The organism is Brachymonas sp. J145 (genome assembly GCF_036312245.1).
Taxonomy (GTDB): Bacteria; Pseudomonadota; Gammaproteobacteria; order Burkholderiales; family Burkholderiaceae_C; genus Brachymonas; species Brachymonas wangyanguii.
The window spans coordinates 450,455-493,739 of sequence record NZ_JAZDCI010000001.1; the positions used below are offsets into that span (position 1 = coordinate 450,455).

Sequence of the window (43,285 nt, forward strand, 5' to 3'; positions counted from 1 at the left end):
TATGCCCGCTCACGCGAGCTCGGCGAAGCGCACGCCTGGCTCAACCAGTACGAGCTCTGCCTGGTCAAGCAGGGTGGCCGCTCTGAACTGTACTTCCCGCTGCGCATCGAGAACCCGGACGACTTTGGCGTGCAGGTGCGCGATGTGTTCATGGAGATTGCCCGCATGAAACTGGCCGGTGAGCGGCGCGAGGCGATCCTGGAGCATCTGGCGCAACTCAATGCCAATATGTTCCCGTCCGGCATGGGCGCCGACAACCGCAAGACCTACGGCCAGTGCAATCGCTGGGACTACGCCCTGCAGCAGGGTGAGCAGGGCCTGCCACAGGCGTTTGCGCGGCTGGCCGGTCGCGCGGCCAGTACCGACGAGCAGAAGCTGTTGACCAAGTTCAGCCTGCGGCCCGAGGAGTTGCTGCAGCGCCTGGCCGATGCCGGCAGCGGCGACCCATTGCAGGCCTGGATGCTGCACGATGCCAACACGGACCCACGCGCATGAAGTGCGGAGCCGTATCTGCTTGCCCCCGCTATGCTGCAGTGCGATAATCCGGGATTATCTTGTCATGGAGCCCCTGGCGTCCCCGCATATATGGAACCTAGCCCTAGTTGCTGGCTTCCGCGCCTGACGGTCCGGTAAACGGCTGTCAAGCGCCGGAAGCGCTTGATCTGTCCCTTTCCCCGCCCCTGGCATGCCACTGCCGCATGCCACACCGGATGACCCCGTCATGCTGAATATTTTCACGCTGGCCAATGGCCGCCTGTTCCAGGAAGAAATCGAATCCCTGGAAGAACTCACCCGTTTCAAGCCGATCTGGGTGGATCTTGAAGACCCGACCCCCGAAGAAAAGCGCTGGATCAAGCAGCACTACGGCCTGTCGATTCCCGACGACGCGATGGACGAGGACATCGAGGAATCGGCGCGCTTCTACGAGGAAGACAACGGCGAGCTGCATATCCGCTCCGACTTTCTGGTGGCCGACTACGACGATCCCGGCACGGTGCGCGTGGCCTTCATCCTGAACCAGAGCAACCCGGAGCTGCGCAGCCACAACATCCTGTTCTCGATCCACGACGAGACGGTGCCGGTATTCCGCCTGATCCGGCTGCGCGCGCGCCGCATGACCGGCCTGATCACCGACGCCAAGGAGCTGCTGCTCAAGCTGTTCGATGCCGACGTCGAGTACAGCGCCGACACGCTGGAAGAAACCCACATGGAGCTGGAAAAGGCCAGCGACCAGGTGCTGAAAGGCGACGTGACCGACGATGTGGCCAGCGAGGTGCTGAACATCATCGCGCGCCAGGAGGACATGAACGGCCGCATCCGCCGCAACGCGACTGACACGCGCCGCGCCATCAGCTTCATCATGCGCACGCGCATGCTGGATGCCGAACAGTTCGAGGAAGCGCGCCAGATCATGCGTGACATCGACTCGCTGGACAGCCACTCGACCTTTTTGTTCGACAAGATCAACTTCCTGATGGATGCCACCGTCGGTTTCATCAACATCAACCAGAACAAGATCATCAAGCTGTTCTCGGTGGCCAGCGTCGCCATGCTGCCGCCGACACTGGTGGCCAGCATGTACGGCATGAACTTTCGTTTCATGCCGGAGCTGGACTGGAAGTTGGGCTACCTGTGGGCGATTGCGCTGATGGTATTGAGCGCCGTGGTTCCGATGCTGTATTTCCGCAAGCGGGGCTGGCTGAAGTAAGAGAAAGATAGGCAAGGTCAAATGATGATACATTGCTTATGGTACTGCTATCCTCCATGACATCCGGCGTGTATAATCCGGTGTCTGTGACGTCTGCCATGCATGACAGATGCATCACATCAATCACTATGGATCGCGACAAGACATGAGCAGTAAGACAGGCGCCTCCACATCTCCGGACTCCGGAGCCCATACCATGACGATCGAGGAGGTGGCCGCCTATGTCGGGATGTCAGTCCGCAACATCCGTGCCTACAACAGTGCCGGCATGCTGCCACCGATCACCCTGCGCGGCCGCCTGGGCCTGTATGGTTCTGAACACACGGCCCGGCTGGAAGTGATCCGCAGCCTGCGTGAACAAGGCTTTGGCCTGGATCGCATCAAGCAGATCCTGCAGCAGGATGCACGCATGCCCGCCCATGCCGACTCCTGGATCGCAGCCCAGTCCCACATTCTGAACGTGATCGGTACATCGGAAAGTGCGACAGAAACCGTGGCCCCGGAAATCATCGAGCAGGACTGGGACCAGCAGCTGACCCCCGAAGTGGCGCAGAAGCTGCAGCAGTCCGGCATCCTGCGCATACACGCTGATGGCAGTGTCGAACACCTGGCACCCGAGCTGCGTCCGCTCGGCAACCGTCTGGCCAGAATGGGAGTCACCATTGATCAGGGTGCGACCATCCAGAATGAGCTGGTGCATGAGCTGCGTCGTCTGGTACGCACCTATCTGCGCCTGGCCATGCAGGTCACCACGCAGAACCATGGCGAACACACGATCCTGCCCGGCCACATGGACGAGTGGCTACGTGGTACGCCCGAACTGCTGCTGCAGGCGATCAAGGCGCTGCTGCCCACACTGCTGCGCCAGGAAGCGGAAAGCATGGCCAAGCTGATGCAGCGCGGCCTGGAGCCCCAGGACAAGCCACCCACCCCGCGCTGATACACCTCCTGAACTGATCCCTTGCGGATCAGTTCTTGTTGGTGACTACCGTTTTCGGCTTGCGACGCCAGCCGGTCAACAGCACCAGCAGCGTCAGGCCCAGCACCAGCCCCCAGTACCAGAGCGGACTGGCGGCAAAAATGTCGCGCAGTATCCAGGGTTCGTTCGCGATCATCTGGCCTGCCGTGATCGCCATGACCGCAGCCCCGAGCGTGCGCAGCAGTGGCAGCTCGGCCAGCAGGCGCGGAATATGGCGGCTGCCAAACACGATCATCGGCACGGTCAGCAGCAGGCCGATCACCACCAGATCCACCGTGTTGCGTGCCGCCCCGGCCACCGCCAGCACGTTGTCCATGCCCATCAGCGCATCGGCAACGACGACGCTGCGCATGGTGCCCCAGATGCCCTGGGCCGGCGTTTCCGGCAGCATCAGCGCGCGATGGCGTCGCGCCTGGGTGCGCCAGGCAATGCCCAGCAGCACGATGCCGCCTGCGAGCAACAGGCCCGGTGTCTGCAGCAGCCAGAGCAGGCCGACCGTCATCAGCACGCGCATCAGCAGCGCCAGCACGGTACCTGCCGCCAGCGCACCGCCATAGGCACGGCGCGGCAGCTGGCGCGCCGCTTCGGCGATGACCACGGCGCGCTCGCCGGTCAATACCAGATCGATCAGGACAATGGCCAGCAGCGACAGCCACCAGCCGGCAGACAAGGCTTCCATGGGCAGGGATTCCGGTGCGCAGCACCGTCAGGACGATGCCCCATTGTAGGGAAGCTGCGCCGCCCTAGTCCCAGGCCAGTGCAGCACCGCTCTGGTATTCGGTGACACGGGTCTCGAAAAAGTTCTTTTCCTTGCGCAGATTGGCCTGCTCATCCAGCCAGGGCAGCACATTGCTGGCCCCGGGAAACGGCTCGGCGACGCCGGCCTGGCGTGCACGCCGGTTCGCAATAAAGCGGAACTGCTGCATGTGCAGCCCGGCGTTGTAGCCGAGGACCGGATCACGCAGGATGTAGCTGGCATAGGCCTGCTCGGCGGCTTCGGCCTCGTCCCAGAGCTGGCGCAGTGCCTGCGGATCCAGTTCCAGCTGCTCTTCGGCCAGCAGCTCGCGCACCACGCGGATGCCGAAGCCGGCATGCAGCACCTCGTCGCGCATGATGTACTGCAGCTGCTCGGCCGTGCCTTTCATCAGGCCGCGCCGCTGCAGCGCAAAGATCGGCGTGAAACCGTTGTAGAACCAGCAGCCCTCGAACACCACGGCAAAGAAGAAGTACGACAGCGCAAAGGTGTGCAGATTGTCCCGGTCCTTCAGGTCAAAGTCGGACGCCATCACGCTCTCGAGCCGGCGCTGCGCCAAGGCGATCTTGCCGTGGATCTGCGGCACCACGCGGTAGCGGTTGTAAATCTCCTGCTGGTCCAGGCCGATGCTCTCGATGCAGTGCTGGTAGGTCCAGGTATGCAGCGCCTCTTCGTAGACCTGGCGCGCCTGGTAGATCTGCAGCTCGGGCGCAGTCATCTTCTCCATCACGGCCAGGCCGATGTTGCGCATGGCGAGGATGTCGGAGGTGGTCAGGTAAGCCAGCACATTCTCGAAGATGTGGCGCTCGGCTGGCGTCAGGCGGTGGTGGTAGTCATGCACGTCCTGCGCCATGGAGATTTCCAGCGGCGTCCAGTGGTTGTTGTTGGCCATCAGGAAATAGGACCAGGCCCAAGGGTACTTGAACGGTGCCAGCTGGTTGATATCGCCCTGGCCGTTGACGATGCGCTTGTCGCTGGCGCGGGTGGCAGTCACGGCAGCAGCGGGCGCAGCTGCTGCGCTTGTAGCGGGTGCAGGTGCCGCGGTGGCCGGCATGGGCTGGCGTGCAGGGGGGGTCTGGGTCGGCAGTTCCCAGTCATCGAATCGGAAGGCAGTCATCTCGCTGGTCTCGCTCATGTCATCAAGGCTTACTGGCAGGCTTCGCAGCCGGGATCGTCCAGGCTGCACAGGGCCGGACCACCGGTGCTGGCACTGCGGCTGGCGTTATCAGGCACGCTGGTCTTTTCGGCCTGGCTGGCCCCCAGCGTGCGCAGGTAGTAGGTGGTCTTCAGGCCGCGCTGCCAGGCCAGGCGGTACAGCTCGTCCAGCTTGCGACCAGAGGGCTGCGCCAGGTACAGGTTGAGCGATTGCGCCTGGTCGATCCACTTCTGGCGGCGCGCAGCGGCTTCCACCAGCCAGACCGGATCAATCTCGAAGGCGGTGGCGTAACGCTCGCGCACATCCTGCGGCACGCGCTCGATGCGCGCCAGTGCACCATCGAAATACTTCAGGTCATCCACCATCACCTCATCCCACAGGCCGAGCGCCTTCAGGTCCTGCACCAGCGCCGCATTGACCACGGTGAACTCGCCCGACAGATTGGATTTGACGTACAGGTTCTGGTAGGCCGGCTCGATGCTGGCCGAGACGCCGACGATGTTGGAAATGGTGGCAGTAGGCGCAATCGCCACGCAATTGGAGTTGCGCATGCCATGTTGCGCGATGCGCTGTTTCAGCGCCTCCCAGTCCAGCGTGCTGCTACGGTCCACTAGCACCGCTTCGCCGCGGCCGGCCTCCAGCAGCGCGATCGACTCGTGCGGCAGCACGCCCTGCTGCCACAGGCTACCCTGGAAGCTGGAATAGCAGCCGCGCTCGCGCGCCAGTTCGGTCGAGGCCAGATAGGCCTGGTAGCAGACCATTTCCATGCTGCGATCGGCAAAGGCCACGGCCTCGTCCGAGGCATAGGGCAGGCCCAGCGTGTACAGGCAATCGGCAAAGCCCATGATGCCCAGCCCGACCGGGCGATGACGCAGGTTGGCATTGCGCGCCTTGGGCGTGGCGTAGTAGTTGAGATCGATCACGTTGTCGAGCATGCGCATCGCCGTGCGGATGGTGCGCGCCAGCTTGTCCTGGTCCAGCGCGCCATCGCGCAGGTGCGCCGGCAGGTTGACCGAGCCCAGGTTGCAGACCGCGGTTTCGCTGTCGGAGGTGTTGAGCGTGATCTCGGTGCACAGGTTGGACGAGTGCACCACGCCGGCATGCTGCTGCGGCGAGCGCAGGTTGCAGGCATCCTTGAAGGTGATCCAGGGATGGCCGGTCTCGAACAGCATGGTCAGCATCTTGCGCCACAGCTGCTGTGCCGGCAGGCGCTTGAACCGGCGGATCTGGCCGGCATCGGCCTGCGCCTCGTAGGCGATGTAGGCCTCGGCAAAGGCCTGGCCGGTCTTCCCGTGCAGATCGGGCACCTCATCCGGCGAGAACAGCGTCCAGTCGGCACCGGCCTGCATGCGCTGCATGAACAGGTCGGGAATCCAGTTGGCGGTGTTCATGTCGTGCGTGCGGCGGCGCTCGTCGCCGGTGTTCTTGCGCAGGTCGAGGAAGTCCTCGATGTCCAGGTGCCAGGTTTCCAGATAGGCACAGACGGCGCCCTTGCGCTTGCCGCCCTGGTTGACCGCTACGGCGGTGTCGTTCACCACCTTGAGGAAAGGGATCACGCCCTGGCTCTCTCCGTTGGTGCCGCGGATGCGGCTGCCGAGCGCACGCACCGGCGTCCAGTCATTGCCCAGGCCACCGGCAAATTTCTGCAGCAGCGCGTTGTCCCTGATCGAGCCGAAAATGCTGCCGAGGTCATCCTCCACCGTGGTCAGGTAGCACGATGACAGCTGCGGATGGCGCGTGCCGCTGTTGAACAGCGTCGGCGTGGAGCACATGAAGTCGAAGCTGGACAGCAGCTCATAGAACTCGAGCGCACGCACTTCGCGGTCGATCTCGTTGAGCGCCAGACCCATCGCCACGCGCATGAAGAACAGCTGCGGCGTCTCGATGCGGCGACCCTCGATGTGGAGGAAATAGCGGTCGTACAGGGTTTGCAGGCCCAGGTAGCGGAACTGGCCATCGCGCTCGCAGCGCAAGGCTGCTGCCAGCCGCTCCAGGTCGAAATCAGCCAGACGCGGATCCAGCAGCTGCGCATCAATGCCGCGGGCAATGCCTTGTGCAAAGTAGCCTGCCTGGCTTGCTGCGGCATCCTGCGGCAGCACCGCTTCGCCGATCACCTCTGCAATCAGCTGCGCCAACAGCAGGCGCGCCGTGGCAAAGTCGTAATCCGGGTCCTGCTCGATCAGGGTACGTGCGGCCAGGATCAGCGCCTGCTGCACATCAGCCTGCGGGATGCCGTCGTACAGGTTCTGCAGCGCCTGCTCCAGGATGCGCTGCGCCGAAACGCCCTCGCCCAGGCCATGGCAGGCAGCTTCGCACTGCGCCAGCAGCGCGGCGGTATCAAGCGGCTGGCGCTCGCCCTGCACCAGCACATGCAGCAGCGGCACGGCTTCGCTGCCAGCCTGCGCCGCACGTTCGGCAGCGCGGCGTTCGCGGTAGAGCACATAGGCGCGTGCCACATCGTGCTCGCCGGAACGCATCAGCGCCAGTTCGACCTGGTCCTGGATGTTCTCGATGTGTACCGTGCCGCCATCGGGCAGGCGCCGCGTGAGCGAGCGCACCACGGTATCGGTCAGTTGCGCCACCAGGTCACGGATGCGCGAGGAGGCGCTGCCCTGGCTGCCTTCCACCGCCAGAAAGGCCTTGGTCAGCGCCACGGCGATCTTGTCGGGCTGGAAGGCGACCACATCGCCGTTGCGCCGGATCACCTGCATCGCGGCTATGGACAGGGTACGTTGTTCGTTCAGCATGCTCGGGCTCCCGCTGGAAATGCAGGACAGGGCATCCGACGCAGGTCAGCGGCTGCCGGGAACGCGGAACAGGAAGTCAGGCTGGCTGGCATGCCCGGTCTCCGCATCGGCAGGCGCAGACAGGCATCTCCGGCGCGCACGCCGGGCAACAGAAGGCAGCAAGGAATACATGCATGATCGGCCTCATGTCAGGGACACCCCGCCCCAATGGAAAAAAGCTTGGTATCGCGGCAGGTCTTCTGACTCACGGCCTGACGCGTTGACCTGCCTTCCCGGACGCATCCAGTGGCATGAGCGGACAACGCAAACCGATTACAGCTGCGGGGGCAGTTACCGAATTCGGGTGCAAGACCCGGCACGGTATTCCCATTTTCACCCGTTGCGACGCAACGGGAACCGACGATCAGGACAGTCTAGCACAGCAGGCTCAGTGGCAGCTGCCACCACCCGATCGCTTGTGCGGGCATTGGCCGCAGGCGCTGCTGGTACTGCTGCCACAGCCACCAGCCTGGCCACCCAGACGCTCGCGCCAGCGCCCGGGCATCAGTCGCCAGACGGCGTAGAGCGCCGCCAGCACGACAATCACGCCCACGATCAGGTCTTGCCACATGGCGAATCCTCCGGTCAGCCGCCCAGCGCCAGGGCCAGACGGTAGGTGATGTAGCTGGCGGCATAGGCCAGCGCGAACATGTAGGCCAGCATGATCCAGACATGCTTCCAGCCGTGCGTCTCGCGGCGCACCATGGCCAGCGTGGACAGGCACTGCGGCGCAAACACGAACCAGACCAGCAGCGACAGGCCGGTCGCCAGCGACCACTGGCCGGCCAGCAGCGTCTGCAGCTGGGCGCTCACGCCCTCCTCGCTGCCGGACAGGGCATAGACTGTGCCCAGCGCCCCCACCACGACCTCGCGCGCGGCCATGCCCGGCACCAGGGCGATGCTGATCTGCCAGTTGAAGCCGATGGGCGCAAACAGCAGCTCCAGCCCGCGACCGAGCATGCCGGCCAGGCTATATTCGATCGCCGGAGCCGTGGCCCCGGGCGGCGGTGCCGGGTAGCTGGACAGGAACCAGAGCACGATGCTCATCGCCAGGATGATGGTGCCGACTCGACGCAGGAAAATCCAGGCGCGCTCCTGCAGTCCCAGCAGCAGGTTGCGCAGATTCGGCCAGCGGTAGGCCGGCAATTCCATCAGCAGCGGTGAAAAATCCTGCCGGCTGCGCCAGCGCTTGGCGATCCAGGCCACCAGCATGGCCGAGACAATGCCGAACAGGTAGAGCCCGAACAGCACCAGCCCCTGCAGGTTGAACAGGCCCAGCACCTTGCGCGTCGGGATGAAGGCGGCGATCAGCAGCGTGTACACCGGCAGCCGTGCCGAGCAGGTCATCAGCGGGGCAATCATGATGGTGACCAGGCGATCACGCCAGTTGCCGATGGTGCGCGTGGCCATGATGCCGGGCACGGCACAAGCAAAGCTGGACAGCAGCGGGATGAAGGAGCGCCCGGACAGGCCGACCTTGCCCATGAGACGATCGAGCAGGAAGGCGGCACGCGGCAGGTAGCCGGAATCTTCCAGCGCCAGGATAAACAGGAACAGGAACAAGATCTGCGGCAGGAACACCAGCACGCCGCCGGCACCGGCAATCACGCCATCGGCCAGCAGGCTGCGCAAGGCACCGTCCGGCAGGCTGGCATGGATCCAGCTGCCGAGCGCCTCGGTACCGGCCAGGATCAGCTCCATCGGCCAGGCGGCCCAGCTGAACACCGCCTGGAACACCAGGAACAGGATCAGCGCCAGCAGCAGCGGTCCGGTCACCGGGTGCAGCACCACGCGATCCAGCCGGTCGGTCAGCTCCAGCTTGCGCGTGTGCGAGCGCACCGAGATATCCATCAGCCGGCGCACCTCGGCCTGCAGCGCGAGCACGCCATGCGCGCCGGATTCTGCCGCTGCCCTGGCCACAGGAACTGGCGGCAGCGGCTGGTCCAGCGCAGCCAGGATCTCGTGCGCGCCGCCGGCCTGCACGCCTACGGCATACACCACCGGGATGCCGAGTTCACGCGACAAGGCGGCATGGTCGATCTCGATGCCGCTTCGCACCAGCATGTCGGACAGGTTGAGCACCAGCAGCATCGGCAGGCCGAGCTGGCGTGCCTGCAGCACCAGCTGCAGGCTCAGGCGCAGGTTGGTGGCATCGGCGACGCAGATCAGCAGATCGGGCAAGGGCTCATCGCTTTGGCCGGTGACGACATCGCGCGTGACGGCTTCATCAGCCGAGGCGGCGTGCAGGCTGTAGGTACCGGGCAGGTCCAGCACGAACACGCTGCGGCCTTGCGGCGTGAGCGCGATACCCTCCTTGCGCTCCACCGTGACGCCGGCGTAGTTGGCGACTTTCTGGCGGCTGCCGGTGAGCAGGTTGAACAGCGCGGTCTTGCCGCAATTCGGGTTGCCAAGCAGCGCCACGCGCTGCGGCAGCGTAGCCGCTGCGATGCGCTCAGCGGGCATCATCAGCTCCTGCCGCCACGCGGATGCGCTCGGCCTCGTAACGGCGCAGCGCAAAGGTGGTGTGGCCGACACGCACCGCCAGCGGTTCACGGCCCGGCCAGCCGGCGGCGGTGATGCGCACCTGCTCGCCCGGCACGAAACCGATTTCCATCAGGCGCAGCATGAGTTCGTCTTCGCGGCCCTGCGCATCGGGCAGCACGCCGCGCACGGTCGCCCAGCGTCCGGTTGTCAGCTCGGACAGGGGCAGGTCGGGTTCGGGGGAGGAGGACATGGTGGTGTGTCGATTATCAGATGAGAATGATAATCGACAACCGAATTCAAGTCTTGATGCGGATCAAGCCCGTGGCAGCTAAGGCCGATGGATTCAGGCCGGGACGGTGTCGATAAAGCTCTGGCGCTGCTCCAGGCGGGACTGCAGTTCGGCCAGGTTGGCGTGGCGGCTGCGCCAGTCGATCTCGGGGAAGCGCAAATCCAGCCAGCCCAGCGTGCAGCCAACGGCGATATCGGCCAGCGAGAACTGGTTGCCGTAGCAGAACGGGCGATCTCCCAGCAGGCGGCTCATTTCAGCCAGGCCGGCATCGACCTTGAGCAGCTGGTGATCGATCCAGGCCTGGCAGCGCTGTGCCTCGCTGCGGCCGGAGAAGATGTTTTCCAGGCGCGCCAGGATGGCAGCGTCGAGCACGCCATCGGTCAGGGCTTCCCAGCAGCGTACCTGCAGGCGCTCGCGCTCCTCGGAGGGCAGCAGCTTGCAGACCGGGCTGAGCGTGTCCAGGTAATGGCAGATCACGCGCGAATCGTAGACCGCTTCACCCGTCTTGAGCAGCAGCACCGGAATCTTGCGCAACGGGTTGTGCTCCCCGATGGACGTATCGGCCAGCCAGACGTTTTCGAGCTCGAACTCGTAAGGCAGCATTTTTTCGGCCAGCACCACGCGTACCTTGCGTACGTAAGGGCTGGCCAGGGATCCGATGAGTTTCATGTGACAGGACGGCCGACATATGGCCAAGTGAAACGGTGTACTATTCTAGCCCCAGCAGGGAGATGTCGCTTATCCACCACTGGAATTTGACCCCTTCATGCTGCACTGCAACAAAAACAGCCGGACGCCGTAAAATGGACGACATGCAATCACTCGACCTCTCCCCCGTCACCGCGGTATCACCCCTCGATGGGCGTTATGCCGCCAAGCTCCGTCCCCTGCGCTCCAGCATGAGCGAATACGGCTACATGCGCGCCCGCGTGCAGGTGGAAGTGGCCTGGTTCATCGCGCTGAGCGATGCCGGCATGGAACAGTTCAAACCCCTGACGGCCGGTGCACGCAAGTACCTGCTGGATCTGGTGAAGGACTTCTCCGTCGATGACGCACGCGCCATCAAGGACATCGAGAAGACCACCAACCACGACGTGAAGGCGGTCGAGTACTGGATCAAGGGCAAGTTCGATGGCCGCCCCGAGCTGGAAAGCGCCTCCGAATTCGTGCACTTCTCCTGCACCAGCGAAGACATCAACAACACCAGCCACGCGCTGCAACTCAAGGCCTGCCGCGACCAGGTGCTGCTGCCGGGCCTGGACGCGATCTGCAACACCCTGCGCGACATGGCGCAGAAGTTTGCCGAAGTGCCGATGCTGAGCCGCACGCACGGCCAGACCGCCAGCCCGACCACCGTCGGCAAGGAAATCGCCAACGTGCTGGTACGCCTGGACAAGACGCGCCAGGCGATTGCCGCCGTGCCGTTGATGGCCAAGATGAACGGCGCCGTCGGCAACTACAACGCCCACCTGAGCGCCGCCCCGGATATCGACTGGGAAGCCTTCAGCAAGAACGTGGTCGAGACGCCCGAGCCGCTCGGCCTGGGCCTGACTTTCCAGCCCTACAGCATCCAGATCGAGCCGCACGACTACATGGCCGAGCTGTTCGACGCCGTGGCGCGCAGCAACACCATCCTGATCGACTTCTCGCGCGACGTCTGGGGCTACATCAGCTTCGGCTACTTCAAGCAGAAGCTCAAGGAAGGCGAGATCGGCTCCTCCACCATGCCGCACAAGGTCAACCCGATCGACTTCGAGAACGCCGAAGGCAACCTGGGCCTGGCCAACGCCCTGCTGCGCCACCTGAGCGAGAAGCTGCCGATCAGCCGCTGGCAGCGTGACCTGACCGACTCCACCGTGCTGCGCAACATGGGCGTGGCACTGGGCTACGCCATCCTGGCGCACCAGTCGCTGCAGACCGGCCTGGGCAAGCTGCAACTCAATGAAGAACGCCTGGCCGAAGACCTGGACCACGCCTGGGAAGTGCTGGCCGAGCCGATCCAGACCGTGATGCGCCGCTATGGCGTGCAGGGCGCCTACGAGAAGCTCAAGGAAGTCACGCGCGGCAAGACCGTGCAGGCAGCTGACCTGCACCATCTGATCCGCGGCCTGGAGATTCCGGAATCCGAAAAGGAACGCCTGCTGGCGATGACGCCGGGCTCCTACGTGGGCAAGGCCGCCGAGCTGGCCCGCCGCGCCTGATCCCTCTGCGCCGCACGATCAAGCCACCATGCCTTCGGGCTGGTGGCTTTTTTCATGCGCTGGCGGCGTCAGGGCGGCGCAGCAGCAGGTGCTTGATCTGGAAGCCCAGCACCTCTTCGCCACGCTGGTTGATGCCCTTGTACTGCAGGCGCGCAATGCCGCGATCCGGCTTGGAGCGCGAGGGCAGCACTTCCAGTACCTCGATCACGCCGTGCAGCGTGTCGCCCGGGCGCACCGGCGCGTACCAGCGCAGCTCGTCAATGCCGGGCGAGCCGATACTGGAAGTATGGAAGACGCCGGTCTGGATGAACAGGCGGAAGCACAGCAGCAGGCTCTGGAAGCCGCTGGCGATCAGCCCGCCATAGGGCGACTGCGCGGCCGCGTTCAGGTCCAGATGGAAGGGCTGCGGATCGTAGCGCCAGGCAAAGTCGATGATGTCGGCTTCGGTCAGGCTGTAGCCGGCGGTGCGGAAGGTCTGACCGGTCTGCAGGTCGTCGAGGTAGCGGGTGTTGTCCATGGGGTCTCCTGATGTCGTTGTGCCGCCATCTTAAGACTTCCCGCGGTGTGCCGCCTTAGTCGGTGCGTGGCCAGCGCTGCAGTTCCAGCGTATCCAACTGCAGCAGGCTGAAGTGGCCGCGCCCGTCCATCCAGCCGCCGGTATCAAGGTAGTAGCGGTTGCCCAGCACGCGCGCCGCGCCAATCGTGTTGTGGCCGTGCGCCACGGCGCGAATGTTCTCGATCACGCTGGTATCGCCCTGGCGGATGCGCCAGCGTGCCCACAGGCAGGTATGCAGCTCATCGTCGCCAAGCGGACGGTCGCGCAGGTGCTGCCAGTCGTTGTGCGGACATTCGGCGTGCAGCAGGCCGACCGGGCCGTCGGCGGTGTCCACCTCGGCCACGATGGGCAGCTGCTGCAGGCGTTCGGCAATGGCACGGCGCTCGGCCGCAGGCAGCCCGGCGAACCAGCTACCACCATGCAGGCGGTGATCGACCGAGGGAAAGGGATCGCCCAGGCCATCGCGCCAGATCATGAAATCGTGGTTGCCGGAAATGGCGTGGAACCAGGGCTGGTCCAGCCAGTGCAGCACCTGCTGCGAATCCGGCCCGCGGTTCACCAGGTCGCCCAGGGAAAACAGCCGGTCGGTAGCGCGGTCGAAGCCGATGCCGTCCAGCAGCTGCTGCAGCCGGTTGAAACAGCCGTGGATATCGCCCACGGCAAAATCGCGCCCGCGCGTGTTGCGGGCATGCGTGACATAGGAAGAAGTTGGCATGATGCCGCTATCGTAGCGCAGCGGCGTGACGGTCGCATGTTCGCCCGGCGATTACAGCGTGATGCCAAAGCGCGGCAGCAGCCAGACCATCAGCGCATAGGCCAGCGCCGTGGCCACGCTGGACAGCAGCAGTGCCAGCCAGAAATTCCAGCCGGCACGCAGCAGCAGCGGCAGCAGCACGAACAGCAGCAGCGAGGGAATCACCAGCCAGAAGATGCTGCCGGCGGTAGCGGCGATCTGCTCCGTATCGCGTGTATCGAGGTACATCCAGACCATGGCCAGCAGCGATGTCAGCGGCAGCGAAGCCAGCGCCGCGCCCCAGAAGCTGCTGCGCTTGCCCAGTTCGGCAATCGCCACGATGAGGATGGCACTGAGCAGGGTCTTGATGGTCAGGGTCAGCATGGTCAGCTCTCGGCAGAAGACGGCATGGCGTGCTGGCGGCGCTTCAGCAGGCGGCCGAGCCAGTGCTCCAGGTCATCGATCCAGGTGTAGAACGCCGGCACCACCAGCAGGCTCAGCAGCGTGGAAGTAACCAGGCCACCGATCACGGCCACAGCCATCGGCGAGCGGAAGCTTGGGTCGGCGGCACCCATGCCGAGTGCCAGCGGTGTCATGCCGGCACCCATCGCCAGCGTGGTCATGATGATCGGGCGGCTGCGCTTGTGGCAGGCGTCGATCAGCGCATCGAAGCGGCTCATGCCCTCGCGGCGCGCCATGATGGCGTAGTCGACCAGCAGGATCGAGTTCTTGGTGACGATGCCCATCAGCATGATCAGGCCGATCATGGCCGGCATGGTGAGCGCCTTGCCGGCCAGCAGTATGGCGACAAAGGCACCGCCAATCGCCAGCGGCAGCGCCGCCAGGATCGTGATCGGCTGCATGAAATCACGGAACAGCAGCACCAGCACGCCGTAGATGCAGAGCACGCCAATCGTCATGGCAATGCCGAAGCTGTTGAACAGTTCGTTCATTTCCTGCGCGTCGCCGAGTTCGGCCAGGCGCACGCCGGCCGGCAGCTGCTGCATCACCGGCAGCGTGCGCACCTCGGCGTTGAGCTGGCCCAGCGAGCGCGAGCCGAGTTCGATGTCCAAGCGGACGCTGCGTTCACGGTTGGTGCGGTTGATCACCGAGGGGCCGCTTTCCAGCCCCACCTGGGCCACCGCCAGCAGCGGCACCATGCCGTTGCGCGCCGGCACCAGCAGCTGCTCGATATCGGCCACGCGCTGGCGGTATGCGTCCGGCAGCTTGATGCGGATCGGGATCTGGCGCTCGTCCAGGTTCATCTTGGGCAGGTACTGGTCGTAATCGCCGCTGGTGGCAATGCGCACGGTCTGGGCAATGGCGCTGGCGGTGACGCCTAGCTCGGCGGCGCGCGCATGGTCGGGCCGAATGATCAGTTCGGGCTGCACCAGCGAAGCACTGGAGGTAACGCCGCCAATGCCCTGCAGCGTGCGCAACTGGCGCTCCGCTTCCTGCGCCACGCGATCGAGCTGGGCACCGTCATCGCCCAGCAGCACCAGTTCCATCTTGCTGCCCATGTCGCCTGAGCCGACCTGGAAGCGCGCGCCCGGAATCTCGCGCACGATGTCGCGGATGCGGCCCTCGATGGCAATCAGGCTGTCCTTGCGTTCGTTGCGGTGCAGCGTGTTGATGGTGAGCACGGCGCGGTGCACCTGGGCCGCGGCACCGGGCTTGAAGCCGTCACCGGCGCCACCGCCGCCAATGGAGGAATAGATGTTGACGAGCTGATCGCCTTCCTGCTGCTGGATACGCTGGCGCGTCAGCTCGGCCACCTGCAGCGTCTGCTGCAGCGTGCTGCCGGGCGGCAGCTCGATGGTGAGCTGGGTCTGGCCGCGATCGGCATGCGGCATGAAGCCGGTGGGCAGCAGCGGAATCAGCAGCAGCGAGCCGACAAACAGGACCATCGCCGCCAGCATGGTCAGGCCGCGGTGCGTGATGCACCAGCGCACCAGCCGCAGGTAGAAGCGCATTACCGGGCCGTCCTGGGGTGGCTCGGCGTGGCGGCGGCCGGGCTTGAGCAGGTAGGCCGCCATCATCGGCGTCAGCAGCCGCGCCACCACCAGCGAAGCCAGGATCGCCAGTACCGCGGTCCAGCCGAACTGGCGAAAGAACAGGCCGGGAATGCCGCTCATGAAGGCTGTCGGCAGGAACACCGAGACCAGCGCAAAAGTGGTGGCGATCACCGCCATGCCGATTTCGTCGGCGGCTTCAAGTGCGGCCTGGAACGGCGACTTGCCCATCGCCATGTGGCGCTCGATGTTCTCGATCTCGACGATCGCATCGTCGACCAGCACGCCGACCACCAGGGCCAGCGACAGCAGCGTGACCATGTTCAGCGTGTAGCCGAACAGGCTCAGGCCGAAGAAGGTGGGAATGATGGACAAGGGCAGCGCCGTTGCCGCGACCAGCGTGGCACGCCAGTTGCGCAGAAAGGCCCAGACCACCAGCACCGCCAGCACCGCGCCCTCGTACAGCAGCTGCATGCTGCCGTCGAAGTTGTCCTGCACCGGACGCGCATTGTCGACGACGCGGCGGATCTCCAACTCGGGCTGGTCGCGCTGCGCCTGCGCCATCACCGCGGCCATGGCCTGCGCCACTTCCACCTCGCTGGCGCCCTTGGAGCGGAACACTTCCAGGCCGATGGTCTGCTGGCCGTCCACCAGCGCGATGGCGCGCTGCTCGGCCACGGTATCGCGCACCTCGGCCACATCGCCCAGGCGCACGCTGCGGCCCTGCGCCAGCGGGATGCGCAGCTCGGCCAGTTCAGCGGCACTGCGCGCCGCCGACAGCGTGCGCACGGTCTGCTCGCCGGAGCCGACGTCGGTACGGCCGCTGGGCGGATCCTGCTGCACCTGGCTGAGCTGGCGCGAGACATCAGCCGCCGTCACGCCCAGCGCCTGCATGCGATCGGGCTGTAGCAGCAGCTGTACCTCGCGGTGCACGCCGCCAATGCGCTTGACCGCACCCACGCCCTTGACGCCCAGCATGCGCTTGTTGAGCGTATTGTCCACGTACCAGCTGAGCTGCTCCTCGTCCCAGCCGGCACCGGGCTTGAGCCGCACGCTGTAGATCTCGACCACGCGGCCAGAGGTGGACAGCTTGCTCACCACCGGCTCACGGATATCACCCGGCAGGTCGGAACGGATCTGCGACACCGCATCGCGCGTCTCGGTCACGGCATCGGTGATGTTCTTTTCCAGCTCGAACTCGACTACCGTGCTGGAGGTGCCATCAATCACCGTGGTGTAGATGTTCTTGATGCCGGTGAGAGTGGCGACGGTGTTTTCCACCTTGCGCGCCACCTCGGTTTCCAGCTGCGCCGGCGCGGCGCCGGGCTGCGTGATGGTGACGGTCACGATCGGCAGCTGGATGTCCGGAAAATCCTGGATCTTGTTGCTCTTGAAGGCGATCAGGCCAGCCAGGCTCAGCAGGGCAAACAGCAGGATCGCCGGTACCGGGTTGCGGATCGACAGCGCAGAAAAGTTCATGCCGGCTCCCGGGAATCAGCGACTGGCGCTGCTGGCCGGTGCGACCGCCACTGGCGCAGCCGTGGCCACCACCTTGACCAGATCGCCATCGATCAGGAAACCGGCACCGCTGTGCACCAGCCGGGTCTGGCCATCGACGCCATCGAGCACCTGCACCAGATCGCCCTGGCGTGCGCCCAGCGTGACCTTGTGCTGCTGCACCCGGCTGTCCGCCGCCAGCACGAAGATGAAATCGAAACCATCACGCGAAACCACGGCGCTGTGCGGGATCATCCAGCCCTCGGCCTGGCCCAGATCAAAACGTCCGCTCAGGTACATGCCGGCCTTGGCACCCTGCTGCTGCGCGCCGGGCAGATCGACATAGACGATGGCGATGCGGCGCGCCGTGTCCAGCGTGGGTGCAATGCTGCGCACCGTGCCGGCCAGCTGCCGGCCATCCGGCAGGTCCACCGTGGCGCTGTCACCCACCTTCAGCGCTGCCAGATCCTGGCCGACGACCTCGGCACGCCACTCGAGCCGGCCCTGGCGCACCATGCGGAACAGCTCGGTGCCGGCCGGCACCACGGCGCCAACCGTTGCGGTACGCGAGGAGATCACGCCGTCATCGGGCGCCAGCACGCGCGTATAGCCTTGGCGCAGCTGCTGCGCGCGCAGCGCGGCCCGCGCCGCTTCCACGCGCGCCGCCGAGGCCTTGGCCGCAGTATTGAACTGGTTGATCTGCTGGCGGCTCAGGGCGCCGGTGTCCTGGATGCTGCGTGCGCGCTCGGCGTTGGAACGCGCATCGGCAGCCTGGGCTTCGGCCTCGAGCAGCGCGGCACGGGCCTGCAGCACTTCGGCCTGCACGGTTTCGGCGGCAAACACCGCCAGCACCTGGCCCTTGCGCACCGTGTCCCCCACGTTGGCGCGCAACTCGGACAAGCGCAGGCCGTTGCTTTGCGAACCGATCACGGCTTCCTGCCAGGCGGCGATATTGCCGCTCACACCCAGCGTCAGCGGCACGCTGCCGCGCACCGGCTGCGTCACTTCCACCGTCAGCGCAGGGCGTGCGGAGGCCGATGCCGGAGAGCTGGCGGCAGGGCTGCCGTCGCGCCCGCCCCAATACCAGAATGCGGCCAGGCCCAGCACGGCCAGCAGTGCGATGAGGATCCAGATAGTCTTTTGACGTGTCATGAAGTGCTTCCCTTGCTACTGGCGCTGGCTACCGGAGCTGGCGCCTGCCAGCCTCCGCCCAGCGCGCGATACAGCGCCACCCAGGCACTGTCGGTCTGCTGTCTCAGCGTGATGCGGGCCTGTTCGGCCGCGAGCATGTTGCGGCGCGCATCCTCGAGTTCGAGCATGCTGCCCATGCCGGCGCGGTAGCGCGCATCGGCGGCGCGGAAGGCCTTGCGATAACCTTCCAGTGCAGCCTCGGTGCCGGCACTGCGCTGGCGTGCGCTGTCGATCTCGACCAGCGCGGTTTCCACCTCGCGCACGGCATTCCGCACGGAGGCACGGTACTGGCTGGCGGCGGCCTCATAGGCCACACGGGCGGCATCGGCCTGGGCGCGGCGCCGGCCACCGTCGAACAGCGGCACGCTGAGCGACAGCGGCCCGATGCTCCAGGTCGTGGCATCGGCATCCATGCCGCCCAGGCTGATCTGGTTGCGCATGATGTTGCCGCTCAGGCCCAGGCGCGGATAGCGCTGCGCCTCGGCCTGGCCGACATCGTCACTGGCGGCCGCCACCGCCTGCGCGGCGGCATAGACGTCCGGCCGCTGCTCCAGCACGCGTGCCGGTACGCTGTCCAGCTGCAGCCAGGGCGCGCGGCCACGGCGTGGCGCATCAAGCTGCTGTTGCAGCGTGTCTTCATCAAGCGCGGTCAGCGCCACCAGCGCCTTGCGTACCACCGTGCATTGCGCCTGCACCTCGGTCACGCGGGTGGCCGCCTGGGCGGCACCGGCCTGTGTCAGCGCGTGCGTGGCGGGCGCACTGAAGCCGGCACGTGCCAGATCACCGGTCAGCCGTTCCGTATCCCGGCGCGATGTGGCATCGCGCCGGGCGGTATCGAGCTGGCCCTGGCAGCTGCGCAGGGCAAAGTACTGGTTGGCGACATCGGCCGCCAGCGAGACGCGTGCCTCGTGCCATTGCGCCTCGGCACCGGCGACCCGAGCCTGCGCCGCGCTGCTGGCATGGCGCAGGCCGCCAAACAGGTCGATTTCCCAGCGCGCCTGCAGGCCGGCCTGGCTGCTGGTGGCGATCGGCATATCGGCCGTCGGCATGCCGCTGCTGAAGGTGCCGCGCTGCACGCCGGCCTGGCCGTCCAGCGCCGGCAGCTGGCTGGCGCGTGCGCCCACCGCCGTGGCACGTGCCTGGGCGATGCGCGCCGCTGCCTGCGCCAATGTCGGGCTGGCCTGCTGCGCCGATTGCACCAGCTGCAGCAGCACCGGATCGTCCCAGTCCTGCCACCATGACAGCAACTGGGGCGTGCTGCCACCATGCGGCAGCTGCATCGGTGCGGGTGCGCGCCAGTGCGTGGGGGCTGGCGCCTCGGTCTGGCGCGGTGGCAGGCTCTGGCAGGCAGCCAGTGCCAGCGGCAAGGCCAGCGCCAGCCAGCGCAGCGGTCGGGATGGTGCTGCCACCGGGTGCAATTCAGGCATCGGACGGCTCCAGCTCCAGCACCCAGTCGGGCGGCGTGGCCACGGTCCAGGCCGGCAGGCTGGCCTGCTCGTCCAGCGGCAGACCGCGCTGTTGCGCCACCTCGCGCACCATGGCCAGGCCAAAGCGGCTCAGCTCCTCCACCAGCTGTTCCAGCGCCTGTGGCTGTTGCAGCACTTGCGGGCAGACCGATTGCGTCACGTCCTGCATCGCGATGTAGTGCAGCGTCATGCCGATCAGCGTCAGCGTCAGGCGCTGGATGCCGGTATCGACATCGGCCAGGCCCAGGTGGCGGCAGATCAGCTCCCACAGCGCCTGGTGCGAAGGCCGGATTTGGGTATCGATCTCGTACTGGCGCAAGCCGGTCGGCTCCAGCATTTCGCGGATATGCAGGCGCACGCAGCACTGCACCAGCTCGTCCTGCTGCAACACGTTGAGTCGCTGCCAGTACATCTGGCGCAGCGCCTGCTGCAGCGTCAGCGCCGGGTCCAGTACCGCCGCCTGGGTCTGCGGACCTTCGCCGAGCAGCACCATGGGTTCGAGAAAGGCGCTGCGGTACAGGCCCTGCTTGTCGCCAAAGTAGTAGCTGATGGCGGAAATATTCACGCCAGCCGCCTGCGCAATGGCGCGCGTGGAGGTCTTGCTGAAGCCCTGTTCGGCGAACAGGCGCAATGCCGTCTGCAGCAGACGCTCACGCGACTGCTGGCTGTCGGCACGTTGTGGCGATGCCATCGCCGCGGGATGTTCGGGTTGCATGGCCGGATGGTACGCCAGTTCAATCGTTTGATTGAATCGATTTGTATCCGGATTTTCCCGAGGCCAGAACGCGAACAGCCCGCACGCGGCGGGCTGTCATTCCGGCAAAAAAGCCCACCTCAGCCCTGGCGCGGCAGGCCAAATGCCGCCTGCCACAGGTCCAGCCCCGCCGCCGCATGCAGGCGCATCATGTCTTCCGGGAAAGCGGTGGACTCCTCGTTCAGGCGCGCACGGTGCTGCAGCTTGCGCAGCTCGCGGTAGGCCGCTGCGGCCGCGTGGCCGACCGGCGCCGGCAGCATGCCGAGGTCATCGGCCCGTTCCAGCAACGCGATATTGCCGCGGTTTTCCAGCATCGTCGGGAACTCGCGGCCATGGCGCAGCACCAGGAACTGGGTGACGAATTCCACGTCCATCATGCCGCCCGGGCTGTGCTTGACGTCAAAGCTGCCGATCGGGATCGGGTGCGCCTGCGTCACGCGCTGACGCATGGCGATGATCTCGTCGCGCAGCGCGGCCGGGTTGCGTTCGGCCGTGATCACGTCGCTGCGCAAGGCCTCGAAGCGCTCGCGCAGCTGCGGGCTGCCAAAGCAGCAGCGTGCCCGCGTCATGGCCTGGTGTTCCCAAACCCAGGCGGTGTTGCTGCCGCGCTGCAGCTGGTAGGCCTCGTAGGCTTCCATGCTGGTGGTCAGCAGGCCGGAGCTGCCATTCGGGCGCAGCGCGGTATCGATCTCGTACAGGTCGCCTTCGCTGGTCTTGACGGTGAGCCAGGTGATCAGCTTGCGTACCAGGCCGGCGTAGATCTCGCTGGCCCGTTCGCTCTCGTCCTCGTAGCAGAACACCAGGTCCAGATCGCTGCCATAGCCGAGTTCCAGGCCGCCGAGCTTGCCGTAGGCAATGATGGCGAAGTGCTGGCTGATATCGGTATCGGCATCGCCCTCGAAGCCCAGCCGCAGCGCGCGTGGCAGATATTGCTGCCAGCACCAGTGCACGGCGACGTCGAGCACGGTATCGGCCACCGCGCTCAGGTCGTCGGCCACCTGCTCCACCGTCAGCCGGCCGTCCAGGTCGCGCGCCAGGATGCGGAAGGTCTCGGCGTGCATGGCGCGGCGCAGCAGGTTCAGCAGCGCCTCCTCATCGTCCTCGCCGGTGCTTTGCAGCGCCTGCAGGCGCAGGCCCAAGTCCTCGCGCAGGTCGGCCGGGTTGAAGCGCTGCTCCATCAGTGCGTTGCTGGTGAGCTCGTCGATTACCACCGGGTGCTGCATCAGGTAGCGTGCCGGCCAGCGTGCCACGCCGAGCAGGCGCAGCAGGCGGTCGTGGATAGTCGGTCGCTCCAGCAGCAGCGCCAGGTAGTTTTCGCGGCGCAGCAAGGTCTCGATCCAGTCGATGAAACGCAGCACGCCGGCTTCGGAAATGTCGTGGCGCTGGCTGTCTTCCGCCTGCATCCATTGCAGGGTGCGCTGCATCAGGCGCATCAGGCGCACGCGGGTGTCGATGCGCAGCCCCTGCACGCGCACATGCTCGCGCCATTCCTCCAGCCGGCGCGCCACCACCGAGCCCTCTGGCAGCATCGCCACCAGCTCGCCGATATCGTCACCGGTCTGCGCCATGTCCACTTGCTGGCCCTTGCCGTTCTTCTGGCAATTGCCCTTGCTGCAGGACTGGTCACCCCCCAGCAGGATGTCGAACTCGCTCGCCACCAGGTCGCGATGCCGCAGCAGCTCCTGCATGAAGCCGCAGGTATCGGCATGGCCCATGCTGCGCGCGATCCAGGCCAGGTCCTCTTCGGAGGTCGGCAGCAGATGCGTCTGCTGGTCATCCAGGTACTGGATACGGTGCTCGACCTGGCGCAAGAAGACATAGGCCTCGCCCAGGCCGGCGGCAATCTCGGGCGACATCAGGCCGGCGCGCTCGACGCGCTCCAGCGCTTCCAGCGTCGGGCGCGTGCGCAGCTCGGGGAAATGGCCACCGCGCACCACCTGCAGCAGCTGCACGGTGAATTCGATCTCGCGGATGCCGCCACGCGACAGCTTGACGTCGTTGGCGCGCTCCGGGCGGCCGGCGCTGCGCTTGGTGGCGTGCTCGCGAATCTGGCGATGCAGCACGCGCAGCGCCTCGAACACGTTGTAGTCCAGGTAGCGGCGGAACACGAAAGGCAGCACCACCTGGCGCAGCTGCTGGCCGGAACCGTTGACGATGGAGGCGCGCGGTGCCACCACGCGGCTCTTCATCCAGGCAAAACGCTCCCATTCGCGGCCCTGCACCACCATGTACTCTTCCAGCGCCTCGAGTGAGGTGACGCTGGGGCCGGAGTTGCCGTTGGGACGCAAGGCCAGATCCACGCGGAACACGAAGCCGTGCTCGGTGGTATCGCCGATCAGGCCATAGATCACCTTGACCACGCGCGTGAAGTATTCCTGGAGGCTGGTGCTGCCAGCGCCGCTGCTGCGGCCTTCGGCATTCGGGCGACCGGCGGTTTCGCCATCGCACTCGTAGACATAGATCAGGTCGATATCGCTGGAAACGTTGAGCTCGCGCGCGCCCAGCTTGCCCATGCCCATGATCCACAGGTTGCAGCGCTGGCCGTCGGCCTTGAGCGGCGGCCCGTAGCGCGCATCGACCTGGACAAAGGCCTCTTCGCAGGCGATGTCGAGCGCCAATTCGGCCAGCCGCGTCACGCTCAAGGCTATGTCCTGCATCGGGGCGCCGGCATTGCAGTCCAGCGTCGCCAGGCGTTCCTGCACCAGCTGGCGCAGCACGCGCAGCGCAGCACCCACATCGTGGCCACGCTCACGCAGCACGGCGTAGGCCTGGCGCATGCTGGCCAGATCGGGCAGGCCGGGTGCCAGCAGTGGCAGTTCCTCGGCATAACGGCGGCGGATGCGCTGCACAAAGCGTGAATATCCCGCCAGGTCTTCCGTAACAGTCTGCGTGTCGCCCTGTGCAGGTGCAGCAGCCGGCGATAATGGTTCCGTCGGCGTCAGCGTGCCATCGTTGGTCATGTTCATGCCTATCATCTTTCCTAGACATGCAGGAAACCTCGGCCACACCTCCCAGCACACCACCTCTCCGACCCTGGCTGTCGCGGCTGCGACGCGGCCTGGGGGTGCTGCTGGTACTGGTACTCAGCCTGATCGGGCTGCTGGCACTGGTCCTGCATCTCGTCATTTTGCCGCGAATCGATTCCTTCCGTCCGGCACTGGAGAATCTGGCCAGCCGCACGCTGGGCACCCCGCTCGAAATCGGCCAGCTGCACGTGACCGAACGCGGCTGGAACCCGACCATCGCCATGGACAACATCGTGCTGCGCGATGGCCAGGGCGCCGAAGGCCTGCACATCGCGCGCCTGAGCGCCACCGTCTCGCTGCCAGCCACGCTGCGGCTCGGCTTCGAGCAGCTGCAGGTGGAACAGCCACGGCTGCACATGCGCAAGCGCGCTGACGGCGTGATCGAGGCCGCCGGTATCGAGCTGGCACAGGGCAAGTCGGGCGATTCCGGCCCAGCGCTCAACTGGCTGCTGTCCCAGCCGCATATCGCCATCCGCAACGGCAGCCTGCACTGGAGCGATGCCCAGCGCGAGGTGCCCCCGCTGCTGATGACCGATATCAGCGCCAGCTTGAAAAACAGCGGCCGCCAGCACGAGCTGCAGCTGCAGGCAACGCCGCCCGCCGGCTGGGGCCAGCCGATCCAGTTCGTCAGCGACTGGACCCACCCGCTGTTCGGCGACCGCACTGTCTGGCGCGACTGGAGCGGTGTGGCCTATGCCGACCTGGCCGAGCTGGACCTGTCCGAACTGCGCCGCTACACCAGCCTGGGCCGCGGCATCGACCTGCGCCGCGGCAAGGGCCGCATGCGCGTCTGGGCCGACTTCAAGCAGATGCGCAGCAGCACCGCCACCATCGAGGCCAATCTGAACGAGGTCGACCTGCGGCTCGGGAAAGACCTGCCGCCGCTGGTGCTGAAGGACATGCAGAGCATGTTCAGCGTGCAGTTTGCCGCCGCCGACAACAACGAAACCTACACACTGGCCACGCAGCAGCTGGATTTCACCACGCTCAGCGGCCACCGCTGGAACGGCGGCAATGTGCGTGTGGAGCTGCACAACGGCACCGACAGTGCCAGCAGCCGCGGCCATGTCGAGGGGGACAACTGGGATCTGGGCATCATCGGCGAACTGGCCGGCAGTCTGCCGCTGGGCGATGCCGCGCTCGATGCGCTCTATACCTTCCAGCCGCGCGGCCACATGGAAACGCTCACGCTCGACTGGCAGGGCCAGCTGGACCAGCCAAGCAGCTTTTCCGCCATCGGCAAGGCTCGGGACATTGGCTGGCAGTCGCAGCAGGGACCGTATAACGCACAGCGCCGGCGCTACGAACCGGGCACGCCTGGCGTGGATGGCGCCGACGTGGACTTTGCCCTGACCGAACGCGGTGGTCGCATGGCGATCGACATGAGCCAGGGCCATGTGACCCTGCCCGGCGTGTTCGAGGAGCCGCGCATCGCCTTCGACACCTTCAACGCCGAAGTGCTGTGGCAGATCAAGGACGGCGTGATCCGCGCCACCCTGCCCAATGTGCGCTTTGCCAATGCCGATGCCCGCGGTCGGCTGTCCGCCACCTGGCGCACCAGCCCGCTGAAAGAGGGCGAGCCGGCATCGGAACGCTTCCCCGGCATCATCCAGCTCGATGCGCGCATGGAGCGCGCCAACGCCGCGCGCGTGCACCGCTACCTGCCGATGTCGCTGGGCGTGCAGGCGCGCCAGTACGTGCGCGATGCGGTGCAGGCCGGCGAGATCCGCAACGCACGCGTGCAGATCGAGGGCGATCTGGCGCACCTGCCGTCCGGCAAGGACGATGCCGGCCGCCAGCTGCCGGGCAAGTTCCGCTTTGACGTGCCGCTCTACAACGCGCGCTACCAGTTCGTGCCGCGCAGCCTGCAGCATGGCGACGAGCTGCCCTGGCCGGCGCTGACCGACCTGAAGGGCAAGCTGATCATCGACCGCAACATGCTGCAGATCGTTGACGCCACCGCCAGCTTCAGCACCGCGCCCGATCTGCGTGTGCGTGAGATTGCCGCCACGATTCCCGACCTGGCCTCGCACAACCTGACCGTGGGCGTGGCCGCCAGCGCCACCGGCCCACTGTCGCAGGCGCTGCACCTGGCCAACACCTCGCCACTGGGCGAGATCGCTGGCAACGCGCTGCAGCAGGCCACCGCTACCGGCGGCACCGATCTCTCGCTGGCACTCGGCATTCCGGTGCACCAGATCCGCAACATCAAGGTCGATGGCCAGGTCACGCTCAAGGGCAACGATGTGCGCATCACGCCGACCACGCCGCTGCTGGCCGGCAGCACCGGCGTCGTGGCCTTTACCGACAAGGGCTTCGAACTGCGCCAGGTGCGCACCGGGCTGCTGGGCGGCCAGGCAACGCTGGCGGGCGGCATGGATCCGAAACGCCAGCCCGGCCAGCCGCGCCAGATCGTGTTCAACGCCGTGGGCGACATCACCGCCGCCGGCCTGCGTGAAGCGAAGGAGCTGGGCTTTGTCTCGGCGCTGGGTGCCTCAATGGAAGGCCGCAGCGCCTACCGCGCGCGCCTGCAGTTCGATCGTGGCGCGCCTGAGCTGACCATCGACAGCGACCTGGTCGGCATGGCGGTGAACCTGCCGGCACCGCTGGGCAAGAGCGCCGGCGAGAGCCTGCCGCTGCACTACGAGAACACCATCGTGCGCAACTACCAGGACCAGCAGCGCGGCCAGCTGATGCCGGCCGAGGACCAGCTGCTGGTGCGCATCGGCAACCGGCTGTCGGTGCATTACGTGCGCGATGTGCGTGGCCACACGCCACGCGTGCTGCGCGGCAGTATCGCCGCCGGCGCGCTGGCACACGAGAACCTGCCGCCGCTGCCCGAAAACGATGTGCACGCGCTGATCCTGCTCGATGACGTGAATGCCGACGACTGGATCGCCGTGCTGAATCGCATCTCGGCCAGCGAGCCTACCGCCACCAGTGCGGCGGGCGACGGCGAAGCCAGCCTGAACTACCTGCCCAGCGTGATGGCGATCCAGACCTCCTCGCTGACGGTGGCGAATCGCCGCTTCGACAATCTGGTGCTGGGTGGCACGCGCCATGGCCGCCTGTGGCAGGTGACGCTGGATGCACGCCAGATCAACGGCTACGTGGAATACCTGCAGCCGCTCAACGGCCAGGGGGCCGGCAGCGTCAAGGCCCGCCTGGCGCGCGCCATCATCGAGCCGGCCATCGTGCAGGATGTGCGTGACCTGGTGGCGCGCACCGAAGACCCGGAAACCCTGCCGGCGCTCGATATCGAGGCGGAACAGGTCGATGTGCTCGGCTACAAGTTCGACCGCGTCACCCTGCTGGCTGGCAATGCCAGTACGCCGATGGTGGCCGGGGCACCGCTGGTGGACCAGCCGGAAGACCATGGCGAAGGCTGGCGCATCCACCAGCTGACGGCCCGCATGCCGCATGGCCACCTGCTCGGCAGCGGCCTGTGGGGCCAGCCGCGTCAGGCCACGCGCGCAGACGGCAGTGCCGCACGCCGCTTTGTCTCGCTCAACGTGCGCCTGGAAACCGACAACCTGGGCGGCATGCTGACCCACTTCGGCCATCCCGGCCTGGTCGAGGACGGTGCCGGTGCGCTGGCCGGCACGGTGCGCTGGCGCGGTTCGCCGATCTCGATCGACATGGACACGCTGGGCGGCAACGTGCGGCTGGACCTGCGCCGCGGCAGCATCACGCCGATCGACGTGGACGCGCTGCGCATCGTCAACCTGTTCAGCCTGCAGGGCCTGTCGCGCCTGGGCGAGCAGCAGGGCAAGGGCTTCGGCTTTGACCGCATCGGCGGCACGCTGCGGCTGCAGAACGGCATCGCCCATACCGATGACACCGAGGTCATCGGCACCACGCTGGCCAACGTCAAGGTGAACGGCCAGATCTCGCTGGTGGCGCAGACGCTGGCGCTGGACGTGCTGGTGCAGCCCAAGATCGACCTCGGCGGTGCCGCGCTGGTGGCTGCCGCGGTCAACCCGGTGATCGGCGTCGGCAGCTTTATCGCCCAGTGGCTGCTGAGCAAGTCGATCAACGATGCCGCCACCCAGGTGCTCTACGTCGGCGGTCCGTGGAACGCGCCGGAGGTGACGCGCCTGCAAGGCTCGGCCGCGCACCAGACCGCGCTGCAGATCCTCGCCAGCCACGCCACGCCGCGCCCGGTGGACCGGCTCTGGGACTGGTGGCCGATCACCGGCCGTGACACCCTGCTGCGTGACTGGTGGCCGATCACCCAGGGTCGCGGCGTCGGCCAGCCCTGGCTGCGCCAGGAGCAGCCTGACAGCTTCGACAGCGACGATGAGGGCGGAACCAGCCCCGCCGCAGCACCTGCCGCCTCTGCCGCCTCTGCCGCCTCTGCCGCCTCTGCCGCCTCTGCCGCTTCTGCCGCTTCTGCCGCTTCTGCCGCTTCTGCCGCTTCTGCCGCTTCTGCCGCCAGGGCGATGCTGCCGGCATCGGCTGCATCTGCAGCTGGGGTGTTGCCGCAAGCCGCTGCCAGCGCCATGCCCTGAGCCGCCCGGAACATTTGCACACGAATTGTGCAGCGCTGCGCTCCGGCAGCCCGCTGCAGGGCAGGCACAATGTGTTGCGACTCTTTCCATTTCCCTCATGCCCGGCATTCCTGACCATGCCGATGCCGGGTGCCAGCCTGTTGACTTCAAAGCCCATGCAGACGATCTCACCCGCTCTCCCCCGTACCCTTCCACGCTGGACCACGCTGGCCGGCGTTGCCAGCGTCGTGGCCGCAGCCCTGCTCGCCGGCTGCGGCACCAAGCCGACCGCGCCCCCGACCGACACCATCACCGGCCAGATCATCACCCAGCCCAAGAGCCGCTGGGTGCCGGTGACCTGGTCCAGCCTGCCCGGCTTCAACCAGGATCGCGTTGGCGAAGCCTGGAGCGCCTGGATGCAGAGCTGCCAGAAGCCCGGCCCGGTGTTTGCCGCCACCTGCCGTGAAGCCGCCGGCATGGCGCGCGCCAGCGACCAGGACAAGCGCAACTGGATGATGCAGCGCCTGCAGCCCTACCAGGTACAGGCGCACAGCGGCCAGGCCGACGGCCTGCTGACCAGCTATTACGAACCGGTGATGCAGGCCAGCCGCGTGCCCACCGCCAGCCACCGCGTGCCGCTGTACGGCGTGCCGGCCGGTGGCGCGCCCAAGTCGCCCTGGTTCACGCGCCAGCAGATCGATACCCTGCCCGCCGCACAGGCTGCACTGCGTGGCCGCGAAATCGTCTGGATGGCCGACCCGATCGATGCCATGGTGCTGCACGTGCAGGGCTCCGGCCGCATGCAGGTGCGTGAGCGCGACGGCCGCGTGCGCGACGTGCGCCTGGCCTTTGCTGGCACCAACAACCAGACTTTCCGCAGCCCCTCGGCCTGGATCAGCTCGCAGGGCGGCCGTGGCGGCAGCTGGGACAATGTACGCGCCTGGGCGGCACAGAACCCGGGCCGCACCCAGGCCATGCTGTGGAGCAACCCGCGCTACGTGTTCTTCCGTGAAGAGGCGATCCCCGATGCCAACACCGGCCCGCGCGGTGCCCAGGGCGTGCCGCTGACGCCGGGCCGCTCGATTGCGGTAGACCGTGACAGCATCCCCTACGGCACGCCAGTCTGGCTCTCCACCAGCGGACCGACCGCGCAGCTCAACCGCATGGTGCTGGCACAGGACACCGGCAATGCAATCCGCGGTGCCGTGCGTGCCGACTACTTTGCCGGCTGGTCGCCCGAAGCCGCCACGCTGGCGCACGCCATGAAGCAGCCGCTGCGCCTGTGGGTGCTGTGGCCGCGCTGAGCCGCTGTCAGCAGCTGTAACTCGGTACTATCCCTGACGGCGGCGCGCCTGCGCGCCGCCTAAACTGCCTCTAGCGCCTGCGCTGCCACAAGCAGCGGCAGGCCTGTCCCCTGGTCCGGAACCACCCTTTCCGCACCACCGAACAAGCGAGGCACCCATGAACGCACCGACCCATTTTCCCGTCTCCGGCCTGGCACGGCCCGATGCCACCCTGGACGACAAGTACACGCTGCCGCAAGGCGAAGCCTTCATGAGCGGCGTGCAGGCCCTGGTCCGGCTTCCCATGCTGCAACAGCAGCGCGACCTGGCCGCCGGCAAGCGCACCGCCGGCTTCATCAGCGGCTATCGCGGCTCTCCACTCGGCGGCTATGACCAGATGCTCTGGCAGGCGCAATCCAGCCTCAAGCAGCACGACATCGTGTTCCAGCCCGGCGTCAACGAGGAGCTCGCCGCCACCGCCGTCTGGGGCAGCCAGCAGCTGGCCTTTGCCCCGCAACAGCAGCAGCGCTTTGATGGCGTATTCGGCATCTGGTACGGCAAGGGCCCCGGCGTCGATCGCAGCGTGGACGTGTTCAAGCACGCCAACATGGCTGGCACCAGCCCCTGGGGCGGCGTGATTGCCGTCGCCGGCGATGACCACATCGCCAAGAGCTCCACTGCCGCGCACCAGAGCGACCACATCCTCAAGGCCTGCGGCATGCCGGTGTTCTTCCCGGCCAGCGTGCAGGAGATTCTCGATTTCGGCATCCATGCCTATGCCATGAGCCGCTTTGCCGGCGTCTGGACCGGCATGAAGACGATCCAGGAAGTGGTCGAATCCAGCGCCACCGTGCAGATCGATCCGAACCGCGTGCACACGCGGCTGCCGCACTACGCCATGCCGCCCGGCGGCGTACATATCCGCTGGCCCGATACCGCGCTCGAGCAGGAAGCACGCCTGCTGCAACACAAGCTCTACGCCGCGCTCGCCTACATCCGCGCCAACCAGCTCAACCACACCGTCATCAGCGGTGCGCAGGACCGTTTCGGCATCATCGCCAGTGGCAAGGCCTACAACGACATGCGCCAGGCACTGCTCGACCTGGGGCTGGACGAGGCCACCTGCCAGCGCATCGGCGTGCGCGTGCACAAGGTCGGCGTGGTCTGGCCGCTGGAAGCCACACTCACGCGCGAGTTCGCCGTTGGCCTGGACGAGATCCTGGTGGTGGAAGAAAAGCGCCAGATGATCGAATACCAGCTCAAGGAAGAGCTATACAACTGGCGCGAGGACGTGCGCCCGACCGTGCTCGGCAAGTTCGACGAGGTACCGGGCGATTGCAGCGGCGGCGAATGGAGCCTGTGCGATCCGGCCGGCCACCAGCTGCTGCGCGCCCATGCCGACCTGAACCCGGCGCTGATCGCGCGCGCCATCGCGCGCCGCCTGTCGCAGCTCGGCGTGCCGGCCGACGTGCAGGCGCGCATGGACGCCCACCTCACGATCCTGGACGCGCAGGAACGCGCCCAGCAGGCGATCACGCTCAAGGCCGATCGCGTGCCCTGGTTCTGCTCCGGCTGCCCGCACAACACCAGCACCCGCGTGCCGGAAGGCTCGCGTGCCATGGCCGGCATCGGCTGCCACTACATGACGCTGTGGATGGACCGCGCGACCTGCGGCTTTACCCAGATGGGCGGCGAGGGCGTACCCTGGGTCGGTCAGGCGCCGTTCACCGACGAACCGCACATCTTCACCAATCTCGGCGACGGCACCTATTTCCACAGCGGCCTGCTCGCCATCCGCCAGAGCATCGCCGCCGGCGTCAACATCACCTACAAGATCCTCTACAACGATGCCGTCGCCATGACCGGCGGCCAGCGCGTCGGCGAACGGCCCGAAGGCCACAGCGTGCTGCAGATTGCCGCCAGCGTGATCGCCGAAGGGGCCAGCAAGCTGGTCGTGGTCAGCGACGATCCCGACAAGTACCAGGGTGCGGCACTGCCACCTGGCACCGAGGTCTTCCACCGCGACCGCCTGGACGAGGTGCAGCAGCAGCTGCGTGCCACGCGCGGCACCACGGTGCTGATCTACGACCAGACCTGCGCCACCGAAAAGCGCCGGCGCCGCAAGCGTGGCCTGCTGGAAGATCCAGCCAAGCGCATCGTCATCAACGAGGCGGTCTGTGAAGGCTGCGGCGACTGCAGCGTGCAGAGCAACTGCCTGAGCGTGGAACCTCTGGAAACCGAATTCGGCCGCAAGCGCCAGATCAACCAGAGCAGCTGCAACAAGGACTATTCCTGCCTCAAGGGCTTCTGCCCGAGCTTCGTCACGGTCGAGGGTGGCCGCCTGCGCCAGCCTGGCAGCTCGTCGCAGCTACCAGCACTCGACAGCCTGCCGACGCTGCCCCTGCCGCAGCTGCCGCCACTGGCACCCGGCCAGGTCTGGGGCACGGTAGTCGCCGGCGTCGGTGGCACAGGCGTCATCACCATCGGCCAGATCCTCGGCATGGCGGCGCACCTGGAAGGCAAGGGCATCGTCACGCAGGATGCCGCCGGCCTGGCACAAAAGGGCGGTGCCACCTGGAGCCATGTGCTGATCGGTGCCACGCAGGACGATATCCAGACCACGCGCGTCAGCCTGGCTGCCGCCGATCTGGTGCTCGGTTGTGATCCGCTGGTCACGCTGCATGCCGAAACCACCTCGCGCCTGCGCCACGACCGCAGCCGTGTCGCGCTCAACAGCAGCGCCCCGCCGACTGCCGCCTTTGTCCACAACCGCGACTGGCAAAACCCGGCACAGCAATGCGCCAGCGTGCTCGCCGGCCTGCTCGATGCAGGCCATCTGGCCAGTTTTGATGCCGAAGCCATGGCACGCGAACTGCTCGGCGACACGATTTACGTCAACCCGATGGTGCTCGGCTTTGCCTGGCAAAAAGGCTGGATCCCGCTCAGCGAGGCCGCGCTGCTGCGCGCCATGGAACTCAACGGCGTGCAGGTGGACAAAAACCAGCAGGCCTTTGTCTGGGGTCGCCACGCCGCGCACGATGCAGCCCGCGTGCAACAGCTGCTCAAGCCGGCACAGGTGATCACGCTGCACCGCCCGCCCTCGCTGCAGCAGCTGCTGGAACGCCGCGTGCAGTTCCTGACCGATTACCAGGATGCCGCCTATGCGCGCCAGTACCAACAGCTGGTACAGCGCGTCGCCGAAGCCGAAGCCGCACTGCCTGCCGTCAACGGCAAGCCGCCGACCCGGCTGGCGCAGGCGGTGGCGCACAACCTGTTCAAGCTGATGGCCTACAAGGACGAATACGAAGTCGCGCGCCTGTTCAGCAACGGCGACTTCGAGAAGAAGATCGCCGCCATGTTCGAAGGCGACTACACGCTGCGCTACCACCTGGCACCTCCCAGCCTGGGCAGCGCACAGGATCAGGCCGATGCTCGCAAGCGCAGCTACGGCCCCGGCATGCTGCGCGTGTTCCGCCTGCTGGCGAAGCTGAAAAAGCTGCGCGGCAGCATGCTTGATCCCTTCGGCCGCCACCCGGAGCGCGTCACCGAACGCGCCCTGATCACCGATTACCGCCAGCTGGTCGAACAGCTGCTGACGCGCCTCACGCCAGAGAACCACGCGCTGCTGGTCGAAATCGCGCAGGTGCCCGACAGCATCCGTGGCTACGGCCATGTCAAGACGCGCAACCTGGCCGCCGCTCGCACGCGCTGGCAACAGCTGCTAGCCGAACTCGACGGCGGCGACACGCCCGCCGCTCCCCTGTCCCGGGCTGCCTGATACCGCCTGCCAGCAGTGTCAAACCGCCATCGCCCATGTCGCACTTCCCTGTGCGACATGGGTCGTGGTGCCTGTTAGCGGTCGCGCTTGCCCCTACAATGGGACGTTCCGCCCATAACCCCAAAACAGCCGGTCTGCGGCGTGATCCGCTGCCAGGCCCCAGCACGAGTTCCGCCATGACCACTTCCTCCAAGCAGAGCACCAGCAACGCCGCGTTCCGCCAGACCGCACTCGATTACCACGAGTTTCCGCAGCCCGGCAAGATCAGCGTCGAGTCCACCAAGAAGGTGGTAAACCAAGCCGATCTGGCACTGGCCTACTCGCCCGGCGTCGCTGCTCCCTGCGAGGAAATCGTCAAGGACCCGGCCGCCGCCTTCCGCTACACCGCTCGCGGCAACCTGGTCGGCGTGGTCACCAACGGCACTGCCGTGCTCGGCCTGGGCGATATCGGCCCGCTGGCCGGCAAGCCGGTGATGGAAGGCAAGGGCGTGCTGTTCAAGAAGTTCGCCGGCATCGACGTGTTCGACATCGAGATCAACGAAAAGGATCCGGACAAGCTGGTCGAAATCATCGCCGCGCTCGAACCCACCTTCGGCGGCATCAACCTCGAAGACATCAAGGCGCCCGACTGCTTCTACGTCGAGCGCAAGCTGCGTGAACGCCTGAACATCCCGGTGTTCCACGACGACCAGCACGGCACCGCCATCGTGGTGGGCGCGGCCTTCCTGAACGGCCTGGAAGTGGTCGGCAAGAAGATCGACGAGGTCAAGGTCGTCACCTCCGGCGCCGGTGCCGCAGCGCTGGCCTGCATCAACCTGCTGGTCAAGCTCGGCGTGCCGCGCCAGAACATCTGGGTCACCGACATCCACGGCCTGGTCTACCAGGGCCGCACCGAACTGATGGACGAAGACAAGGCCCAGTTCGCCCAGGACAGCGCGCTGCGCACGCTGGGCGAGGTGATCGAGGGTGCCGACATGTTCCTCGGCCTGTCCGCCGGCGGCGTGCTCAAGCCCGAGATGGTCGCCAGGATGGCCGCCAAGCCGCTGATCTTCGCGCTGGCCAACCCGACGCCCGAAATCACGCCAGAAGAAGTCCAGTCCGTGCGCGATGACGCCATCATGGCCACCGGCCGCACCGACTACCCGAACCAGGTCAACAACGTGCTGTGCTTCCCCTACATCTTCCGGGGCGCTCTGGACTGCGGTGCCAGCACCATCACCACCGAGATGGAAATCGCCGCCGTACGCGCCATCGCCGACCTGGCCCGCGCCGAGCAGTCCGAGGTGGTAGCCGCCGCCTACATCGGCCATAACCTGAGCTTCGGCCCCGAATACCTGATTCCCAAGCCCTTCGATCCGCGCCTGATGCTGATGATCGCCCCGGCCGTGGCCGAAGCCGCCATGGACGCCGGCGTGGCACTGCGCCCGATCGAGGACATGGACGCCTACAAGGACAAGCTGCAGGCCTTCATGTACGCCTCCGGCGGCATCATGAAGCCGATCTTCGACACCGCCCGCATGGCCGAGCGCAAGCGCGTGGTCTACGCCGAGGGCGAGGAAGAGCGCGTGCTGCGCGCGGTACAGATCGTAGTCGATGAAAACCTGGCCAAGCCGATCCTGGTCGGCCGCCCGGCCATCATCGCCAAGCGCATCCAGCGCTACGGCCTGCGCCTGACCGAAGGCGTCGATTACGAAGTGGTCAACGTCGAGAACGACCCGCGCTACACCGAATTCTGGCAGGCCTACCACGCCATGGCCGAGCGCAAGGGCGTCAGCCAGGCGATGGCCAAGATCGAGATGCGCCGCCGCCTGTCGCTGATCGGCGCCATGATGGTACACAAGGGCTATGCCGACGGCATGGTCTGCGGCACCTGGGGCAGCCATTCGCTGCACCTGCACTATGTGGACCAGGTGCTGGGCAAGGCGCCCGGTGCCAAGACCTATGCCGCCATGAACGCGCTGCTGCTGCCGCACCACCAGGTGTTCATCGTCGATACCCACGTCAACTACGACCCGACCGCCGAGCAGATTGCCGAGTTCACCATCATGGCCGCACTCGACATGAAGCGCTTCGGCATCGAGCCGAATGCCGCGCTGCTGAGCCACTCCAACTTCGGCTCCTCCAACCAGCCCAGCGCCGTCAAGATGCGCGAGGCACTGGCGCTGATCCAGGAACATGCGCCCTGGCTGCCGATCGACGGCGAGCTGCACGGTGACGTGGCACTCGATGCCAGCCTGCGCAAGCACATGCTGCCGAGCTGCGTGCTGCAGGGCAGCGCCAACCTGCTGGTGATGCCCAACCTGGACGCGGCCAACATCTCCTACAACCTGCTGAAGTCGGCCGCTGGCGGCGGCATCGCGATTGGCCCGGTGCTGCTGGGTACCAGCAAGCCGGTGCACATCCTGACGCCCAGCGCCACCGTGCGCCGCATCATCAACATGACGGCTATCACCGTGGCCGAAGCCAACTCGACCACGCCGCGCGCCATGGAATAAGCCGCTGCCGGGGGCTGTTTGCTGCCCTGCAGCACAGCCCTTAGCACATCGTTGGCACAAATGCCAGCCGGCATGCAACACCATAGCAGGGCGGCGAACATCTATTGATTTTTGCAGAGGCATGGGGCAAACTTGCGCCTCATCAACTTTGTTAATCACTTGGATTGACAAAATGTTGTCCCTGCATTTGTATGACTGTCTTTTCGTCCCTGACCGCCATTGCCAGCCAGCCCTGCAGCACCCCTGTTGCTGGCCGCAGCTTCCCCGGCGGACACTCCCCCTCGCGCAAGCTGCTCGCCGCCCTCCTGTTGGGCGTCGCTGCGCTGGCCGGCTGCAGCCAGGGACAACCGACCGCCAGCAAGGCAGCCCCCCCGGTAGCCACCGCACCCGCGTCCTTTGCCCCCGCGCAGCCACAGGCCGACAGCCGCATCCCGGCGATGCCGCTGCAGCAACTGCCGCGCCAGGGCCAGGCCACCTATGCCCTGATCCTGCAGGGCGGCCCGTTTCCGTTCAGCAAGGACGGCAGCACCTTCTTCAACCGCGAACAGCTGCTGCCGCAGCACCCGCGTGGCTACTACCGTGAATACACCGTGGCACATCCCAAGGCGCGCAATCGCGGTGCCAAACGCATCGTTTGCGGCGGCCAGCAGCCGCGCCAGCCGGATGCCTGCTACTACACCAGTGACCACTACGCGAGCTACCACCGCATAGTGCCCTAACCAACCAGGATGTGGCTGCGCCAAGCAGCCGCAATGACGACCGTGAGCATCGAGATTTCCACTTCCGACCACCCCCTGCGCAATGTCCGTACCAACCTGGTGCAATCGATCCGTGCCTTCCACGTGGAAGAGCTGCAGAATGCCGCTACCCAGCTGGGCCACCATTTCCTGTACGCCAACCTGTCGCAGGCACAGACGCGCCAGGACGTGATCGACATGCTGTGTGAACAGTTCATGGTCACACCGGCACCCAGCACCAAGAATTTCGATGCCGTGTACGGCAGCATCACCGACCCGCTGCACAAGTCCGGCCCGCAACCCGGCTTCATCGTGGTGGTCGAGCAGATCCCGACCAGCGCCCGCTTCGACAAGGAGCTGCGCGAGCTGCTGCTGGACGTGTTCCGTGACGCCGCCGACTACTGGGGCGACCGCAAGGTGGCGTTCCGCTGCTTCTATTCCTTCTCGGTAGCGCGCGCCGCCCAGCCGGGCGAAGCCTACCGCCAGATCGCCGCCAGCGTGGGTGAAGAAGCGCAGGAAGAGGTCGAGGAAGAAAAGATGCCGACCGACAAGATCATGGACGTGTCGCCGCTGGCGCTGCGCATGAGCAGCCCGTTCAACGCCAGCTACTGGCTGGCCGCGGTCAACGACAGCGACACGCTGGCCACCGCCTGAAGCCGGGCGGCACACGCCGCTTGCGCCCCCTGCACAAGACCACCCGCGCGGTGGTCTTGGCGTTTCTGGCAGCCCCTGCCACGGCTGCCGGAAAAACCTGCCGCAATGCCCATGCCGGCACCTGCCGGAAGCAGGCAAACCCGCGTCATTTCTGCGAAAATGGAGGGATGAGCGAATCGCAAGCAACCCCCAACAGCACTCCCCCTCAATCTGACGGCTACGGCGAAGGCGCGATCCAGATCCTCGAAGGTCTGGAAGCCGTGCGCAAGCGCCCCGGCATGTACATCGGTGATACCAGCGACGGCACCGGCCTGCACCATCTGGTGTTCGAGGTGGTGGACAACTCCATCGACGAGGCGCTGGCGGGCCATTGTGACGATATCGTGGTCACCATCCACGCCGACAACTCGATTTCCGTGTCCGACAACGGCCGTGGCATTCCCACCGGCGTCAAGATGGACGACAAGCACGAGCCCAAGCGCTCTGCTGCCGAGATCGCGCTGACCGAGCTGCACGCCGGCGGCAAGTTCAACCAGAACAGCTACAAGGTCTCGGGCGGCCTGCACGGCGTGGGCGTGAGCTGCGTCAACGCGCTGTCCAGCAAGCTGCGCCTGACGGTGCGCCGCGACGGCCAGGTACACAGCCTGATGTTCTCGCGCGGCCTGGTGCAGGATCGCCTGATCGAGGTGGTCGACGGTGCCGAGGTCTCCCCGATGCGCATTACCGGCGAGACCGACAAGCGCGGCACCCATGTACATTTCCTGCCCGACACCGAGATCTTCAAGGAAAACAACGAGTTCCACTACGAGATCCTGAGCAAGCGCTTGCGTGAGCTGAGCTTCCTGAACAACGGCGTGCGTATCCGCCTGAAGGACGAGCGCAGCGGCAAGGAAGACGACTTCTCTGGTGCCGGCGGCGTCAAGGGCTTTGTCGAGTTCATCAACGGCAGCAAGAAGGTGCTGCACCCCACCACCTTCCACGCCGTGGGTTCGCGCCCGGCCGACAGCTACGGCGGCATTCCCGGCACCGAGATCGGTGTCGAAGTCGCCATGCAGTGGAACGAAAGCTATAACGAGCAGGTGATCTGCTTTACCAACAACATCCCGCAGCGTGACGGCGGCACCCACCTGACCGGCCTGCGCGCCGCCATGACGCGCGTGATCGGCAAGTACATTGCCGACAACGAACTGGCCAAGAAGGCCAAGGTCGATGTCAGCGGCGACGACATGCGCGAGGGCCTGTGCTGCGTGCTGTCGGTCAAGGTGCCGGAGCCCAAGTTCAGCTCGCAGACCAAGGACAAGCTGGTGTCCAGCGAGGTGCGCGCGCCGGTAGAGGATATCGTCGCCAAGTCGCTGACCGATTACCTGGAAGAGAACCCGAACGACGCCAAGATCCTGTGCGGCAAGATCGTCGAGGCGGCGCGTGCACGTGAAGCAGCGCGCAAGGCTCGCGAGATGACGCGCCGCAAGGGCGTGCTGGACGGCTTTGGCCTGCCCGGCAAGCTGGCTGACTGCCAGGAGAAGGATCCGGCGCAGTGCGAAATCTATATCGTGGAGGGCGACTCCGCCGGTGGCTCGGCCAAGCAGGGCCGTGACCGCAAGTTCCAGGCGATCCTGCCGCTGCGCGGCAAGATCCTGAACGTGGAAAAGGCGCGCTACGAGAAGCTGCTGACCAGCAACGAGATCGTGACGCTGATCACCGCGCTCGGCACCGGCATCGGCAAGGCGGCCGAAGACGGCCACGGCAAGAGCAGCAGCGACGATTTCAATATCGACAAGCTGCGCTACCACCGCATCATCATCATGACCGACGCGGACGTGGACGGTGCGCACATCCGCACGCTGCTGCTGACCTTCTTCTACCGCCAGATGCCGGAGCTGGTCGAGCGCGGCCACATCTACATTGCACAGCCGCCGCTGTACAAGGTGCGCCACGGCAAGCAGGAGCAGTACCTGAAGGATGGCAACGCGCTCAACGCCTACCTGAGCCAGGTGGCGCTGGAAGGCGCGCGCATTGATCCAGGCGATGGCCGTCCGGTGCTGGAGGGCGATACGCTGCGTACGCTGGCCCAGCGCTTTGTGCAGGCGACCAGCGTGATCGAGCGCCTGTCCAGCCACATGGACGAGCAGGCGCTGCGCACGCTGGCCGGCTTTGGCCCGGGCGATGGCCTGCACCTGAACCTGGATACAGCCGATAACGCCGAGGCCAGCGCGCGGGCGCTGCAGCAGGCGATGGAGCTGGCCGGCAGCACGGCCCGCGTGACGCACGGTTTTGATGCCACGAATGACGCGCACTACCTGCGCATTGCGCGCATGCACCATGGCAATGAGCGCGCCAGCATCCTGACGCCCGAGTTCGTGCACGGCGCCGACTACGCGGCGCTGCAGTCCGCCAGCGATACCTTCAAGGGCCTGCTGGGCGAGGGTGCCAGCGTGACGCGTGGCGAAGGCGAGCGCGCCAAGACGCAGGTCGTGGGCGATTTCCAGGACGCCATGTCCTGGCTGATGCAGCAGGCCGAGAACTCGGTCGGCCGCCAGCGCTACAAGGGCCTGGGCGAGATGAACCCCGAGCAGCTGTGGGAAACCACCATGGACCCGGCCGTGCGCCGCCTGCTGCGCGTGCAGATCGATGATGCGATCGAGGCGGATCGGGTGTTTACGATGCTGATGGGGGATGAGGTGGAGCCGCGGAGGGACTTTATTGAGACTAATGCGTTGCGGGCGGCTAACTTGGACGTATAAGGACTATCGAACGTCACGAAAAGTCAAATAGCCGCCAAGAACGTGAAATTCATCTTACATAAATGAAATGTCAGACAGTAACGCTCGGTTAGTCGGAGTTGAATGCGGTCGCAAGTACGTAAAGCGCCGCTGCGTTTTTTCACCTAAATGTATTAATGCCGCTGCAATCGAAGGCCACTCAATAGAGGGAGGTATAGCGCCGTGACCACACCAGCAGCACTGGCACATGCGGCAACACCGTCTGGGAGCATCACGCTCAGGTACGTCGAACTGTGCAAGTTCCGACGTCTGGGAAAGGTTCAGTTGGAGTTGGACCAACAAACGACAATTCTTGTTGGTGCCAACAACAGCGGCAAGACCTCAATCCTCACCGCACTGCGGCACTTCCTATCTGAATCTAACGCATTCAGCGCATTCGACATCAGCTTGTCTGAGTGGCCTGCGCTACGCGCCTTGGGCGTTAAATGGGACGCGTTAGATGAGGATCCGGCGACTACGGCAACAAAGCCGAGCGACGACTGGGAAGACCAGCTCGCGACGCTGCTGGCGGCGATGCCAACGCTTGATCTGTGGTTTGATGCCGAAGCCGGCATGTTTCACTACGTCCAGCCCTTCTTATCCAAGCTGGTCTGGAAAGGAGGCCCTGTTGGCGTCCGATTGCGCTTGGAGCCAGCCAGCGATGTCGCATCGCTTAAAGAGCTGGCTTGGGCATACAATCTGGCGCGCCAACCCGTAAAGAGTATGGGCAACAAGTCGATGGCTTGGCCGATCGACTTACTGGACTACTGGCTGCGCGAACCTAGAAAGCTAGGGCAGGTCCGACCGTATCGCCTCGACGCTGCGAATAACCCCATCCAGGGGGTCAAAACCTATCAGGCCCAGCCCCTAACAGTCGATGCTCAGCCCACAGACCGCAAACATTTGGCCAAGCTTATCCGAGTCGATTTCGTTGCCGCCCAACGTGGCCTAGGCTCGGAAGAGGCCAACTCAAAATCCACCTCGTCGTCGCATCCTGTCGGCCTGTTCTCAAACCAGCTACTCAAGTTTGCGCGCCAGCACCTACATGTCGCCGTCACAGGTCACGAGCAACGTGCCGATCTCATTCAAGCGATCGCGGATGCGCAGAGGGAACTAGACCAAAAGATTCACGATGCGTTGGCACCATCGGTGGCCGAGGTGAAGCTGCTCGGTTACCCGGGTCTCCACGATCCCCAAGAGATCCGGTTCAGGACGCGGATCAATACAGCCGATCTCCTCGACCATAGTACCGCTGTTCAGTACGGCATGACAGGCAGGACCGGAGAAGACATGCTGCCAGAGTTTTCGATCGGCCTTGGCTACCAGAACCTTCAGTCTCTGAGCTACCAGCTCGTGTCGTTCAAGACCGCCCGCATGAACCCTGAGATGGGCTCGCCGCCGCCAGTCCACATAGTCATGATTGAGGAGCCTGAGGCACACTTACATGTTCAGGTACAGCGCATCTTTCCTGACAAGGCGCACAAGCTCATCAGCCCGACCGACAAAGATGCCAGCGCGCTGAAAAGTCAGTTGCTGATCAGCACGCATTCCAGTCATCTCGCGCACGCCGAAGATTTCGACCGGCTACGCTACGTACGGCGGATCCCTGCATCAGCCGCTCATCCGACGCCGAGCACGGAAGTCGTCGACTTAGGCGAAGTGTTCGGCGACGACGACGACACGCGTCAGTTTGCGGAACGCTATTTCCGCGTCCAGCACACCGACCTACTCTTCGCCAATGCAGCGCTATTTGTGGAAGGTGTCGCTGAGCGCATGCTGGTGCCACTGTTCATGGAGATGAAGTATGAGGTGCTGAACAGCCGCTATGTCTCGTTGCTGGACATTGGCGGTAGCCATGCCCACCGGCTCAAGCCACTGATCGAAAGGCTGCGCATCCCTACCGTAGTCATTACAGACATCGACCCAACGAAAGAAACGGTTAATGACAAGACCGGAAGAAAATCCTGGACAGCTACGGCGAACACTGGACAGGCTGGTCTCAGGTGTGGCAATGCCACCCTACGTCAATGGCATCCACGACTGGAGACGCTGGATGACTTCAAGGTGCCCTCGACTGATCACTTCACTTGGACAGGTGTACCCGAATGCCGGGTGCGGTTTGCGTGGCAGCTCCCAGTGGCCGAGGCAAGTAATGAATGGCCGACCACCTTCGAGGACTCATTGATCTTGAGCAACATTGGAGTTCCCCCCATTTGACGGACACTTTCACTGAGAAGAAAGGAGCCCCCATGGGAAAAACCAAGCCCCCGTACCCCGAGGCATTCAAACAGCAGATCGTCGAGCTGTTTCATTCCGGTCGCAGCCAATCCGAGCTGGCACGTGAGTTCGATGTGTCAGCGGTGAGCATTGCCAACTGGGTTGCACGCGCTGCAGCCGATGCTGGCAAGCCGTTATCCGGCAAGGATGTGTTGACAACGTCCGAGCGCGAGGAACTCGTCCGCTTGCGCCGGGAGGTCAAGCGTCTTCAAACGGAGCGCGACATCCTGGCAAAGGCTACGGCCTGGTTTGCCGGACAAAGCGAGAAGACGTCCACGCCGTCTACGCGCTGATGCAGGCGAACCAGGCCGATCTCCCAATACGCACCATGGCCCGGGTGTTGGGTGTGTCCAGCAGTGGTTACCACGACTGGCTAAATCGCCGACCCAGTGCACGCGATCAGGCCAATGCCGAGCTGCTGCTGCGCATCAAAGCCATCCATCAGATGAGCGATACCACCTACGGCGTGCCGCGCATGGTCGCGCAACTGGCGCGCGATGGGGTGATCGTCAACAAGAAGCGCGTCGAACGCCTGATGCGTCAGGCGAGTCTGAAGGGTGTCAGCCGCCGGCGCGGCTGGTGCGTGACAACGCGCCGTGATCGAGAGGCTGGGCTGGCCAGCGATCTGGTCAATCGCCGCTTTGCGGCGGATGCTCCTAACCAACTTTGGGTGGCAGACATGACCTACCTGCCTACCTGGAGCGGGTTTGCCTATCTGGCGGTAGTCATCGACGTATACAGCCGCAAAGTAGTGGGTTGGGCCTTTGGCACGCGCATGACGGCCGATCTGGTGGTGCAGGCGTTGGAGATGGCCGCCTTCACGCGCAAGCCCCAGGGCGTCATCCACCACTCCGATCAGGGCAGCCAATACACCAGCACGGTGTTTGGCAAGCGTTGCGAGGAAATGGGCGTGCGCCCAAGCATGGGATCGGTGGGGGATGCTTACGACAACGCCATGGCCGAGAGTTTCTTTGCCAGCCTGGAATGCGAACTGGTCAACCGAAGAAGCTGGAAAAGCCAGACCGAGGCCAGGCATGCCGTGTTTACCTGGATAGAGGGCTGGTACAACCCACATCGGTTGCACAGCGCACTGGGCTACCTTGCTCCCAACGAATTCGAGCAAATCAATGCACAATCCGGGCAGTCCCCGGTAGAAAATACCACCGTTACCGCGCTGAATTCTTCAGCGCTCAACCGTCCGTGAGATAGGGGGAACTCCA

The 43,285-nt window shown here is 65.5% G+C and carries 27 protein-coding genes, 1 pseudogene and 1 riboswitch (1 of these 29 only partly in view); of the genes and pseudogenes, 13 read left to right on the forward strand and 15 right to left on the reverse strand.

What is annotated here, in order from left to right:
• The 3 genes from V1261_RS02150 to V1261_RS02160 form a co-directional block, all read left to right on the forward strand.
• A protein-coding gene (locus V1261_RS02150; protein ID WP_329769773.1) for a hypothetical protein crosses the window boundary here: on the forward strand, positions 1-495 show its 3' portion. The gene continues 363 nt to the left of window position 1, outside the view; the window shows 495 of its 858 coding nt (coding positions 364-858); the start codon falls outside the window, past its left edge; its stop codon occupies positions 493-495.
• 226 nt (positions 496-721) lie between these two features.
• Positions 722-1,708, forward strand: coding sequence for a magnesium/cobalt transporter CorA (corA, locus tag V1261_RS02155; RefSeq protein ID WP_329769774.1), 987 nt, complete (start codon positions 722-724; stop codon positions 1,706-1,708).
• 196 nt (positions 1,709-1,904) lie between these two features.
• Positions 1,905-2,648, forward strand: a complete 744-nt coding sequence (locus V1261_RS02160; protein WP_329769775.1) for a MerR family transcriptional regulator — start codon at positions 1,905-1,907, stop codon at positions 2,646-2,648.
• Positions 2,649-2,676: 28 nt separating this feature from the next.
• On the opposite strand, the gene V1261_RS02165 is transcribed toward V1261_RS02160, so the two are convergent.
• The 7 genes from V1261_RS02165 to V1261_RS02195 form a co-directional block, all read right to left on the reverse strand.
• The gene (locus V1261_RS02165; RefSeq protein WP_329769776.1) at positions 2,677-3,366 is read right to left on the reverse strand and encodes a YjbE family putative metal transport protein; all 690 of its coding nucleotides are present in this window, start codon (positions 3,364-3,366) and stop codon (positions 2,677-2,679) included.
• A 64-nt stretch (positions 3,367-3,430) separates the two neighbouring features.
• The gene (locus V1261_RS02170) at positions 3,431-4,576 is read right to left on the reverse strand and encodes a ribonucleotide-diphosphate reductase subunit beta (protein ID WP_329769777.1); all 1,146 of its coding nucleotides are present in this window, start codon (positions 4,574-4,576) and stop codon (positions 3,431-3,433) included.
• A gap of 11 nt (positions 4,577-4,587) precedes the next feature.
• Positions 4,588-7,344 (reverse strand): ribonucleoside-diphosphate reductase subunit alpha, encoded by a 2,757-nt coding sequence (locus V1261_RS02175; protein ID WP_329769778.1) that lies wholly within the window; start codon positions 7,342-7,344, stop codon positions 4,588-4,590.
• A gap of 212 nt (positions 7,345-7,556) precedes the next feature.
• Positions 7,557-7,761: riboswitch (cobalamin riboswitch) on the reverse strand.
• Between the two features lie 10 nt (positions 7,762-7,771).
• The gene (locus V1261_RS02180) at positions 7,772-7,954 is read right to left on the reverse strand and encodes a hypothetical protein (protein WP_329769779.1); all 183 of its coding nucleotides are present in this window, start codon (positions 7,952-7,954) and stop codon (positions 7,772-7,774) included.
• A 14-nt stretch (positions 7,955-7,968) separates the two neighbouring features.
• Complete coding sequence (gene feoB, locus V1261_RS02185; protein ID WP_329769826.1) at positions 7,969-9,846, reverse strand: ferrous iron transport protein B; 1,878 nt, start codon at positions 9,844-9,846, stop codon at positions 7,969-7,971.
• Entirely contained in the window at positions 9,836-10,117 is a 282-nt protein-coding gene (locus V1261_RS02190; RefSeq protein WP_329769780.1) for a FeoA family protein, read from the reverse strand. The genes feoB and V1261_RS02190 overlap by 11 nt, the downstream gene beginning before the upstream one ends.
• Positions 10,118-10,210: 93 nt before the next feature.
• The gene (locus tag V1261_RS02195; RefSeq protein ID WP_329769781.1) at positions 10,211-10,825 is read right to left on the reverse strand and encodes a glutathione S-transferase family protein; all 615 of its coding nucleotides are present in this window, start codon (positions 10,823-10,825) and stop codon (positions 10,211-10,213) included.
• A gap of 134 nt (positions 10,826-10,959) precedes the next feature.
• On the opposite strand from V1261_RS02195, the gene purB reads away from it, so the two are divergent.
• A complete protein-coding gene (gene purB / locus V1261_RS02200; protein WP_329769782.1) occupies positions 10,960-12,357 on the forward strand; it encodes an adenylosuccinate lyase in 1,398 nt (465 codons plus the stop codon).
• Between the two features lie 52 nt (positions 12,358-12,409).
• Here purB and V1261_RS02205 read toward each other — a convergent pair whose 3' ends face one another.
• From V1261_RS02205 to glnE, 8 genes are all read right to left on the reverse strand, one after another.
• Positions 12,410-12,874, reverse strand: a complete 465-nt coding sequence (locus V1261_RS02205; RefSeq protein ID WP_329769783.1) for a MaoC family dehydratase — start codon at positions 12,872-12,874, stop codon at positions 12,410-12,412.
• Positions 12,875-12,929: 55 nt separating this feature from the next.
• Positions 12,930-13,628, reverse strand: a complete 699-nt coding sequence (locus V1261_RS02210) for a metallophosphoesterase (protein ID WP_329769784.1) — start codon at positions 13,626-13,628, stop codon at positions 12,930-12,932.
• Positions 13,629-13,679: 51 nt separating this feature from the next.
• A complete protein-coding gene (locus V1261_RS02215; RefSeq protein ID WP_329769785.1) occupies positions 13,680-14,030 on the reverse strand; it encodes a DUF3147 family protein in 351 nt (116 codons plus the stop codon).
• Between the two features lie 2 nt (positions 14,031-14,032).
• The gene (locus tag V1261_RS02220; RefSeq protein ID WP_329769786.1) at positions 14,033-17,137 is read right to left on the reverse strand and encodes an efflux RND transporter permease subunit; all 3,105 of its coding nucleotides are present in this window, start codon (positions 17,135-17,137) and stop codon (positions 14,033-14,035) included.
• A 15-nt stretch (positions 17,138-17,152) separates the two neighbouring features.
• Positions 17,153-18,307, reverse strand: a complete 1,155-nt coding sequence (locus V1261_RS02225) for an efflux RND transporter periplasmic adaptor subunit (protein ID WP_329769787.1) — start codon at positions 18,305-18,307, stop codon at positions 17,153-17,155.
• Positions 18,304-19,773: an efflux transporter outer membrane subunit gene (locus V1261_RS02230; protein ID WP_329769788.1), complete on the reverse strand. Its 1,470-nt coding sequence runs from the start codon at positions 19,771-19,773 to the stop codon at positions 18,304-18,306. Before V1261_RS02230 ends, V1261_RS02225 begins: the two co-directional genes overlap by 4 nt.
• Positions 19,766-20,527: a TetR/AcrR family transcriptional regulator gene (locus tag V1261_RS02235; protein ID WP_329769789.1), complete on the reverse strand. Its 762-nt coding sequence runs from the start codon at positions 20,525-20,527 to the stop codon at positions 19,766-19,768. The genes V1261_RS02230 and V1261_RS02235 overlap by 8 nt, the downstream gene beginning before the upstream one ends.
• Before the next feature lie 119 nt (positions 20,528-20,646).
• Positions 20,647-23,526, reverse strand: a complete 2,880-nt coding sequence (gene glnE, locus V1261_RS02240) for a bifunctional [glutamate--ammonia ligase]-adenylyl-L-tyrosine phosphorylase/[glutamate--ammonia-ligase] adenylyltransferase (protein WP_436231796.1) — start codon at positions 23,524-23,526, stop codon at positions 20,647-20,649.
• 26 nt (positions 23,527-23,552) lie between these two features.
• On the opposite strand from glnE, the gene V1261_RS02245 reads away from it, so the two are divergent.
• The 9 genes and pseudogenes from V1261_RS02245 to V1261_RS02285 all read left to right on the forward strand — a co-directional run bounded on the left by V1261_RS02245 (position 23,553) and on the right by V1261_RS02285 (position 43,269).
• A complete protein-coding gene (locus V1261_RS02245) occupies positions 23,553-28,103 on the forward strand; it encodes a YhdP family protein (RefSeq protein ID WP_329769791.1) in 4,551 nt (1,516 codons plus the stop codon).
• A gap of 155 nt (positions 28,104-28,258) precedes the next feature.
• On the forward strand, positions 28,259-29,386 hold the full coding sequence (gene mltA / locus V1261_RS02250; RefSeq protein WP_329769792.1) for a murein transglycosylase A: 1,128 nt from the start codon (positions 28,259-28,261) through the stop codon (positions 29,384-29,386).
• Between the two features lie 157 nt (positions 29,387-29,543).
• The gene (locus V1261_RS02255; protein ID WP_329769793.1) at positions 29,544-33,143 is read left to right on the forward strand and encodes an indolepyruvate ferredoxin oxidoreductase family protein; all 3,600 of its coding nucleotides are present in this window, start codon (positions 29,544-29,546) and stop codon (positions 33,141-33,143) included.
• Between the two features lie 176 nt (positions 33,144-33,319).
• Positions 33,320-35,638 carry an NADP-dependent malic enzyme gene (locus V1261_RS02260; RefSeq protein WP_329769794.1) on the forward strand — a complete coding sequence of 773 codons (2,319 nt, stop codon included), beginning with the start codon at positions 33,320-33,322 and terminating at the stop codon, positions 35,636-35,638.
• Between the two features lie 305 nt (positions 35,639-35,943).
• Positions 35,944-36,357: a guanyl-specific ribonuclease gene (locus tag V1261_RS02265; protein WP_436231795.1), complete on the forward strand. Its 414-nt coding sequence runs from the start codon at positions 35,944-35,946 to the stop codon at positions 36,355-36,357.
• A gap of 33 nt (positions 36,358-36,390) precedes the next feature.
• A pseudogene (locus V1261_RS02270) lies at positions 36,391-36,819 on the forward strand (barstar family protein); the annotation flags it as partial.
• Between the two features lie 377 nt (positions 36,820-37,196).
• Positions 37,197-39,770, forward strand: a complete 2,574-nt coding sequence (gene gyrB / locus V1261_RS02275; protein ID WP_329769796.1) for a DNA topoisomerase (ATP-hydrolyzing) subunit B — start codon at positions 37,197-37,199, stop codon at positions 39,768-39,770.
• A 201-nt stretch (positions 39,771-39,971) separates the two neighbouring features.
• Entirely contained in the window at positions 39,972-42,005 is a 2,034-nt protein-coding gene (locus V1261_RS02280; RefSeq protein WP_329769797.1) for an AAA family ATPase, read from the forward strand.
• Between the two features lie 32 nt (positions 42,006-42,037).
• Positions 42,038-43,269 (forward strand): IS3 family transposase gene (locus tag V1261_RS02285; protein WP_405197982.1). Its coding sequence is split into 2 segments (ribosomal slippage): positions 42,038-42,305 and positions 42,305-43,269, totalling 1,233 coding nucleotides; the frame shifts between segments, so codons are not numbered across the junction.
• The last annotated feature ends 16 nt before the right edge of the window (positions 43,270-43,285 follow it).

Coding starts and splice junctions, on each gene's coding strand:
- corA (WP_329769774.1), top strand. CDS start 722: ATGCTGAATATTTTCACGCTGGCCAATGGCCGCCTGTTCCAGGAAGAA.
- V1261_RS02160 (WP_329769775.1), top strand. CDS start 1,905: ATGACGATCGAGGAGGTGGCCGCCTATGTCGGGATGTCAGTCCGCAAC.
- V1261_RS02165 (WP_329769776.1), bottom strand. CDS start 3,366: ATGGAAGCCTTGTCTGCCGGCTGGTGGCTGTCGCTGCTGGCCATTGTC.
- V1261_RS02170 (WP_329769777.1), bottom strand. CDS start 4,576: ATGAGCGAGACCAGCGAGATGACTGCCTTCCGATTCGATGACTGGGAA.
- V1261_RS02175 (WP_329769778.1), bottom strand. CDS start 7,344: ATGCTGAACGAACAACGTACCCTGTCCATAGCCGCGATGCAGGTGATC.
- V1261_RS02180 (WP_329769779.1), bottom strand. CDS start 7,954: ATGTGGCAAGACCTGATCGTGGGCGTGATTGTCGTGCTGGCGGCGCTC.
- feoB (WP_329769826.1), bottom strand. CDS start 9,846: ATGCCCGCTGAGCGCATCGCAGCGGCTACGCTGCCGCAGCGCGTGGCG.
- V1261_RS02190 (WP_329769780.1), bottom strand. CDS start 10,117: ATGTCCTCCTCCCCCGAACCCGACCTGCCCCTGTCCGAGCTGACAACC.
- V1261_RS02195 (WP_329769781.1), bottom strand. CDS start 10,825: ATGAAACTCATCGGATCCCTGGCCAGCCCTTACGTACGCAAGGTACGC.
- purB (WP_329769782.1), top strand. CDS start 10,960: ATGGACGACATGCAATCACTCGACCTCTCCCCCGTCACCGCGGTATCA.
- V1261_RS02205 (WP_329769783.1), bottom strand. CDS start 12,874: ATGGACAACACCCGCTACCTCGACGACCTGCAGACCGGTCAGACCTTC.
- V1261_RS02210 (WP_329769784.1), bottom strand. CDS start 13,628: ATGCCAACTTCTTCCTATGTCACGCATGCCCGCAACACGCGCGGGCGC.
- V1261_RS02215 (WP_329769785.1), bottom strand. CDS start 14,030: ATGCTGACCCTGACCATCAAGACCCTGCTCAGTGCCATCCTCATCGTG.
- V1261_RS02220 (WP_329769786.1), bottom strand. CDS start 17,137: ATGAACTTTTCTGCGCTGTCGATCCGCAACCCGGTACCGGCGATCCTG.
- V1261_RS02225 (WP_329769787.1), bottom strand. CDS start 18,307: ATGACACGTCAAAAGACTATCTGGATCCTCATCGCACTGCTGGCCGTG.
- V1261_RS02230 (WP_329769788.1), bottom strand. CDS start 19,773: ATGCCTGAATTGCACCCGGTGGCAGCACCATCCCGACCGCTGCGCTGG.
- V1261_RS02235 (WP_329769789.1), bottom strand. CDS start 20,527: ATGCAACCCGAACATCCCGCGGCGATGGCATCGCCACAACGTGCCGAC.
- glnE (WP_436231796.1), bottom strand. CDS start 23,526: ATGACCAACGATGGCACGCTGACGCCGACGGAACCATTATCGCCGGCT.
- V1261_RS02245 (WP_329769791.1), top strand. CDS start 23,553: ATGCAGGAAACCTCGGCCACACCTCCCAGCACACCACCTCTCCGACCC.
- mltA (WP_329769792.1), top strand. CDS start 28,259: ATGCAGACGATCTCACCCGCTCTCCCCCGTACCCTTCCACGCTGGACC.
- V1261_RS02255 (WP_329769793.1), top strand. CDS start 29,544: ATGAACGCACCGACCCATTTTCCCGTCTCCGGCCTGGCACGGCCCGAT.
- V1261_RS02260 (WP_329769794.1), top strand. CDS start 33,320: ATGACCACTTCCTCCAAGCAGAGCACCAGCAACGCCGCGTTCCGCCAG.
- gyrB (WP_329769796.1), top strand. CDS start 37,197: ATGAGCGAATCGCAAGCAACCCCCAACAGCACTCCCCCTCAATCTGAC.